Origin of the sequence: Micromonospora sp. NPDC047730 (genome assembly GCF_043204765.1) — a bacterium.
Lineage (GTDB): Bacteria > Actinomycetota > Actinomycetes > Mycobacteriales > Micromonosporaceae > Micromonospora.
Genome location: NZ_JBIDCU010000013.1, coordinates 115344 through 173014 on the forward strand (window position 1 = coordinate 115344; position 57671 = coordinate 173014).

45 protein-coding genes (1 of these 45 only partly in view) are annotated in these 57671 nt (G+C 73.2%); 26 read left to right on the top strand and 19 right to left on the bottom strand.

Features of this window, described 5'->3' with window-relative positions; all coding sequences use genetic code 11:
* Window positions 1-411 precede the first annotated feature (411 nt).
* The 3 genes from ACGF5G_RS26175 (at window position 412) to ACGF5G_RS26185 (ending at window position 4821) form a co-directional block, all read left to right on the top strand.
* Window positions 412-1788, top strand: a complete 1377-nt coding sequence (locus ACGF5G_RS26175) for an FAD-dependent oxidoreductase (RefSeq protein WP_393267269.1) — start codon at window positions 412-414, stop codon at window positions 1786-1788.
* A gap of 172 nt (window positions 1789-1960) precedes the next feature.
* Window positions 1961-3331: a PQQ-binding-like beta-propeller repeat protein gene (locus tag ACGF5G_RS26180; RefSeq protein WP_393267272.1), complete on the top strand. Its 1371-nt coding sequence runs from the start codon at window positions 1961-1963 to the stop codon at window positions 3329-3331.
* A gap of 266 nt (window positions 3332-3597) precedes the next feature.
* Window positions 3598-4821 (top strand): multidrug effflux MFS transporter, encoded by a 1224-nt coding sequence (locus ACGF5G_RS26185; protein WP_393267275.1) that lies wholly within the window; start codon window positions 3598-3600, stop codon window positions 4819-4821.
* Window positions 4822-4873: 52 nt separating this feature from the next.
* Here ACGF5G_RS26185 and ACGF5G_RS26190 read toward each other — a convergent pair whose 3' ends face one another.
* From ACGF5G_RS26190 to ACGF5G_RS26200, 3 genes are all read right to left on the bottom strand, one after another.
* Window positions 4874-7771, bottom strand: a complete 2898-nt coding sequence (locus tag ACGF5G_RS26190; RefSeq protein WP_393267278.1) for a M48 family metalloprotease — start codon at window positions 7769-7771, stop codon at window positions 4874-4876.
* A complete protein-coding gene (locus tag ACGF5G_RS26195; protein ID WP_393267280.1) occupies window positions 7771-8307 on the bottom strand; it encodes a hypothetical protein in 537 nt (178 codons plus the stop codon). The genes ACGF5G_RS26190 and ACGF5G_RS26195 overlap by 1 nt, the downstream gene beginning before the upstream one ends.
* Window positions 8308-8467: 160 nt before the next feature.
* Window positions 8468-9340 carry an amidohydrolase family protein gene (locus tag ACGF5G_RS26200; protein ID WP_393267282.1) on the bottom strand — a complete coding sequence of 291 codons (873 nt, stop codon included), beginning with the start codon at window positions 9338-9340 and terminating at the stop codon, window positions 8468-8470.
* Window positions 9341-9453: 113 nt separating this feature from the next.
* On the opposite strand from ACGF5G_RS26200, the gene ACGF5G_RS26205 reads away from it, so the two are divergent.
* Genes ACGF5G_RS26205 through ACGF5G_RS26230 form a run of 6 tightly spaced genes read left to right on the top strand, consistent with a single transcriptional unit; the run spans window position 9454 to window position 15225 of the window.
* A complete protein-coding gene (locus ACGF5G_RS26205; RefSeq protein ID WP_393267285.1) occupies window positions 9454-10674 on the top strand; it encodes a M20 family metallopeptidase in 1221 nt (406 codons plus the stop codon).
* Window positions 10671-11702, top strand: coding sequence for a Gfo/Idh/MocA family protein (locus ACGF5G_RS26210; RefSeq protein WP_393267288.1), 1032 nt, complete (start codon window positions 10671-10673; stop codon window positions 11700-11702). Before ACGF5G_RS26205 ends, ACGF5G_RS26210 begins: the two co-directional genes overlap by 4 nt.
* Window positions 11689-12984, top strand: a complete 1296-nt coding sequence (locus tag ACGF5G_RS26215; protein WP_393267291.1) for an ABC transporter substrate-binding protein — start codon at window positions 11689-11691, stop codon at window positions 12982-12984. Before ACGF5G_RS26210 ends, ACGF5G_RS26215 begins: the two co-directional genes overlap by 14 nt.
* A gap of 59 nt (window positions 12985-13043) precedes the next feature.
* The gene (locus ACGF5G_RS26220) at window positions 13044-14003 is read left to right on the top strand and encodes a carbohydrate ABC transporter permease (protein WP_393267294.1); all 960 of its coding nucleotides are present in this window, start codon (window positions 13044-13046) and stop codon (window positions 14001-14003) included.
* Window positions 14000-14833, top strand: a complete 834-nt coding sequence (locus ACGF5G_RS26225; protein ID WP_393267297.1) for a carbohydrate ABC transporter permease — start codon at window positions 14000-14002, stop codon at window positions 14831-14833. The genes ACGF5G_RS26220 and ACGF5G_RS26225 overlap by 4 nt, the downstream gene beginning before the upstream one ends.
* Window positions 14834-14841: 8 nt before the next feature.
* A complete protein-coding gene (locus ACGF5G_RS26230; RefSeq protein WP_393267300.1) occupies window positions 14842-15225 on the top strand; it encodes an L-rhamnose mutarotase in 384 nt (127 codons plus the stop codon).
* A gap of 62 nt (window positions 15226-15287) precedes the next feature.
* On the opposite strand, the gene ACGF5G_RS26235 is transcribed toward ACGF5G_RS26230, so the two are convergent.
* On the bottom strand, window positions 15288-16418 hold the full coding sequence (locus tag ACGF5G_RS26235; RefSeq protein WP_393267303.1) for a mandelate racemase/muconate lactonizing enzyme family protein: 1131 nt from the start codon (window positions 16416-16418) through the stop codon (window positions 15288-15290).
* Between the two features lie 130 nt (window positions 16419-16548).
* On the opposite strand from ACGF5G_RS26235, the gene ACGF5G_RS26240 reads away from it, so the two are divergent.
* From ACGF5G_RS26240 to ACGF5G_RS26300, 13 genes are all read left to right on the top strand, one after another.
* Window positions 16549-17484 carry a thiamine pyrophosphate-dependent dehydrogenase E1 component subunit alpha gene (locus ACGF5G_RS26240; RefSeq protein WP_393267306.1) on the top strand — a complete coding sequence of 312 codons (936 nt, stop codon included), beginning with the start codon at window positions 16549-16551 and terminating at the stop codon, window positions 17482-17484.
* The gene (locus ACGF5G_RS26245; RefSeq protein ID WP_357462199.1) at window positions 17477-18457 is read left to right on the top strand and encodes a transketolase C-terminal domain-containing protein; all 981 of its coding nucleotides are present in this window, start codon (window positions 17477-17479) and stop codon (window positions 18455-18457) included. Before ACGF5G_RS26240 ends, ACGF5G_RS26245 begins: the two co-directional genes overlap by 8 nt.
* The gene (locus ACGF5G_RS26250) at window positions 18454-19215 is read left to right on the top strand and encodes an SDR family oxidoreductase (protein WP_357462198.1); all 762 of its coding nucleotides are present in this window, start codon (window positions 18454-18456) and stop codon (window positions 19213-19215) included. The genes ACGF5G_RS26245 and ACGF5G_RS26250 overlap by 4 nt, the downstream gene beginning before the upstream one ends.
* A gap of 40 nt (window positions 19216-19255) precedes the next feature.
* On the top strand, window positions 19256-20578 hold the full coding sequence (locus tag ACGF5G_RS26255) for a hypothetical protein (RefSeq protein WP_363705258.1): 1323 nt from the start codon (window positions 19256-19258) through the stop codon (window positions 20576-20578).
* Window positions 20575-20874 (top strand): YciI family protein, encoded by a 300-nt coding sequence (locus ACGF5G_RS26260; protein WP_393267310.1) that lies wholly within the window; start codon window positions 20575-20577, stop codon window positions 20872-20874. The genes ACGF5G_RS26255 and ACGF5G_RS26260 overlap by 4 nt, the downstream gene beginning before the upstream one ends.
* Window positions 20874-22451: a hypothetical protein gene (locus ACGF5G_RS26265; protein WP_393267313.1), complete on the top strand. Its 1578-nt coding sequence runs from the start codon at window positions 20874-20876 to the stop codon at window positions 22449-22451. The genes ACGF5G_RS26260 and ACGF5G_RS26265 overlap by 1 nt, the downstream gene beginning before the upstream one ends.
* A gap of 170 nt (window positions 22452-22621) precedes the next feature.
* Window positions 22622-22999 carry an SCP2 sterol-binding domain-containing protein gene (locus ACGF5G_RS26270; RefSeq protein ID WP_393267316.1) on the top strand — a complete coding sequence of 126 codons (378 nt, stop codon included), beginning with the start codon at window positions 22622-22624 and terminating at the stop codon, window positions 22997-22999.
* Entirely contained in the window at window positions 22996-25059 is a 2064-nt protein-coding gene (locus ACGF5G_RS26275; RefSeq protein ID WP_393267318.1) for a glycogen debranching N-terminal domain-containing protein, read from the top strand. Before ACGF5G_RS26270 ends, ACGF5G_RS26275 begins: the two co-directional genes overlap by 4 nt.
* Before the next feature lie 101 nt (window positions 25060-25160).
* A complete protein-coding gene (locus tag ACGF5G_RS26280; RefSeq protein ID WP_393267321.1) occupies window positions 25161-25730 on the top strand; it encodes a TetR/AcrR family transcriptional regulator in 570 nt (189 codons plus the stop codon).
* A gap of 10 nt (window positions 25731-25740) precedes the next feature.
* A complete protein-coding gene (locus tag ACGF5G_RS26285; RefSeq protein WP_393267324.1) occupies window positions 25741-26097 on the top strand; it encodes a hypothetical protein in 357 nt (118 codons plus the stop codon).
* An 84-nt stretch (window positions 26098-26181) separates the two neighbouring features.
* On the top strand, window positions 26182-27171 hold the full coding sequence (locus ACGF5G_RS26290) for an ABC transporter ATP-binding protein (RefSeq protein WP_393267327.1): 990 nt from the start codon (window positions 26182-26184) through the stop codon (window positions 27169-27171).
* Window positions 27168-27962, top strand: coding sequence for an ABC transporter permease (locus tag ACGF5G_RS26295; RefSeq protein ID WP_357462191.1), 795 nt, complete (start codon window positions 27168-27170; stop codon window positions 27960-27962). Before ACGF5G_RS26290 ends, ACGF5G_RS26295 begins: the two co-directional genes overlap by 4 nt.
* Before the next feature lie 236 nt (window positions 27963-28198).
* Window positions 28199-29596, top strand: coding sequence for a hypothetical protein (locus ACGF5G_RS26300; RefSeq protein WP_393267330.1), 1398 nt, complete (start codon window positions 28199-28201; stop codon window positions 29594-29596).
* A 111-nt stretch (window positions 29597-29707) separates the two neighbouring features.
* Here the strand turns inward: ACGF5G_RS26300 and ACGF5G_RS26305 are convergent, their stop codons facing one another.
* The 3 genes from ACGF5G_RS26305 to ACGF5G_RS26315 form a co-directional block, all read right to left on the bottom strand.
* Window positions 29708-30238: an SRPBCC family protein gene (locus ACGF5G_RS26305; RefSeq protein WP_393267332.1), complete on the bottom strand. Its 531-nt coding sequence runs from the start codon at window positions 30236-30238 to the stop codon at window positions 29708-29710.
* A gap of 87 nt (window positions 30239-30325) precedes the next feature.
* Entirely contained in the window at window positions 30326-31576 is a 1251-nt protein-coding gene (locus tag ACGF5G_RS26310) for an N-acetylmuramoyl-L-alanine amidase (RefSeq protein ID WP_393267335.1), read from the bottom strand.
* Window positions 31577-31901: 325 nt separating this feature from the next.
* Window positions 31902-32909, bottom strand: a complete 1008-nt coding sequence (locus ACGF5G_RS26315; RefSeq protein WP_393267338.1) for a DMT family transporter — start codon at window positions 32907-32909, stop codon at window positions 31902-31904.
* Between ACGF5G_RS26315 and ACGF5G_RS26320 the strand changes: the two genes are divergently transcribed.
* Complete coding sequence (locus tag ACGF5G_RS26320; protein ID WP_393267341.1) at window positions 32908-34314, top strand: PLP-dependent aminotransferase family protein; 1407 nt, start codon at window positions 32908-32910, stop codon at window positions 34312-34314. The genes ACGF5G_RS26315 and ACGF5G_RS26320 overlap by 2 nt on opposite strands.
* Before the next feature lie 72 nt (window positions 34315-34386).
* Here ACGF5G_RS26320 and ACGF5G_RS26325 read toward each other — a convergent pair whose 3' ends face one another.
* From ACGF5G_RS26325 to ACGF5G_RS26335, 3 genes are all read right to left on the bottom strand, one after another.
* Entirely contained in the window at window positions 34387-34839 is a 453-nt protein-coding gene (locus tag ACGF5G_RS26325; RefSeq protein ID WP_393267343.1) for a hypothetical protein, read from the bottom strand.
* Window positions 34840-34897: 58 nt separating this feature from the next.
* Entirely contained in the window at window positions 34898-36934 is a 2037-nt protein-coding gene (locus ACGF5G_RS26330; protein ID WP_393267346.1) for a polymorphic toxin-type HINT domain-containing protein, read from the bottom strand.
* Window positions 36935-37021: 87 nt separating this feature from the next.
* The gene (locus ACGF5G_RS26335) at window positions 37022-37552 is read right to left on the bottom strand and encodes a LysE family translocator (RefSeq protein WP_393267349.1); all 531 of its coding nucleotides are present in this window, start codon (window positions 37550-37552) and stop codon (window positions 37022-37024) included.
* 31 nt (window positions 37553-37583) lie between these two features.
* On the opposite strand from ACGF5G_RS26335, the gene ACGF5G_RS26340 reads away from it, so the two are divergent.
* Window positions 37584-39251, top strand: a complete 1668-nt coding sequence (locus ACGF5G_RS26340) for a family 10 glycosylhydrolase (protein WP_393267351.1) — start codon at window positions 37584-37586, stop codon at window positions 39249-39251.
* Between the two features lie 89 nt (window positions 39252-39340).
* Here ACGF5G_RS26340 and rpsD read toward each other — a convergent pair whose 3' ends face one another.
* The 5 genes from rpsD to ACGF5G_RS26365 all read right to left on the bottom strand — a co-directional run bounded on the left by rpsD (window position 39341) and on the right by ACGF5G_RS26365 (window position 44373).
* The gene (gene rpsD, locus ACGF5G_RS26345) at window positions 39341-39937 is read right to left on the bottom strand and encodes a 30S ribosomal protein S4 (RefSeq protein WP_393267354.1); all 597 of its coding nucleotides are present in this window, start codon (window positions 39935-39937) and stop codon (window positions 39341-39343) included.
* Window positions 39938-40130: 193 nt separating this feature from the next.
* A complete protein-coding gene (locus tag ACGF5G_RS26350) occupies window positions 40131-41162 on the bottom strand; it encodes a methyltransferase (protein WP_393267357.1) in 1032 nt (343 codons plus the stop codon).
* The gene (locus ACGF5G_RS26355) at window positions 41159-42337 is read right to left on the bottom strand and encodes an aminotransferase class V-fold PLP-dependent enzyme (protein WP_393267359.1); all 1179 of its coding nucleotides are present in this window, start codon (window positions 42335-42337) and stop codon (window positions 41159-41161) included. The genes ACGF5G_RS26350 and ACGF5G_RS26355 overlap by 4 nt, the downstream gene beginning before the upstream one ends.
* Window positions 42334-43596, bottom strand: coding sequence for a hypothetical protein (locus ACGF5G_RS26360; protein ID WP_393267362.1), 1263 nt, complete (start codon window positions 43594-43596; stop codon window positions 42334-42336). Before ACGF5G_RS26360 ends, ACGF5G_RS26355 begins: the two co-directional genes overlap by 4 nt.
* Before the next feature lie 72 nt (window positions 43597-43668).
* Window positions 43669-44373 carry a tryptophan 2,3-dioxygenase family protein gene (locus tag ACGF5G_RS26365; protein WP_393267365.1) on the bottom strand — a complete coding sequence of 235 codons (705 nt, stop codon included), beginning with the start codon at window positions 44371-44373 and terminating at the stop codon, window positions 43669-43671.
* A 471-nt stretch (window positions 44374-44844) separates the two neighbouring features.
* Between ACGF5G_RS26365 and ACGF5G_RS26370 the strand changes: the two genes are divergently transcribed.
* Both ACGF5G_RS26370 and ACGF5G_RS26375 read left to right on the top strand, forming a co-directional pair.
* Window positions 44845-45663 carry an SAM-dependent methyltransferase gene (locus ACGF5G_RS26370; protein ID WP_393267368.1) on the top strand — a complete coding sequence of 273 codons (819 nt, stop codon included), beginning with the start codon at window positions 44845-44847 and terminating at the stop codon, window positions 45661-45663.
* 199 nt (window positions 45664-45862) lie between these two features.
* Window positions 45863-46432, top strand: a complete 570-nt coding sequence (locus ACGF5G_RS26375) for a DUF664 domain-containing protein (protein WP_393267369.1) — start codon at window positions 45863-45865, stop codon at window positions 46430-46432.
* Window positions 46433-46502: 70 nt separating this feature from the next.
* On the opposite strand, the gene ACGF5G_RS26380 is transcribed toward ACGF5G_RS26375, so the two are convergent.
* The 4 genes in view from ACGF5G_RS26380 to ACGF5G_RS26395 are tightly spaced (at most 46 nt apart) and all read right to left on the bottom strand, a layout consistent with a single transcriptional unit that may run on beyond the window.
* A complete protein-coding gene (locus ACGF5G_RS26380) occupies window positions 46503-48308 on the bottom strand; it encodes a hypothetical protein (protein ID WP_393267371.1) in 1806 nt (601 codons plus the stop codon).
* A 46-nt stretch (window positions 48309-48354) separates the two neighbouring features.
* Window positions 48355-50199, bottom strand: a complete 1845-nt coding sequence (locus tag ACGF5G_RS26385; RefSeq protein ID WP_393267373.1) for a hypothetical protein — start codon at window positions 50197-50199, stop codon at window positions 48355-48357.
* A complete protein-coding gene (locus tag ACGF5G_RS26390; RefSeq protein ID WP_393267376.1) occupies window positions 50196-54713 on the bottom strand; it encodes a hypothetical protein in 4518 nt (1505 codons plus the stop codon). Before ACGF5G_RS26390 ends, ACGF5G_RS26385 begins: the two co-directional genes overlap by 4 nt.
* On the bottom strand, window positions 54713-57671 hold the 3' portion of the coding sequence (locus ACGF5G_RS26395; RefSeq protein WP_393267379.1) for a hypothetical protein. Its footprint extends 1889 nt past the window's final position; only the last 2959 of its 4848 coding nucleotides appear in the window; its start codon lies beyond the right edge, outside the window; its stop codon occupies window positions 54713-54715. The genes ACGF5G_RS26390 and ACGF5G_RS26395 overlap by 1 nt, the downstream gene beginning before the upstream one ends.

Sequence of the window (57671 nt, forward strand, 5' to 3'; positions counted from 1 at the left end):
AAACCACGAACCGCGAACCCCACTCGCTATGTCCACCCGGCACGAGGAGACCCAACTACCCACGACTGGGCTGCGCCGGCACCGATACCGCCGGCACAGCCCAGCCACGGTGACCAACAGAGCACCGAGGTTCCAGAAGATGTGACGGTCTCACCGCCCGGGTCTGACTCCGAGGTGAGGGGGCTGTCAGGCCGGAAACACCGTTAGATCCACAGACCCGCCCCGGCCGGGCGCCAAGAGCCCGCCTTCGACTTGGCCCGCATCGACCAGCGAGGACCGCGCCGGTCAACTGCCGAGCTGTGCGACGATCGACGAGCGTCATGTCGGCCGGTCTGTCCCGTGGGGCCGCGTACGCGCAGGCCGCTCGGCAGGCGCGTGCGCAGCACCTCTCGTACCCCCTTGGAGAGCACGATGCCCCTCTCCCCGACCAGGGTCTTCGCCGCGTTGAACGCCGTGCGACCAGCCGCCCGGCAGTCTCCGGTCATGGGCAGGGCCGTCGTGGTCGGCGGCAGTGTCGCTGGCCTGCTGGCCGCCCGGGTGTTGTCCGACCACGCGGAGAGCGTCGTCGTCGTCGACCGGGACGACCTGCATCTGACCGGCGGTCGGCGGGGCGTGCCACAGGGGACGCAGTTGCACGCGCTCCTGCCCGGCGGCTTCCTCCAGCTCGAACGCCTGTTTCCCGGCTTCCGCGAACAGGCGCTGGCCCAGGGAGCGATCGAGGCTCCCCCCGGGACCAGACGCGCCTACCTCGACGGCCGGCTGAAGGTTGTCGTGCCCGACGACGCCGACAGCCTGACGGGCACCCGGCCGCTGCTGGAGGGGCTGATCCGTCAGCAGGTGCTTCGACTGCCCAACGTCAAGACGGTCGTGGCCCGCGCCACGGGTCTCGTGCTCGACGGTGGCGCGGCCACCGGCGTCCGCTGCGACGTCGGCGGGGTGCCCGGCGTCGAGAGCGGTGACTTCGTGGTGGACGCCATGGGGCGTTCGAGCAGGCTGTCCGAGTGGCTGGGGCACGCCGGCTGGGACCGCCCCGTCACGCGGCGGATGACCGTGAACCTGAACTACGCGACGGCCCTGTTCCGACGTCGGGAGCCGGCTCCCGACCTCACGGTCGTCATGGCGCTGCACACTCCGGGGACGTCGCCGGACGTGGCCGGTGCCGCGGTCTTCGCCGTCGAGGACGGCCGGTGGATGGCGATGATGGCCGGGTACGGCGCCAACCGCCCGGGAAGCACCGCCGAGGATTTCGTGCGGCGGCTGCGGGACCAGTTCCCACCGGAGTTCGGTGACGTCGCCGGGAACGAGATGCTCGGCGACGTCCGGACCTACCGCCATGCCGACAGCCGGCGGCGGGACTTCCACGCGCTAAAGCGGTTCCCGGCCCGGCTGGTGAGCGTCGGCGACGCGGTCGCGTCGTTCAACCCGGTGTACGGGCAGGGGATGACGGCGGCGGCCCTGCACGCGGCCTGCCTGTCGGCGTACCTGCGGGAACGGCCGGATCCGGCCCTGCCCGCGCGCCGGTTCTTCGACTGGCAGCGGGTCGTGGTCGACGCCGCGTGGTCGACGTCCACCTCCGCCGACCTGGCCCTGCCGCACGTCGACGGGCCCTACCCGCGCGGCCACCGGTTCTCGAGTTGGATCAGCCGGCAGATCGTCACGGCGACCGTCACGGACGTGGCGGTCGCGCGGCGGTTCAACGAGGTCGTCTCCATGCGTGCGCATCCGAGGTCGCTGGCCACACCGGGCGTGGTGCTGGCCGCCCTGCGCGCCAACCGTCGGGCACCCTGACGGCGCCACCGGCACGTAGCCCGGGCCCACCGCGACGCCGCGGTCGACCTGGTCGCGATCCGGTTTCGGCCGGGACAGCTGCGGCGGTGAGTCGGGCGAGCGCTTCAGGTCGGCGCCCGGGTGCGGGCGGGTCCTACGGTGGGGCCTTCGCCACCGATCGAAGGAGAGACCGTTGTCACCGTCGTACCGCCCGCCTCGATGGAGCCTCGCCGGAACGGCCCTGAGCCTGGTCCTCGGGCTCGCCGCGTGCGCCGGGCCTCGGGCGGAGCCGCCGGAGCGGCCTGCGCCGCAGATCGAGGTGAGCCAGGAGACCCTACGGGGCCGGGGCAGCCGGCCGGGGCAGGAGGGCCCCGACCCGGTCTGGTCGGTGTCGGTCAACCGGCTCGTCGATCAGCTGGCGCAGATCGGCCAGCTGATCGTCGTGCCCGACGAGCGGGAACTCCGGGCGGTGGACCGGTCCACCGGGCAGGACCGGTGGCGCCATCCGTTCCCGACGAGCTATCAGTACGCGGTCACCGACGGTCTGATCGTCGCGAGCGCCAGCGACGGAGGACCGCTGGAGGTGCTCGACGCGGTCACCGGCGCCACCCGCTGGCGGGCCGAGGACACCCAGGACGTCATCGTCCAGCAACAGGTCGTCTACAACAAGGAGTGCGTAGGCACAGGGCAGTCGGCGAAGTGCGTGGTCATTGCCCGGGACGTCCGGGACGGCCGTCAGCTCTGGAAACTGGCCGCCGACCGGTTCGTTCGGGTGACCGACGTCGCGCTCGGTGCGCGTATGCCGTATGCCCCGCCCACCGGGCGGTACGTGGCGGTGCGGCTGAGCGCGTCCGCCCCTACCTACACGGCAGTCGCGACCACCACCGGCAAGGCTGGGGCCGGGCGGTTGCCGAGCCGGGCCTGGTACGGCTTCGTCGCAGGCGACCTGCTGGTGACCACCGACAACGATCCACCCCGGGGTGATCGGCAGTGCACCGTCAGCATCGACACCGTCAACGCGGCAACCGGTGCCAGAGGCTGGTCCGGTGAGGTCTTCAGCGGGCGTAACGAGGATGGTGAGTGCGTCAAGCGGTTGACGAACCATCAGAGCGGGCTGGTCCTGATCGGGGCCGGCACCCGGCTCGTCGCGGTCAGCGCGACCGGCCGGCCACAGTTGGTGGACCTGCGCAACGGCAAGGCGGAGTGGGAGGGTGCCACCTCCGGCGTACCGATCGACGGGGACGACCGGTCGGTGCTGGTGCGGCGCAACGCCGACGAGGGTGAGCTGGAGCTGCTCGACATGACCACCGGCGCGTCGCGGTGGACCGCGCCGGATCCGGGGCTCTCCGGTGGGTCGGCGAGCTGGCGGTCGACCGTGACCGGACGGTTCGTGGCGGTCAGCGCTGCGACGGGCGGCCGGCCGTTCGTGATCGTCTACGACGTGCCGACCGGCCGCCAGCTCGGCCGTTACCCCGGTTGGCTCGCGGGCGCCGGGGACGACTGGGTCGCGGTGAGCCATCCCGGGGGATCGGACGGGATCACCCTGGATCTGCACACCTTCTGAACCGGTCCGTCCCGCCGGCCGCGTTCGTTCACCTGGTAGGCGACGTCCGGTCTCTGCAGATTGGCCGCCGAGCAGAGAGGCCGCGGTGTGATCTCCGTTGCGTCCTGGCCCGCGGGGGAATGAGATCACCCGGGTCGGTATTTGGAGCCAGTTATGACTTCTGCACAGTCCCCGCGGCTGCGGGTCGACCGGTCGGAGACGAACCGATGACCGCTACCGTCGATGCTCCCGCTGGTCCCGCCGCCTCGGGGACGCCGGGTGACCTGATGAGCGCAAGGCAACGCCTGCGGCTCGTCCTCGTGCTCGGGTCGCTGATCGCGGTGGGTCCGCTGACCATCGACATGTACCTGCCCGCGCTGCCCGCGATCGTCGCGGACTTCCAGACCACGTCGGCGGCGGTCCAACTCACCCTCACCGGCACGCTGGCGGGCCTCGCCGTCGGCCAGTTGCTGATCGGCCCGCTGTCCGACGCCGTCGGGCGGCGCGTGCCGCTGATCGCCGGTATCGCGCTGCACGTCGTGGCGTCGGTGCTCTGCGTCCTCGCACCGAACATCGCGGTACTCGGTGTGTTGCGGGTGGTGCAGGGCCTCGGCGTGGCGGCGGCCTCGGTGGTCGCGATGGCCGTGGTCCGCGACCTGTTCAGCGGCGCGGCCTTCGCCACGCTGCTCTCCCGGCTGCTGCTGGTCATGGGGGCGGCGCCGATCCTCGCCCCGACCCTCGGTGGCGGGTTGCTGCGCTGGACGGACTGGCGCGGCGTGTTCGTGGCCCTGGCCGTCCTCGGGGTGCTGCTCGTCGTGGTCGCCGCGCTCGGGCTGCGCGAGACGCTGCCGGCGGACCGGCGGCAGCGCGGCGGGGTGGTCGCGACCGTTGTGGTGTACGGCTCGCTGCTGCGGGACCGCACGTTCGTGGGCCTCGTCCTGGTCGCCGGGCTCGCCATGGCGGCGTTGTTCGCCTACGTGGCCGGGTCGTCGTTCGTCCTGCAGGAGCAGTACGGGCTGAACGAGCAGCAGTTCGGGCTGGCCTTCGGTGCGGGCGCGGTAGGGCTGATCGCGGCGACGCAGTTCAACGTACGGCTGCTGCGCCGCTATTCGCCGCAGCGGATCCTCGTCGTCGCCCTGGCTGTGGGAACGGGCGCCGGTGTGGCGCTGCTCGCCTTCGCCGCGACGGGGCTCGGCGGTCTGCCGAGCCTGCTGGCGTCGTTGTGGGTGGTGCTCGCCGCGGCGGGGCTTGCGATGCCGAACGCGCCGGCCCTGGCCCTGTCCCGGCACGGGGAAGCGGCCGGTACCGCATCGGCCCTGCTCGGCGCGGTGCAGTTCGGCGTCGGCGCGCTGGCCGCGCCCCTGGTGGGCGTGCTGGGCACGGGCGCGGTCGCCATGGCCCTCGTGGTCGCGGGTGGCATGGTGGCGGCGACGGCCGTCCTGCTCGTGGTGGTGCGGCCGTCCCGGCTCGCCGAACTGGAACCGGCGGCGGTGGTCGTGGCAGCGCACTGAGGAGCTGCCGTGTTCCGTGGCCGGGCGGCGGTCGCGTCGCCGCCCGGCGCTGTCACGGGCGCTTCAGGCCGCCGTCTCGCAGCACCACGTCGGTCCGGTCGAGCAGCGACGTGAGGGCGTCGCTGGCCTTGGCGATGCTGTCGTTTGATGCCGCGAAGAGGGCGGCATCCCCCTGGTCCAGCGATTGTTGGCACTCCTGACTACCCTTTGCCGCTTGTTCGACGAACCTGCGCCAGTGCACCTGGCCCTGAGGGTCGGGCACCCGGAAGTAGCGGTCGGCGTCCCGCGCGACCTGACCGATGTCGGCACAGATCGGCCGGAACGTGGCCGGGTCGATCTCGGCGCGTGCGCTGTTCGCGGCGTCTGCGGCGTCCGCGGCCTGGATCTGTGCCGTACCGAGGCGTTCGAGGGCGACGGCGTAGCGCCTCACCAGGTCCCCTGCGCCGAGGTTCTTCCACGCGAGCACCTGCATGGCTCTTGTCTCGTCGGACACCGCCGGCGGGTCACCAACGGGCACCATGAGCTGCACGTTGGCCGCGGCCTCACGTTTCGAGGAGCGCTTCATGTCCAACAGGCTCGCTTCCTCCAGCACGGTGACCCCCACCGCGGCGGCGCACAACACACCGACGCACAGCCGTCGGGCGACCAGCCCGCCCCGTCCTTCCCTCGCTGGACGCGCTTTGGCGTGGTGCCCTCCGGGTGTCCACACCTGGCGGATCGCGGAAACGGTTGCGGCCGCGATGACGGCCGTGACCGCGGTGACCACGAGAACCTGGCCCACGAGAAGCTGGACCAGCGGCCAGGCCGCGGCAGGACGCCACTGGCAGGACGACGCCAGGGTGTTCAGTAGTGGAACGCACCCGTCGAACGACAGGAGGACGAACCACCCGCAGAGGCCGATCAACGCCGCGAGCTCGGCGGTGATGATCGCGATGAGCAGCCGGTGGCGACTCGCGACCACGCTCGCGGCGACGGCGGCTGCCGTGGCCGCCGTCACCAGGGCCACCAACACCCAGCCCTCGTAGATCCAGAGGTACAGGCCGCCCCGCTGCCCACGCGGTGGTTGCCAGGAATGCATGTACGCCGCCGCGCCCGCGACGGCCACCCAGCCCGACACCCCGCCCAGCGCCGCGACTCCGAGCATCCCTCGTAGCGGCGGCAGCTCCACAGGTGGCTCCGCCGCGGCCGGCTCCCGCAGCGCGCCGGGCACCCAGCGGAGCGTGGCCGTAGCCCGTCGGCTCGTCCAGGCCAGCAGCGGCACGGCCCACAGGGCCGCGACCATCGGTAGGACGAGGGGCTGGTCCAGGCTGTGCAACAGCGGGTGGACGATGCCGATCACGCTGGCCGCGGCAGGATGGTCGGCCACCTCGCCGGGGTAGTCGCGCTCCAGCAGCGCACGCGTGTCGAACGCCGGCCCGTTCAGGTACTGAAAGCCCCACTCGCGCCACCACGTGAACCATGCCGACAACACAAGGCACGCGGATGCCAACCCCGCCAGCATCACCGGCCGGATCGTCCGGCCCGGCCATGCCCTGAGCCACAGGTGGGCGCACTGCGCGACCCACCAGGTGAACGCCGCCCCGGCGAGAACCACCAGCACCAGGATCGCGGGGCGTTGGGGCAGCCACTCGGTGAGCACGATGTCGTTCAGCACCAGCTCGCCGGCCATCATCCCCGTTCCCAGCCACAGCCCTGCCCGCAGGCCGGAGGGCACACGCCGTCCGGTGAGCACGGCATGGGCCACGGCACGCCACAGGGCGACCCCCACCAGCCCGGTGACCAGCCCCGCCGCCGCGACAGCCGCCACCTGGCCGAGCCACGGGCGGGTCAGATCGGACATGCTCAGGTACAACCGCACCTGGGAGTTGATCAGAGTCGCGGCGACCCCGGTCAGGAACATCGGCAGCGACCGCAGACCGAACAGCACCGCCGGATCGTCCAGCGCCTCTCGGCGCAGGTCCCATCGCGGATGGGTGCGCCACAGCTCGACGAACGAGGCGCCCAGCCGCCTCAGTCTCCCCTCGGGCGGGCCCGGGGTCGCCACCGCCCAGGGGCGGGGGTCGGCACCCCATCGCGCCGCGGCCAGATCGGCGTAGATCTCCCGGCTGCGCAGCACGTCCGACCGCGCGAGATGGATCAGCGCCACCAGGAAGACCGCCAGCACGAGGTTACGGGTCGCCATCGGCACCGCACCGGACCACTCCGGCGACCACGGCCCACCCGGGAACGCGATGATCCACCACACGACGTAGGGGAGGAGCACCACCGCCAGGAACACCCGCCACACCGCCACCGTGGCGTAGGCGAGGGTGACGTCGCCGTTGCGGATGTGGGCGAACTCGTGCAGCAGGACCGCCCGGAACGCCTCGGGATCGGTGGCCCTGCGGGCGAGCAGCCCACCGTGCAGGCACACCGTCGGCCGGCGGTTGCGGCCGAACACCACCGCCCCGGCCGAGGCCGCCGCCGGATCCACGACGACATTCGGCGTACGGGCCAGGCCAGCCGACGCCGCCAGACTCTCCACGGTGCGCAGGATCTCGCCGTCACGGTCGATCGCCGTCAGCGGGACGACCCGGCCACGCCGCGCCTTCCAGAGATGCAGGCACCAGAACAGCACGCTGGCCAACACCACCAGCAGAGCCGGCCACGCCAGGCGGATCCACCACGGCAGCGGTCGCTCATGGCGGGCGATGCACGCCTCGTAGGCATCCACGTTGGCCATGAAGCTGGCCTCGCCGGCCGCGCTGTAGGCATCGTTGGGATCCATCCCGGTGGCGAGCAGGCAGGCGAAGCCCTCCACGCTGTCGGTGTCGGAGAGCCACGCGGTGACGTTGGCCGTCATGGTCGCGCTGCTCACCAGCAGCAAGACCACCAGCAGCGCGAACCGCACGGTCGTGCCGGCACCCATCGCCCGCTCGTCGACCCGCGACCGGGCAGGCTCGGCGACCATCACGCCCTGTCCCCGGGCCCGGGCCTGTCCGGGCTCACGGGCTCCGGCACGGGTGTCGCCGGCGCGGTCAGCGCCAGCCGGGTCACCAGCGCGTCGGCGATCGCCGTGGCCCGCTCGTCGTCCAGGCCGCGCTGCACGGCGATCTCCAACACTCGCTGCCGTACGTCGCCGAGTTGCTCGCGGGTCAACGCGGGGATCTCCACGGGCGCGGCCCGCCGGCGAAAGACCTTGCGCAGCATGGCTTTCGTCCCCTTGGCCGCGCCATCCACAGCCGAAGCGGCAGCCCGGTCGGCGAGCTGCTGCACGACCAGCCACACCACCGGGGTCGCCAACGCCACGACCTCGCCCCACCCGAAACCCAACGGCTCACGCCGCCTGCCCCGGGTGCCCAACCGCCGTACCACCGTGGCGTCGTCGAACGCGACCAGCCCGTCCACCAGAGGCAACTCCTCCGGGGCGACCGAGGCCACCACGTCCCGGACCACCTCGCGCACCTTGACCCCGCCGGCCGCGCCTTCCTCGTCAGTAGTGGTCACCACACCTCCCCGAGCCGCCCGGAAACCGGGCGCCAATGACATGGGCACATGTGCATGTGTATCCGCACGGTGCCACTCGCCGGCCGGCCCCGGAAGCGGGTGGGAGCTCCTGACGGAATGATGGAGTGCGTTTCTCCGGGATGTGCGGACCGTTCTGGTTCTACATCTGGCGGTCGGCGGGGCGGCCGGTGGGCGCCGCGCCGGTGCGCTGGTCCAGGGCGCGCAGGAGGTTGGCGCCGAGGACGTCGTCGCGTTCGGCGGCGGAGAGTTCGTCGAGACCGGCCGGGTGCAGGGTCTGCGCGAACGACACGTGGTCGAGGCTGGGTGGGAAGTCCGAGCCCCAGTACAGCCGCCGGGTGCCGAAGTCCGTCACGAGCAGCTCGACGAACGGTCGTGCCGCGTCGTGCGGGTAGCCGTGGGAGGGCTCGCTGACGGCGTACAGCCCGGAGATCTTGACGCCGACGTGGGGTAGCCGCGCCAGGTGGGTGAGGGGCGTGAGCATCTCCCGCGCCTCGTCGCCGGTGGGCACCACGGGCTGCGCGCCGGGCAGCCCGAGGTGGCTGAACAGGATCGTGCACCCGTCCAGGGCGGCGAGGGCCGAGCCGAGCCGTTCGGTCGCGGCGGGTGTGGCGTTCAGGCTGAGCAGCGCGGCGGCGTTGTTCAGCGCCGACGTGTGGCGAGCCAGCCAGTCGCTGAAGCGGTCTGCCGAGGCCGGGTCGGCCAGGTAGGCGGCGATGCCCACGAAACCCGCCGACCACCAGCGGTCGAGCGAGTCTTCGTCGGCTGGTCCATCTGGTGGGACGTAGGCGACCGGCGCGATCCAGTCGTGCGCGGCGGCGAGGGCGGCCAGATGGTGGTTGTTCCCGGCGAAGCCGGCCTCGCCTTCGTAGCCGATCACCAGCGACCGGACGATGCCGTGTTCGCGGCGTAGGCCTTGGTAGACGGTCAGTTCGTCGCCGCCGGCGGGGGAGCGGCCGTAGCGACCGGGGTAGCCGGCGGCGAACAGGTGCAGGTGGGCGTCGGCGCGTTGCATGGTTCGGACCCTAACTCAAATTTCGCCTGGCCATTGACGCGGAGACACCCCTGACTTAGGTTCTTGTCTCAATTAGGTCCGGATTACGTTGGCGCGAGCGAGGAGTGAGCCGGGTGACGCTGCCAGGCGACGAGGTTGATGAGCTGGTACGGCTGCGGCGTCAGCTTCACCGGCACCCCGAGCTGCGGTTCACGGAGCGGCAGACCGCAGCTACCCTGGAGCGCCTGCTCGGGCCACTCGGTCAGATTCGCACCGGAATTGCCGACACCGGCGTCGTCCTGGAGATCGACGGTGGTGTCCCGGGGCCGACGGTCCTCCTTCGGGCCGATATGGACGCCTATCCCGTGCAGGACAGCAAGCAGGAGCCGTACGCCTCCCGCAATCCGGGCGTGTGCCACGCCTGCGGGCACGACGTGCACATGACGGTCGCCTACGGGGTCGCCGCCCGGCTCGCCGCCGACCCGCCCGCCCGGGGTGCGGTGACCGTGCTGTTCCAGCCGGCCGAGGAGATCCCGTTCGGCGCCGACTCGGGGGCCGCCGCGGTCCTGGCCGACGAGGCGTTCCGCGACCGCCGGTTCGACGCCGTGCTCGGGCTGCACTGCTGGCCCGACCTGCCCGCCGGAGCGGTGGGGATCGACCGGGCGACCGCGATGGCGGCCAAGGACGCGTTCCGCGTCGAGGTGCTCGGGCGGGCCGCGCACGCCGCCACCCCGGCGCTGGGCCGGGACGCCATCCTCGGCCTGACCGCCATGGTGTCCACGTTGCACGCGGCCGTCTCCCGGTCCCGCGACCCCGACGAACTGGTCGCCTTCAACATCGGCACGATCGCCGGCGGAGCGAGCCAGAGCCAGGTCGCCGAGCGGGCCGAGGCCACCGGGACGCTGCGTACCCACGACCCCGTCGTGCGGGAGCGGCTGAAGGAGGTCATCGAACGCGTCGCCCGCCAGCAGGCCGCCGCGCTCGACCTCGGCGTACGGTTCGCCTGGGCCAACGAGATGCCGCCGGTGCGCAACGCCCCGGAGGTGGTGGCTCTCGCGCACGCCGAGCTGTCGGGGCACGTCGACGTCGTCGACCTGCCGGTACCGCCCCTGACCACGGACGACTTCGCCCTGCTGGGCGCGCTCGGCCCGAGCCTGTACGTCAAGCTCGGGGTCACCGGCGAACGCGGTGGCGCGCCGCTGCACTCCGGCGCGTTCGACGTCGACGAGCGGTGCATCGCGACGGGGGTCGCCGCCCTGGAGCGCCTCACCCGGGCGGTCCTCGACGGTCGGCTCGCGGAGGACGCACCGGCCCCGGTCGCCGGCGCGGGCACCGCGGCGGCGGTGGCCCGGTGAGCACCGGGCCGCGGGTGGCCGTGGTCGGGGCGGGCGCGTTCGGCGCCCGGCACGTCGCCGCGTACCGGTCGCTCGGTGTCCGGGTGGACGCGCTGGTCGACCCGGACACCGCCACCCGGGAGCGGGTCGCCGCCCAGCACGGCATCCCGCGCACGTTCGACTCCGTCGCGGCCCTGCTCGCGCAGGCGGCACCGGATGCCGCCTCCGTGTGCGTGCCCGGGCCGGCGCACCGGGCCGTCGCGCTCGCACTGATCACCGCCGGGATTCCCGTGCTGGTCGAGAAGCCGCTGGCCGCGACGGTCGCCGACGCCACGGCGATCGTCGCGGCCGCCGAGGCGCACGGGGTGCTCTGCCAGCCGGGGCACATCCTGCGGCACAGCCCCGCCCACCGGGCGCTGCACGACGCGGTCCGCGAGGGCCGCCTGGGCCGGGTGCTGGCCGTCTCCTCGCGCCGGGACCGCCCCCGCTCCCTGACCCGGCTCTTCCCGAACGACCATCCCGCACTGCTGACCGCGGTGCACGACATCGACCTGGCGCTCTGGTACGCGGCAGCGCCGGTGGTCGAGGTGCGCGCGGCGGCCCGGACCCGACCGGGATCGGCGACGCCGGTCCTGGTGTGGGCGGAGCTTCGACACGCCAACGACGTCGTGTCGTCGATCCGCAACAGCTATCTCCTGCCCGAACACACCCCCAACCACACCTCGGACCTGGTCGAGGTGTACGGCACCGACGGGGTCGGCCACGTCGACCTCGGACACTCCACGGTGCTGGTGCAGGCCGAGCAGACCGAGGCGCCGGACTGGCTGCTCTCCCCGGTCGACGGCGGTGGCGCGCTCGCCGCCGAGCTCCGGCACTTCCTCCGCCAGGTCGACGGCAGCGACGCGTCCCCGGTCGTTCCCCTGGCCGACGGACTGCACGTGGTCCAGATCGCCGCGGCCGTAGTCGACAGCGCCGCCGCCGACGGCGCCGTCCGCCGAATCCCTCAAACCCCCTCGCTGACAGGAGCTTCTGCCGATGAATCGACGTAGATTGGCCGGTCTCGTCGCCGCGGGCGTGGCCGCCGCCGCGCTGCTGACCGGCTGCGGTGGCGACGACGCCGCGGGCGGCCCGGTCACCCTGAAGGTGCTGACCTGGGAGCCGGGTGGCACCGAGTACTGGAAGCAGGTCAAGACCAGCTTCGAGGCCAGCCACCCGGACATCAAGCTCGAGATGCAGTCGGTGCCGTTCGACAAGTACCCCGAGGTGCAGGGCCCGTACATCACCTCGCAGTCCGGGCCGGACGTGATGGCCAACAACGCCGGCCTGGAGTTGTTCGACCGGCGTGGTGCGTACGTGCCGCTGGGCGACAAGGCCGCGGAGATCAACAAGGACCTCGTCACCTACAGCGGTGCCTGCGAGGGCTTCGACACCAGCAAGCCCTGCTACGGCGTGCCCTTCTCGTACCAGGGCAACGTCCTCTACTACAACAAGGACGTGCTGACGGCCGCCGGGCTCGACCCGGAGCGGCCCCCGGCGACCTGGGACGAGTTCGGCGCGGCCTGCGACGCGGTCGCCAAGACGGGGAAGACCTGCCTGGCCCTGGGCCTGTCCGGCACGTTCCCGGCCTACTGGGACTTCCCGGAGATCGCCCGCAGCTACCTGAGCGAGGACGACATCCGCGGGTTGCTCGCGGGCACCCTGTCCTGGAAGGACCCGAAGCTGGTCTCAGTGCTGGAGAAGCTGGCCGAGATCACCACCAAGGGCTGGGCGAACAAGAACGCGCCGTCGATCACGATGCTCCCCGACGGGGCGGACATCTTCCAGCGCGGCGGCGCCGCCTTCGCCGGGACGATCATCTCCGACGCGGTGAACTGGGAGGCGTTCGGCAAGGCCCTCGGCGACGACAAGCTCGGCGTGACCCGCTGGCCGGCAGCCAACCCGACGGCGCCGCTGGCGCAGAAGTTCTCCGGCATCGAGGGCGCCGTCTACGGGGTGACCAAGTGGAGCGAGAAGAAGGACGCCGGCCTGGCCTTCATCACCTGGCTCGCCGGCAAGGAGAACGGCGAGCTGTGGGTCAAGCACGCCAAGGGCCAGCCGCTGAACAAGAACGTCGACAAGGCGCTGCTGCCCTCCTCGCCGGCCTTCCAGAAGATCCAGGAGTTGGTGGCGGATCCGACCCTGCACGCCGGCGTGATGCTCTCCGGCCCGGAGGCCGACGCGCTGGCCCGTGGCTGGCAGCAGGTCACCCTCGGCCAGCTCACCGTCGACAAGTGGGCCGAGCAGATGCAGCAGGCCCTGGAGCGCAGCCCGACGAAGAAGCAGAACAAGTAGTCGCCCCGGGCGGGACGGCCCCGGCCGCCCCGCCCGGCCCGCCCCAGAGAGGAAACCCGATGACCATCTCCACCGCGCCGGTGTCGGAGCCGGTGGTCGCGGACCGCCCGCCCGAGCCCGCACGCCGTCCGGTCCGCGCCGCGCGGATCCGGGAGTGGTGGCTGGGTGCCGCCCTGGTGCTGCCGGCGCTGGCCCTGGCCGTCGCGTTCAAGTTCGTGCCCCTCGGCCGGGGCGTGGTCACCAGCCTCGAATCGTCGAGCGGTTTCGGTGGCAGTTCCTTCGCCGGCGCCGACAACTACACCCGGATGCTCGACGACCCGGTGGTGCGCTCCAGTTTCCGCAACGCGCTGCTCGTGGTGGCGACGCTGCCGATCTGGGTCGTGCTGCCCCTGGTCCTGGCGGTGGTCATCCACCAGCGCGCCCCGGGCTGGAAGTTCTTCCGCGCCGTGTACTTCATCCCGTACACCATCGCGCCGATCGTCGTCGGCATCATGTTCCGGCAGATCCTCGCCCCGGACGGGCCGCTCAACGCCTTCCTGCGCTCGGTCGGGCTGGACCCCCTGGCCCTCGAGTGGCTCAACGGCCGCTACAGCGCCCTGTTCTCGCTCGTCGCGGTGGCCCTGTGGAGCCTGTTCGGCCTGGGCGTGATGACCTACCTCGCCGGCCTGGCCACCGTCCCCGAGGAGGTCCTCGAGGCCGCCTACCTCGACGGGGCGAACTTCTGGCGGCGGCTGTTCTCGGTGGTCGTGCCGATGCTCCGGCCCACCGTCGCCTACTGGAGCGTGCTGTGCGCCTCCGGCGTGCTGATCTGGCTGTTCCCGCTGATCTACGCGCTGACCCAGGGCGGGCCGGGGGACGCCACCATGCTCCCCGAGTACCTGGTCTTCCTCACCACCTTCCAGTTCCTGGACCGGGGGTACGGCTCCGCCATCGGCATCGCCCTGTTCGTCTTCGTCGCCCTGCTGTCGATCCTCAGCGTGCGGCACATGTTCACAGAGGGGACCCGGAAAACGCGATGAACCGGCGTGCCACCGCCCGGCTGGGGCGTTACCTGTTGACCTTCGCGCTGGTGGTCGTCGCGGTTGCGGCGGTCTACCCGTTGCTGTTCACCATCGTCAGCTCGCTGAAGACGCAGACGGGCTTCGCGCGGGACCCGCTGGGCCTGCCGACCGGCGTGACCCTGGAGAACTACCTCGAGGCGTTCCGCCGGATGGACATGCCGCGGCTGCTGCTGAACTCGCTGATCACCACCGCCGGTGGGCTGGTGCTGTCGGTGCTGGCCGCGCTGCTGGTCGCGTACGCGGTCACCAAGCTGCGCTTCCGGGGCGGCAAGCTGGTCTTCCTGCTGATCATCGTCACGTTGACCATCCCCAGCCAGGCGATCATCTATCCGCTGTACCAGACCGTGCTGGACCTGGGCATGTCCGGGCAGTACCAGGGCCTGATCCTGGCGTACGCGGCGTTCGGCCTGCCGTTGGGCACGTACCAGCTGGCCGGTTACTTCCAGCAGGTGCCCGACGAGCTGATCGAGGCGGCCAGGGTGGACGGCGCCGGCCACTTCACCATCCTGTTCCGCCTGTTGGCGCCGATCGCGACCCCGGCGCTGGCCGCGCTGGCCATCTTCAACTTCGTCTGGATGTGGAACGACCTGCTGCTGCCCCTGGTCATCATGGGCGGCTCGGACAGCAAGACGTTGATGGTCGGCGTCTCCCTGCTCAGCGGCCAGTACGACGTGTCGGTGCCGCTGGTCAGCGCCGGTCTGATCGTCGCGCTGCTGCCGGTGTTGATCATCTACCTGGTCTTCCAGCGGCAGCTGGTAGCCGGCGCGTTGGCCGGCTCCGGCAAGTGAGCCCGCCGGTGGAGGTTTCCGGTGCGGACGGGGCGGCCGGGCCGGGGGAGTCCGGGCCCGGGGTCCAACTGTGCCACCTCTACCGGCTGCGCCCCGGGGCGGAGCGGGAGTACGAGCGCCGGCACGCCGAGATCTGGCCGGAGATGTCGGCATTGCTCGACGACGCCGGCATCTACGACTACCACATCTACCGGCACGGGCTGCTGCTGATCTGCGTGCTGCGGACCCGGCACGGTCACCCGCACGCCCGACGGGTCACCGGCGCGTCCGCCGTGCAGGCCCGCTGGACCCGGTCCCTGGCGCACCTGTTCGCCGAGATCGCCGACGCCGACGGCGAACCGCTGTGGGCGTACCCGGTCTTCCACCACGCGGGCCGTCCCGCGGGATGCTGAGCGCGGCGTCGCGCACCCCCGTGGCCCGGCGGACCGTCCCGCCGGGCCACGGCGGTGAGCACTCAGACCGCGTAGGCGACCGAGCCGTCGGCGCGCAGCGGGATCCGGGTCAAGGGGCGACCGGTCAGGTCGAGCGGCGTGGCGTCGGTGAGGTCCAGTGTCACGCCGAGTCCCGGTTCCTCCGGCACCGGCAGGAAACCGCCCTGCCGCCGTACGCAGGCACGCGCGGGCCCGTCGGCGAGCTGGTCGTCCAGGGGCGAGTACTCCTGCACCACGAAGTTCGGGATGGCCGCGTCCAACTGCACCGAGGCCATGGTCAGCAGTGGACCGAGACAGTTGTGGCTCACCACGGCGGCGTGGTGGGCCTCGGCCAGTGCGGCGATCTTGCGGGCGTGGCTGATCCCGCCGGCCAGGCCCAGGTCGGGGCGGACGTACTGGGCGCCGCCCTGGGCGAGCAGCTCCTTGAACTCCCAGATGCTGTGCAGGCGTTCGCCGTTGGCCATCGGCACCCCCGCCGCGCGGCGGGCGACGTCGGCCTGGCTGCTGACGCTGTCGATCTGGATCGGGTCCTCCACCAGCAGCGGCAGGTGCCTGGCCAGCGCGGGCACGACCGCCTCGGCCTGCAGGGGCGTGAGCTTGCGGTGCAGCTCGATGAGCAGGTCCACGTCGGTGCCGACGGTGTCGCGGACCGCGGCGGTGGTGGCCTCGGTGGCGGCGACCAGCCGGGCCAGCGACAGGTCGGGGTAGTCGGCCGGCAGCGGGTCGAACTTGACCGCCGTGAAGCCGTCGGCCACGGCTGCCGCGGCCTGTGCGGCCAGCGCCTCCGCCCCCGTGCCGGGCAGCAGCAGGTGCAGCCGGATCCGGTCGCGCACCCGGCCGCCGAGCAGCTGCCAGACCGGGACCCCGAGGCGCTTGCCGAGCAGGTCCCACAGGGCCAGGTCGACCGCGGAGACGGCGGCGGAGAGCACGGAGCCCCGGAACGGTCCCATCCGGTAGAGGTGGTGCCAGTGGTGCTCGATCCGGGTGGGGTCGGCACCGAGCAGGTGCGGACGGAACGCCTCCACGACGGCGTGCACCGCGGCGGGGTAGCCCCAGCAGGCGGACTGGCCCACGCCGACCAGCCCGTCCGATGTGTGCACCTGGACGAAGTGCGCGTCGCCCAGCACCACCGACTCGACGGCGGTGATCTCCATACCTGCCTCCAAATAAGAGACCAATAACGGCCAGAAACTTGCTCTTGCACTCTTCCATAGCCTTACAGCGCTGGTCTAGGCTTCAAATCGAACGAGCCGGAATAAGGCTCTAACTACCACTGGGGGTGTGATGGGTCTGCCGGACGACTATCGGCTCATGGCCCGGATCCGCCGGTTCGAGGAGCGGCTGTCCGCCCTCAAGGACGACGGCGAGATCCCGGGCTCGATCCACCTGTGCAACGGCCAGGAGGCGATCCCGGTCGGCGCCTGCCGGCCGCTGCGCGACGGCGACCACGTGACCGCCACGTACCGCGGTCACGGCTGGGCCATCGCCCGGGGCGTGGACCTGGTGGGCCTCTTCGCCGAGATGATGGGACGCGACTCCGCCCTCTGCGGCGGCCGGGCCGCCTCGCCGTACCTGTCCGACCCGGGCCGGTGGTTCATCGGCGAGAACTCCATCGTCGGCGCGGGCGTGCCCGTCGCCGCCGGCGCGGCCCTCACCGCCCACCGGACCGCGAGCGGCGCGGTGTCCGTGGTCAGCATCGGCGACGGCGCGATGAACCAGGGCAACGTCCACGAGGCACTCAACCTCGCCGCGGTGCTCGACCTGCCGCTGGTGCTGGTCGTGGAGAACAACGTCTACTCCGAGATGTCCCGCATCGAGGACATGGTGCGGGTCCGCCAGCTCGCCGAGCGGGCCGCCGGCTACGGCATCCCCGGCCGGGTGGTGGACGGCAACGACCCCGACGCCGTCGCCGAGGCGGTCGCCGAGGCGGTCACCCGGGCCCGCGAGGGGTCCGGACCGTCCATCGTCGAGGCCATGACCGAACGGCTGGTCGGCCACTACAGCGGCGACGTGCAGCACTACCGGCCGGCGGGCGAGGTCGCCGCCGCCCGGGAACGCGAGCCGCTGGCCCGGATCCGGCAGGCCGCCGACGCCGCGCTCACCGCCCGGCTCGACGCGATCGACGCCGAGGTCGCCACCGAGGTGGAGGCCGCCGTCACCGCCGCCCGTGCCGTGCCGTTCCCGGACCCGGCGACCGTCAAGGAGCACGTCCATGTCTGAGTCCCTGCGCTACATCCAGGCCGTCAACGCCGCGCTCACCTGGGCGCTGGACAGCCGGGAGGACACCGTCTACTTCGGCGAGGACGTCGCCCTGCCCGGCGGGCCGTTCGGCGCCACGAAGGGGCTGCACAAGCGGTTCGGCTCCGCGCGGATCTTCGACACCCCGATCTCCGAGACCGGGTTCCTCGGCATGGCCCTGGGAGCGGCGATGACCGGCCTCCGGCCGATCGCCGAGATCATGTACGCCGACTTCTCGTTCGTGGCGATGGACCAGTTCGTCAACCAGATCTCCACCATCCACTACTCCAGCAACGGCCGGTGGAAGGCGCCGCTGGTGATCCGGATGCAGCAGGGCTACTCGCCCGGCGCCTGCGCCCAGCACTCGCACTCACCCGAGGCGTACTTCGCGCACACCCCCGGGTTGCGGGTGGCCCTGCCGGCCACGCCCGACGACGCGTACCAGATGCTGCGCACCGCGGTCGTCAGCGACGACCCGGTGGTGGTCGCCGAGGCGCGCATGCTCTACCCGACACGCGGCCCCGTCCGCACCGACGCCCCGGTCGAACCGGTCGGCGGCGCCCGCGTGGTCCGCCCGGGCACCGACGTCACCGTCGTGGCGTGGTCCCGGATGGTCTCGGCGTCGCTGGACGCCGCGGGCCAGCTCAGCGAGGAGGGCATCGAGGCCGAGGTGATCGACCTGCGCTGGCTCAACCCGCTGGACTTCGACACCGTCGCCGCCTCGGTGGCCCGCACGGGTCGGCTGGTCGTCGCCCACGAGGCGAACCTGACCGGCGGGTTCGGCGCCGAGATCGCCGCCCGGGCCGCCGCGGAGTGCTTCGCCGACCTGCGCGCCCCGGTCGCCCGGGTGGCCACCCCGGACGTGCCGATGCCGGCCGCCCCGGCCCTGCAGGCCGCCGTGATCCCCGAGGCGGCCGACGTGGTGGATGCCGTGCGCCGCACGGTCACGCGATGACCGCTGACACTCCGCCGGCCGGCCTGCTGGCCGGCCGGCGGGTGGTCGTCGTCGGCGGCGCCTCCGGCATCGGCCTGGCCACGGTCCACGCCGCCGCCGCGGCCGGCGCGGCGGTCGCGGTGCTGGACGCCGACGGCGACGGCGCGGCCGGGGCCGCCGCCGCGGCCCGGCGCACCGGGGCGAGCGCCAGCGCCCGCCGGGTCGACGTGACCGTCGAGGCCGAGGTCGCCGCCGCGCTCGACGACGTCGCCGCCGAGTGGGGCGGGATCGACGCCGTGCTGCACGTGGCGGGCGTCATGCGCGGCCAGGGCCTCGACGTCCGGGAGGTCACCGCCGAGCTGTGGGCGCAGGTGATCGCGGTCAACCTGACCGGGCCGTTCCTCGTCGCCAAGCACGCGGTGCGGCACCTCACCCCGGGCACCGGTGTCCTCGTGCTGGTGGGCTCCAGGGCGGGCGTGCAGAACGGCTCCGGCTCGGTACCCTACGGCGCGAGCAAGGGTGGACTGCACGGCCTGGCGCTCACATTGGACCGACAGCTCCGTCCACAGGGGATCCGCGTGCACACGCTGTGCCCCGGCGACATCGACACGCCGCTGATGCGACGGTCGCTGGACGAGGCGCGGACCAACGGGACCGACGCCGGCCGGGTCGCGGAGATCGAGGCGGCCCTGGGCCGTCCGGAGGACGTGGCGTCCGCGCTGGTCCTGTTGGCGTCGCCGGTCAGCGACGGTGTGGTCGGCACCGTCCACACCCGCTGAGCAGCCCGCCCGAGACCGGCGACGACGTGGAGGTGGCAAGGTGATCGGCATCATCGGTCCGGAGGACTCGATCCGGCTCGTGCAGGAGGTCGCCGCGGGCGAGGGCCGCGCCACGGACCTGACGGCCCGCACGTACACCCGGCCGGAACAGGCCCTCGAGCTGGCCCGCGAACTCGACGAGCTGTGCCAGGTGCTGCTCTTCACCGGGCGCATCCCGTACGCGTTCGCCGCCGCCGCCGGCGACCTGCGCGCCGAGATCGACTACATGCCGCACGCCGGCATCGACCTCTACCGGACACTGTCACGGATGCTGCTGGCGAGCGGCGGACGGCTGCCCACGGTGAGCGTGGACACTATCGAGGCCGACATCGTCCGCGAGACGTACCACGACATCGACCTGATCCCGCCGACCGAGATCCTGCCCATCGCGGACTCGTCCGGCCTGCTCTTCTCCGGCCTCGACGAGATCACCGCCTTCCACCGCGAGCGGTACGCCTCCGGCGCGGTCGAGGCGTGCCTGACCTGCCTCGGCGCGGTGCACCGCGACCTGGCCGACAGCGGGGTGCCGGTCTGGCGGGTGGAACACACCCGCGCCTCCGTGCGGGACGCCCTGCGCCGGGCGTGGCTCGCCGCGGAGGTACGACAGTCCCGCGCCACCCAGATCGCGGTGATGATGATCGAGCTGACCGAGCCCGCCAGCCGCCAGCAGGACCCGTACCAGATGGAACGGGAGCGGCTGCGGCTGCGCGAGGCGTTGCTCGAACATGCCGAGCGGATGCGGGGCAGACTGGGCACGATCGACGACCGGACGCTGCTCATCACGACGACCCGCGGCACCGTCGAGAGCGCCATCGCCCGGCACCGGGCCGGCCACGCCTCCCTGCTGACCCTCCGCGGTGTCGACGTCGAGCACACGGTCGGCTTCGGTGCCGGCACCACCATCGCCGCCGCCGAGGACAACGCCCGCAAGGCGCTGGCACTCGGCCGCGGCAGCGGCGACACCCACGTCGTCTTCCCCGACGGGCAGATCTACTCCAGCCGGGAGAGCCCGGTGAAACAACGGCTCCGCGAGACCGCCCCCGAGGTCCTGCGGATCTCCGAACAGCTCCGCCTCGGGCCGCTGTCGACCCGCCGGTTGCTGGACGCGCTGCACCAGATGGACCCGAACCAGGTGACCGCGCGGGCCCTGGCCGACGCCTACGGGGTGGAGGCGCGCTCGGCGCGCCGACTGCTCAAGTCGCTGCGGGCCGCCGGCTTCGCCGAGGAGGTCGGCGTGCACGTCAGCACCGGCGCGGGCCGGCCGCAGACGGTCTACCGGGTGGCGATGCGGCGGCTGCTCGAGGCCATCGGCGGTGAGGCGTGAGGTTCGAACCGACCTTCCTGGTCACGGCCACGTTCGCCGCGGACGCCGCCACCCGCCGGGAACCGCACCGGCAGGCCCACCTCGCCCACGTCGAGGCCCTGCTCGCCGACGGCACCGCCCTGCTCGCCGGGGCCCGGGCCGACCTCGGCGCTTCCGTCCTCGTCCTGCGGGCCGCCGACGCCACGGCCGCCCGCAGCCGTGTCGAACAGGATCCGTACTGGCAGCACCGGGTGTGGACCGGCATCGAGGTGGTCGACTACCTCGCCGTCACCCCGCAATCCCTCGGGAGGTCTTGATGTCGCAGTACCGCCAGATCGCCGGAGTCCGGGTGCAGGGCGCCGCATCCGCGCCCTACGCGGCCCGGCTGTTGGGCGAGGCGTGGGGTGAGACACCCGAGGGGGTGCCGGTCCGCTTCGAGGCCGACCCGGCGCGGCCCGAGGGCGGCTACCGGATCGAGGTACCCGAGCAGGGCGAGATCCGGCTCAGCGGCGACCCCTTCGCCGGCCTGGTCTACGCCGCGCGGGAGCTGCTCGCCCTGGCCACCCCGGCCGGCGTGCCGGTGGGCGTCCGGGAGGGCGCGCCTCGGCTGCCGCTGCGCAACCTGTGGACCTGGGACCACTCCACCAACTGGGACCTTCGGCAGCTCGGCCAGCAGGAGATCGGCGCCCTGAACCCGTACGCCAAGCCCGCCGACGCGTTCGGCGCCGACTACCGGCGGCTGGTCGACTTCTGCAGCCGGGAGCGGATCGGCGGCATCGTGGTGTACGGGCTGCTGCGCGACGCCCACGGCGGCGTCGAGGCGGCCCGCGAGCTGTGCGAGTACGCCAACGCCCGAGGCGTACGGATCATCGCCGGGATCGGCGTCAACGCCTACGGCGGCATCTACTTCGACGGCCGGCACCGCTACAACCTCGCCACCTGGCTGCGGCAGCGCCCCGACCTGGCCGCCGAGCTGCCGAAGAAGGTCGGGTTCGACATCGACGACTTCGGCGACCTGCACTTCCCGGCCAGCGAGTACATGATGGCCGCCTGCCCGTCCCAGCCGGACAACCTGGCGTGGCACCGGGAGGCGGTCGACTGGCTGCTGGACACCCTCCCCGTCGGCGGCGTCAACTTCGAGACCGGCGACTACGGCAGCTGCGCCTGCGCCAGGTGCGCGGCCCGCACCGGCGGCGAGCGCACCTCCTGGTCGTACGAGGCCATGCGGTCGGTCTACCCGACCCTGCTCGAGACCGCCCGCCGCACCGGGCCGGCGGGGGTGCCGCTGCGGCACCTCGTCGAGGTCTACTGGGACAACATCTTCGACCTGGAGGCCCAGAAGCCGCTGGCCGACCTGCCCGACGACGTGGCCTACCAGTACTGCGTCAACCGGGGCTTCTGGCACGACAACCGGGACCGGCTCACCGCCGACCACGTCGACGGGCTTCCGCACACCACCAACGTGCTGCGCACCCACGCCGGCTCCCAGTGGAACCGGCAGCGGCACTCCTGGGTGCCCGACCTGTACGCCGACATGGCGACCCGGGCCGCCGGGGCGGGCATGCGCGGCCTGACGATCTTCGCCGAGGCGTCGGCGTACCACCCGACCAACGAGATCAGCTACCTGGCGTACGCGCGCTTCACCTGGAACCCGGACCTGGCCTGGGCGGAGTTCTGGCGCGCGGAGGTGGCACCGCGGTTCGGCGGCGCGGCCGAGGCCGAGGCGTTCCGCGCCGGCGCGGCCGCGCTGGACGACCCCACGGCGACGGCGGACGCCCTCGGCGCGGTCCGCGGCGACGCCCTGGCGATGGCCGCCGCCACCAGCGGTGACGTGCAGCGCCGGTGGCTGTGGCTGGCCGAGCGGGCCGCCCGTCACGCCCACTCCGCCGGCTGACCTGCCAGACCCCGCCGGCGAAGCAGCGGTGCGGCCGGACGACCGGCCCCCGCTGCGCCGCGGGTACACCGCCGGCGAATTTCACCCGCTTCGGGTGAGGGCCGCTCACCACCGGGCGTTCCAGGCTGTACGAACAGTGCGGCTCGCGGGGGTGTTGGAGGAGGCTTCTGATGGGGGACCCGACCGCCGACTTTCTCGGCCGGCTGGGCCGGAGCCCGGGCACGCCGATCACAATGAAGGCCCGGGGCACGATCCGGCTGGACGTCGAACGCGATACGGGAGTAGATGTCTGGTTCGTAACGTTGTGCGACGGCACGACCCAGGTGTCGCGCCAGGAGCAGCGGCCGGACCTGGTGATCCGGGGCCACCAGACGCTCTTCGACCGGCTGGTCCAGGGTCGGGCGCAGCTCTACGCGGCGCTGATGCGTAACGAGATCAACGTCGAGGGCGACCTGGCGCTCCTGTCGTCGTTCGAGCGGCTGCTGCCCGGCCCCGAGGGCGCCCACCACCCGCGCGACTTCGCCCGTGCAGGAGGACAGGGTTCATGAGCGAACGAGGCGTCAGCATCCTGGACGGCAACACGTTCGTCGTCAGCGACGAACGTGGCGACCTGCACCCGTCGCCGACCTTTCCCACCGGGCTCTTCTCGTTCGACACCCGGTTCCTGTCGAAATGGGTGCTGACCGTCGACGGTCAACCGCTCAACGCCCTGTCCCGGGACGACCTGCAGTACTTCGAGACCCGCTACTTCCTCGTGCCCGGCGAGCCGACCCACTACGTCGACGCGAAGGTCTCGGTCATCCGGCAGCAGCAGATCTGCCGGGAGTTCAGCGAACAGTTGACGGTACTCAACCACGACACCGAGGAACGGCACCTCACGTTGCGGGTGGAGATGGCCACCGACTTCGCCGACCTGTTCGAGATCAAGGACGTGCGGCAGAAGACCGGGAAGACCCTGACGAGCGTCGAGGACGGTCATCTGCGGTTCCGCTACGAACGAGGCACCTTCCACCGTGAGACGATCATTTCGAGCACTTCGCCGGCGCGCGTCGACGAAACGGGGATGACCTTCGACCTCCGGATCGCACCGCGCGGCAGGTGGAGCACGGAGCTGCACGTCTACCCGATCGTGCGCGGCGCGCGGGGCCTCGACATCCGGGCCAGCCTGGACGCCCACCAGGGGCGGGTGAAGCCGCAGCTGCGGCAGGACCTCGACGACTTCCTCGTCCAGACACCACAGCTGGTGTGCGACCACCGGTCCCTGCAGACGGCGTACGAGCGCAGCCTCACCGACCTGGCCGCGATGCGGTACTCACCGCTCGCCTTCCCCCGGCGGTTGCCGGCCGCGGGACTGCCCTGGTTCATGACCATCTTCGGCCGCGACAGCATCTTCATCAGCCTGCAGACGCTGCCGTTCGTGCCGGAACTCGCCTCGACGGTCCTCCGCGACCTCGCCTTCCAGCAGGGCAGCAAGCTGGACGACTACCGCGACGAGGAACCCGGGAAGATCGCGCACGAGTTCCGCTACGGCGAATCGGCGGCGTTCGAGGAGCAGCCGCACAGCCCCTACTACGGATCGGCGGACTCCACCCCCCTGTACGTGATCCTGCTCGACGAGTACGAGCGGTGGAGCGGGGACGCCAGCCTGGTGCGACAGTTGGAGCTCGAGGCCCGCGCGGCGCTGAACTGGATCGACGAGTACGGCGACATCCTGGGCAACGGCTACGTGTCGTACCAGCGGCGAAACACCGTGAACGGCCTGGAGAACCAGTGCTGGAAGGACTCCTGGGATGCCGTCTCCTACCGGGACGGCCGGCTGCCCGGACTGCCACGCGCGACCTGTGAGCTGCAGGGGTACGCCTACGACGCGAAGCTGCGCGGCGCCCGTCTGGCCCGGCAGTTCTGGAACGACCCCGCCTACGCCGACCGGCTGGAAGCCGAGGCGGCCGACCTCAAACGGCGTTTCAACCGCGACTTCTGGATCGAGGAGGGGGAGTACTACGCCCTCGCCCTCGACACCGACGGCAAGCCGGTCGACGCCATGTCGTCCAACATGGGCCACCTGCTGTGGAGCGGCATCGTCGAACCGGACCGGGCCCAGAAGATCGCCCAGCACCTCCTCGGGCCGAGCATGTTCTCCGGGTGGGGTGTCCGCACCCTGGCCGACAGCGCGGCGCGGTACAACCCGGTCGGCTACCACGTCGGCACGGTCTGGCCGTTCGACAATTCGATCATCGCCTGGGGGCTGTGGCGCTACGGCTTCCGCACCGAGGCCGGCCAGATCGCCGAGGCGGTCATCGACGCGTCGCAGTACTTCGGCGGGCGGCTGCCCGAAGCGTTCGCCGGCTACGAGCGGCCCCTGACCAAGTACCCCGTCGAATACCCCACCGCCTGCAGCCCGCAGGGCTGGTCGGCCGGAGCGACCCTGCTGTTCCTCCGTACGATGCTCGGCCTCAATCCGCACGAGGACCACCTCGCGGTCGATCCCGCCCTGCCGGCCGCGATCGGCCGGATCGAACTGCTCGACATCCCGGGGCGTTGGGGGCGCGCCGACGCGTTCGGCCGGAGCGGGGTCGACAGCCGGCGTCGGGCCAGGGCTCGACGGTAGGGACGGAACAGGGGCCTCCTCAGGCGGCAGGAACCAGCTCGGCCGAATTCAGGAACGATCGTTCTTGACTGGTCGTTCCTAAACCCGCTACTGTGGCTGACATGGGGAGACCACGTGGGTTCGACGAGGATCAAGCTGTCCAGGCGGCGATAGGAGTTTTCGCCGAGCGGGGATACGACGGCACGTCCGTCGACGACCTGGTGGCCAGCCTCGGCGTCCATCGCAACAGCCTGTACAAGACCTTCGGCAGCAAGGGTGGGCTCTACACCAGGGCGCTGCGCTGGCACGTGGAGCACCAGGTGCGACCACTCGTCACGGCCGTCGCGGCGGCTGGCGACATCACCGAGGCGATGCATCGCGTACTCGCCACCGACGCGGCGAAACCCGGCTTCGACCTGCTCCTGAGGGCCGCGGTCGAGCGCGCCCCGGTCGATCCCGAGGTCGCCGAAGTGGTCGCCCAGTGCCTGCGGGAGATGGACGAGGCCCTCGGTCGCGTCCTGATCGCCGAACATCCGGGCGCCGACGGAACCGCTCGCGTCGAGGCACTGACCACCGCGCTGACCGCCACCGTGCTGGGTCTGCGCCTGCGGGCCAGGGCCGGCGCCTCCGATACGCAAACCACCGAAGCCGGCGCGGCAGTGGCCGACCAGCTCAGCCAGCACGAGATCTGAGGAGACAGATATGGCACGTGTGTATGTCGACGGCGAGGCCCTCGTCGTGGAGATCGAAGGCCTGGACAAGCTCTGGGCACTGAAGAGCCGGCTCACCATCCCGCTGGTCAACGTCAGGGGCGCGACCGCCGACCCGGGGATCGTCAAGGAGCCGAAGGGGCTGCGAGCGCCGGGAGCCCACCTTCCCGGAGTCATCGTCGCGGGCACCTTCCACACCGAAGGCGAGCGGGTGTTCTGGGACGTCCGTGATCCAGCCAAGGCCGTCGTCATCGAACTGACCGACGAACGCTACAACCGCCTCGTCGTCCAGGTCAGCGACCCCCGCGCCACGGTTCGGCTCATCGAAGAGGCCACGCGGACGCCCTGACCGGTCCGTCCGTCGCTTCCCGGCCGGTGGCCGCTCCGGCGGCCACCGGTCCCTTTTTCACCCCACCTCGAATGGCGATGCCTCATGCCCAAGATCCAAAGGCTGGTTCCCAGTGACCACGACAAACCGCTCACCAGCATCACGAAGACGTCCGACGGCGTGCGCGTGCAGGTGCGCAACCTCACCAAGCGGTTCGGTGCCGTCCCGGCGGTCACCGACCTGACCTTCACCGTGGAGCCCGGGCGGGTCACCGGCTTCCTCGGCCCGAACGGCGCCGGGAAGTCGACCACCCTGCGAATGATCCTGGGATTGGTTCGGCCCACCTCCGGCGACGCGCTCATCGGTGGCCGACGGTACGTCGACCTGCCGCAGCCGGCTCGTACCGTCGGCGCGGCCCTGGACGCGTCAAGCTGCCATCCCGGAACCAGCGCCCGGGACCACCTGCGGATCTACTGCGACATGGCCGGGCTGCCGCTACGACGCGCGGACGAGGTCATCGAGGCCCTGGACATGTCCGGGTTCGCGGGCCGCAAGACCGGCCAATTCTCCACCGGCATGCGCCAGCGGCTTGCCCTCGCCACGGCCCTACTCGGCAACGCTCCCGTGCTGCTTCTGGACGAGCCGACCAACGGGCTCGACCCCGGGGGGATCGCCTGGCTACGCCGGTTCCTACGCCAGCTCGCCGACGAGGGGCGCACCGTCCTGGTCTCCAGCCACGTGCTCAGCGAGGTGGAACAGATGGTGGACGGCGTGGTCGTGCTCAGCGGCGGGCGCCTGATGGCCGAAGGCACCCTCGACGAACTCGCTGCGGTGACCGTTCCCGCCGTCGTGGTCCAGTCTCCTGACGCCGACCTCCTCGCCGCGCGACTGGCCGATGCCCGGACGACCGACGGTCGCCCGCCCCGGATCGAGAACACCGGTCCGGGCACCCTCCGAATCCATGGCCTCAGCGCCGAAAGGGTCGCAGACACCGCGGCGGGCGCGGGCCTGCGCGTGTACGGACTGACTCCGTGCCGCACCGACCTGGAACAGGCATTTCTGCAGTTGACCGGGGAAAAGAGGACCACCAGATGAGCCACCTCGTCCGAGCCGAGTTCCGCCGGCTGTTCGCCACCCGCCTCTGGATCTGGGCCGTGGCCGCCGCGGTCGTCTTCGGCGGCGGCCTGGTCGGGCTGCTCACCATCATCGGCCCCGAGAACGTCAATCCGCCCCTGCCCGGACTGGACACCGAGGCCGGCATCCGGGCGGTACTCGGCCTCGCCGGGCTCGGAGTGATCGTCCCTGCGCTGTTCGGCGCGACGGCGGTCACCTCCGAGTACCGGCACCGGACCATCTCGGCCACGTTCCTGTTCGCACCTCGACGCTGGAGCGTGCTGGCCGCGAAACTCCTCGTCTACCTCGTCGCCGGGGTGGCCTACGGGCTGATCACCACGATCGCGGCCGGCATCGCGCTCTACGCCGGGACGGCTGTCCGGGACATCCCCACCGGCGCACCACTCGATGTCGTCGTCAGTCTGCTGCTGCGCCTGGTCGTGGCGATGGCGGCCTACACCGTACTGGGCGTGGGCATCGGCGCGCTGGTCCGCAACCAGGTGCTCGCCTTGGCCGGCTTGGGCGCGTACCTCTACATGGGCGAGAACCTGCTGCTCTTCATTCCCGGGGTGAACACGGCATACCCGTTCCTGCCCGGCGGTGCCACCGCCGCGCTGACCAACTTCACCGCGCTCACCCAGGTGGCGAACGACACGACCGGAGCCGCACCGCAACTCCTCTCCCCGCAGGCCGGCGCGGGGCTGCTGATCGCCTACGCGCTCGCCGCCGCGCTACTGGCTATCGTCCTGCCCCTACGCAGGGACGTCGTCTGACCAGGGCGGACGACCGGACGAGCACGAGGCGTGCGCCGGGTCGGCACCCCCGGGCTTTCCCGGTCAGGTGGGCCGGCGCACGCCCCGCTGGTCCAGCCAGCCGTCAATATCGAAACCCCGCGTCGCTCTCGGTCTGCCGTCGGCAGGCGCCGCCCTTGTACCGTCTTGGAACCGGTGCGCCCGCAGTCGCGTCGGGAACGGTGGTATCAAGGACCGACGTCAGCCAAGGAGGGGCAGTGCGGAGTTTCGCCCGTACGTTCGTCGGCAACCTCGTGCTCTTCACCGTCTTTGGGGTGGCGGGGCCGATCCTGCTGGTCTGCGGCGCCCTGGGCGTCACCGATGCCGGCGAGGGCGAACGGGGTGTCCCGCTGGCCTTCCTCCTCGTCGGGCTGGGGTTCACCCTCGCGATCCTCGTCAGCGCGTTCCTCTTCACCCGCAGGCACCACCCGGTCATCACCGACCGCGACCGCGTGTCCACGGCGTATCAGTGGGACGACGACACCCTCGCCATGTGGACTCCCCGCGCCCGGATCCCCATCCAGGGCGGCCGGCTGGCCACGGCCGAGGTGCGCGAGGCGGCACTCGTGTCGTACGGCGACGACTGGGAGGCGACGTACCAGTCCTACGGCGACCTCGACCCCGACGAGCCGAAGCCGCGCATCCGGCTCGGGCTGCGGGTCCAACCTGACGGCGGCGAGCCGTTCGAGTCGACGCACACGTGGCGGGTGCCGTCCCTGTGCCTGGGGGCCGTCACCGCGGGGCGACTCGTCGCCGTCGTCCATCCCGACATCCCCGAGGAGTTCGGCATCGACTGGCCGCGCAGCGCCCTGCTGTCGGGCGCCAGGACGTGCAGGCTGCTCGGTCTCGACGGGCGGCACGTCGAGCTGACCGGTCGCCCGGATCTCCTCCTGGAGCTGTGGCGGATCACCGGCACCGGGACCGCGGGCCGGATCACCATGGACGGCGACACGATCGACCTGCGCCGCGTCGATCCCGCCATGGCGACGCAGCTCCAGAACCTGGTCGAGCGGGCCGCCGGCGGGTGGCCGGCGCCCGAGCCGGTGCCGGACGGGCAGGCCAGGTGGGTGGTCGACCATTTGCCCGCGGAGAAAGGGGCGTTCGGCGGCGTGGACCGCCGGTGGGCCCGCCACGGCGGGCACCTCGTCCGTGGCCGGTTCCTGGAACTGCGGGGCACGAAGACCTTCCAGTACGCCGGCCCGGTGCTGGAGACCGTCCTGCGTGTCTTTCCCGCCGACGGCACCGCCCCGATCGACCTCGGGAAGAAACTGACGGTGCCGATGGCCTACCTCGCGCTGCTGCACCGCACGAAGCAGCTCGTCGTGCGGGTCGGCCCCGACCGCCGGTCGTACGAGATCGACTGGGCGCGCACCACCCTCGCCGTCGGGGCGCGCCCGGCCGTCGTGATCGGACCCGACGGTCGCCGGTTCGACCTGACCGGCCGGTTCGACGCCCTGCTGGCGATCATGCGGCTGCTCGTGGCCAACCGGGTGAGTGTCTCCGGCAACGTCCTGGATCTCCGTGACCGCCGCCCCTCCGCTGTGGCGGGGCAGGTCATGGACGTGGTCCGTGCGCGTCCCGACCGGAATTCGCATCTGGACTTCCCGGTGCCGTAGAGCGGGGCCGCACCCGCTGTGCCATCAGTGCGGCCCGCCCACCACCGCGGTGTTGCTCGACGTCGCCGAGGGCTCGAACCCGGTGATGGCCGGGCCGCGTCGTCGGAATGGTCAGCGCGGCTGCTCGGCGAGGCCCTGGATGCCCTGCAACGTGGCGGTCATGGCGTCCCGCAGGGCGGCCCGTCGGTGCTCGATGATCTGCTCCTCGTTCTCGGGGGCCCGGTCGATGACCAGGCTCACCCCGCTGCGGCCGGGGCCGATCCGGACGGACTGGACCAGCCGGCAGCCGTCACCCTCGGGAGCGAGCCGGAACTGCCAGGCGGCGGCCGGGCGCCGCAGGTCGGCGGGGCCGCCACCGAAGCGGTTGTCCGGGTCGAGCACCACCCAGCCGAAGACCTGCGGCTCGTCGAACCGCACGACGTGCGAGATGGTCCGCCACTCGCCCAGCGCGGGATGGTGGTTGTGCCCCTCGAACCGGGCGCCGAGCGCCGGCCCCCGGCTGCCGTCCAGCCATCGGACCCGGCGCAGCTCCGTACTGAACCGCGTGGGCAGCTCGATGTCGGTGACCAGCTCCCACACCCGGGCCGGATCGGCCGCCAGGCGCAGGTCGCACTCCACCGTCGGGCCATCGACGTAGCGCACGGCGCCCTCCCTTGTGTCCTTCGGCTCTCCAGATCCTCTCACCGCGGGCACGTCGGCGAGGGGCCGCGCGGGTCCGGCGCCGGGAGGTCAGCACCGTGGCACGTTGGGGATGAAGCCGTCGTGGCCGGTCAGGACGTAGGCGTCCGAGACGTACCTGTTGGTGCCGATCCGGTTCCAGACGTTGGTGGTGCCGTAGGTGCCGGTGACGGTGGTGCCGACGGCCTGGCAGTAGATGCTGACCGTCGTGCCGTCGGCGACGGATCCGACGATGGCGTAGCCGGCGCCGGGCCCCGAGCGGACGTTGAGGCCGGCCCCTCCGGTGTTCACCGTGCCGGAGCCGACGCCGGTCTTCCCGTTCACCAACTCCATGTAGTAGGTCCAGTTCCAGTGCGGGCCCGGGTCGGTGTGGGTGGCCCCCGGCACCTCGTTGTGGCCGATGATGTGTGCCCGGTCCTTGGGGATGCCGTACTTGTTGGCCAGGTTGCGGGTCAGGGCCGCGGACGCCCGGTACATCGCGTCGGTGAACCAGGCGGGGTTGTCGACGTAGCCCTCGTGTTCGATGCCGATGGACTGGGTGTTGTAGGTCCAGTTGCCGGCGTGCCAGGCGATGTCCTTCTCGCGCACGGACTGGGTGACCGCGCCGTCGGACGAGCGGAACGTGTAGTGCGCGCTGGCCTTGGCGGCCGGGTTCTGGAACCAGCTGATCGATCCGGCGTAGCTGCCCTGCGTGACGTGGATGACGACGTACCTGACGGGGTGGCTGCCGGGCCGGCTGGCCACGGTGTAGTTGCTGGGGCTGGCCGGCGCCCACGCGGCCGGTCCGTAGTCGGTGCTGAGGGTTCCGACCCCGTCCGCCGCCTGGGCGAGCACGCCTCGCTGCGGCGCGACCGGACGGCCGGGAACGGCCAACGCTTCGGGCTGTGCCGTCTCGAAGCCGGTTCGGAGCAGGTCGTAGACGGCGTCGGCGTAGAGCCGGGCGACCGCCGGGGTGCTTGCCCCGCCGTAGCGCGCGACCGAGCCGTACCACCTGTTGACGTCCTGGCGCTCGACGGCGGTCAGGCCGGCCTGGTCGGCGTAGGAGCGCAGGACGGCGGCGGCCCCGGCGACGTTCGCGGTCGGGTCGGCGCGCAGCGTGTCCCGGTCGAGCCGGGTCAGCCGGGCCGCCTCGTCCAGGGTGTGCAGGTTCGGGTTGCTGACCAGGTGCATGAGGCCGTAGCCGCCCGCCGCGCTCGGTCTGCCGCCATGCCCGTCGAGGCGCGTCTCGGCGTGGCCGAGGGCGAGGAGCAGATCGCGGGGAACGTCGTACCGTCGTGCGGCGGTGTCGAACGCGGTGGCCAACCGGCTTGATGCGGCCGAGCCCCGGTCCGGGTCGGCTGATGCCGGCGAAGCCGCCAGGACTGACTCACCGGACAGGACCAGAGTCGCGGCGAGCATGGCGCCGAGTAGCCCGTGCGTACGCCGTGAGGCGCGTCGACCAGTCACCTTCCACCCCTATTTGTGATAGATGGAGCTCGATGGATGGCCCGTAACATACCCCGCAGCCGACGGTGGTGTAAACGGTTTGCGGTGCCGGGCTTTCGGGGCGGCGGAATCCTTCATCGGCGACGCGCCCGGCCGGCCCGCGCGCCGCCCTGCCGGGCGCGCCAGGTGGCGCCGGTGCGCATCAGGACGGATCCGGCGACGGGTGGGCTGCCGACGCCACGACGGGTCTCGCGCCGGAACCGCCCGGCTCGCCCGTCGGCGAAGGAGCAGCGGTTCGGGTTCCGGTGCGGGAGCGCTGGGTCAGGACGACGCAGGCGAGCACCACGAACGCCGCGGCGACCGAGGCCGGAGCGACGGCCTCGCCGACCAGCAGCGCCGACCAGGTCAGGGTGAGGACGGGCTGGGCGAGCTGGATCTGTCCGACCTGCGCGATGCCGCCGCGGGCGAGGCCCGCGTACCAGGCGAAGAAGCCCAGGAACATGGAGACCGCGGTGAGGTAACCGAACGCTGCCCAGGCGACGGCGCCGGCGTGCGGTCGGTGGACCGTGGTGGCCGCGGCCGTGACGGGCAGGGTGACGGGCAGCGACAGCAGCAGTGCCCAGCAGATCGTGCGGGCGCCGCCCAGTTCGCGGGCGAGCGCACCGCCCTCGGCGTATCCCAGGCCGCACAGCGCGACCGCCGCGAGCAGGTACAGATCCGCGAGGGACAGGGCGCCGCTGACCGCGCCGCTGACGATGAGGAACGCCAGGACCGCCAGCAGCCCGCCGATGCTCGCGACCCAGAACAGCGGCGGCGGACGCTCTCCGGCGCGCAGCACCGCGAACATCGCGGTCATGGCCGGCAGCACGGCGACGACGACCGCACCGTGCGCCGAGGTCTGCGTCGTCAGGGCCAGCGAGGTGAACAACGGAAAGCCGACGACGACACCGAGCGCGACGATCGACAGGCGCCGCCACTGACCTCGGCTGGGCCGCGGCGCGCCGGTGGATCTCAGGTACGCCCATGCCAGCAGCGCCGCGCCGACGGCCCGGCCGAAGGCGACGAACCAGGGGTCAAGCTCCTGCACGGCGACGCGGGTCATGGGCAGCGACATGCTGAAGGCCAGCACGCCCAGCGCTCCGAGGGCGAGCCCGACGGTGCGATCCGCTGTTACCGCGCTCGTGGCAGTAGCGCTACTCTTGTCCTTCATGGGCAACGGTAACGCAGTCGAGCGTGTCATCCAAGATCTGCGCGCGCTCGTCGCCAGGGCCGACCCGGGGGACCGGCTGCCGTCGGTACGCGAGCTGACCGCGCGCCACCAGGCCTCCCCGGTGACGGTCACCGAGGCAATCCGGCAGCTCGCCGCAGAGGGACTGGTCGAGGCGCGATCAGGGCGGGGCACCTTCGTGGCCGCCGCGCCCACGCGGCAGCCCGGGGCGGACCTGTCCTGGCAGACCGTGGCGCTCGGCCCTCGCCCACCCGGCGAGGAGGACATGCAGGCGTTACTGGCGCTACCACCCTCGGACGCGATACCGCTGTCCGGCGGCTACCTGGACCCGGATCTCCAACCGGCAGCCGCGCTCGGTGCCGCGCTGGCCCGAGCCGCCCGACAGCCCGCGTCGTGGCAGCGCGGCCCGGCCGAGGGCCGCGAGGACCTGCGCGCCTGGTTCGCCCGCGAGGCCGGAGGCGGGCTGAGCGCCGGCGACATGGTGATCTGCCCGGGCGGGCAGGCCGCGCTGTCCTCCGCGCTCCGCGCGCTCGCCGCCCCCGGTGACACCCTGCTCGTCGAGTCGCCGACCTACCTGGGCGCGCTGGCCACGGCCCGCGCCGCCGGACTGCGGGTGGTGCCCGTCCCCGCCGACGCCGACGGCGTACGGCCCGACCAACTGGCCGCCGCGTTCACCCGCACCGGCGCGCGGTTGTTCTACTGCCAACCGCTGTACGCCAACCCCACCGGCGCGACCCTGGCGGCCCACCGCCGCGCCGAGGTCTGCGCCGCCGTACGCGACGCCGGGGCGTTCCTGATCGAGGACGACTACGCCCGGGACCTCGCCATCGACGGCGAGGCCACACCTCCACTGGCCGCCGACGACCCCGACGGACACGTCGTCTACCTGCGCTCCCTGACCAAGTCCGCCGCGCCCGGGCTCCGTGTCGCGGCGATCGGCGCCCGTGGCCCGGCCGGCGCCCGCCTGCGGGCAGGCCGACTGCTCGACGACTTCTTCGTGGCCGGCCCCCTGCAGCAGGCCACGATCGAGTTCGTCACCTCCCCGGCGTGGGCGCGTCACCACCGCACCGTGCGCGCCGCGTTGCAGGCGCGGCGCGCGGCACTGCTGGCCGCGCTGCGGCGGCACCTGCCCCCACTCGCCCCGCAGGTGGTTCCGCGGGGCGGCCTGCACCTGTGGGCCCGCCTGCCCGACGGCACCGACGACGTCGCGCTGGCCGCCGCCGCGGCCCACGAGGGCGTCGTGGTCTTCCCCGGGCGGCCGTGGTACGCCGCCGAACCCCCGGCACCACACCTGCGCCTCACCTACGCGGCCGCGCCACCCGACCTCATGGACGAGGCCGTCCGCAGGCTCTCCCGCGCGCTGGCGAGCCGGACGGCAGCTGCCTGACGCGTCCGGCCGGCGATCCCGTTCCCAGGCCCACAGCGGTCGGTCCACGCCGGCAGGACTCCCCGAGCATCCTCACGGCCGGTCCAACTCGGGCAGGGGCAGGATCCGGGCCAGGAACGCCCGCAGGTCCCGTTCCTGGTGCCGCTGGGCCCACTCCATCAGGCGGGAGACCTCCGCCTGATACAGCCGGCCGAGCTCGCCGAGCGTGGACACGCAACTCGCCTCGACGGCTCCGCCCTCGTCCAGGTCGGCGTCGTGCACCGCGAACACGGCGACGCCGTCCGGCCGGGGAACGAGCTTCACGAAATAGGCGCCTTCCCAGAAGTAGAAATCCGCCTCCTCACCGCCGGCGGCCTCCCGGATCGCGGCCCGCAGCGAGCCGAGGAACGACAGCGGAGAGTCGGCCCAGTGCCGTTCGGGAAAGTCGTGGCCGTCGATGGTGATCCAGGTCTGGCCGTGCAGGTGGAGTTCGGGTGCACGTGCGTCGACCCGCAGGCTGTCCAACGGAATGTTGATCGCGAACATGCTCCGAGCCTCTGTCAACGAGCCGGCGGCCGGCGGCTTCGGCCGGAGCGCGACGGATTCACTGCGGGTAGATCGATCTCATCCGGCCGCCGCCACGGGGAATCTGGAACCGCACTTTCCTGCCGTCGACCACGGCGGTCGCCTGGACCATTCGTGTCTCAGGATCGTAGCCGACCACGCGCGGGTTGTTCCGCAACGCCGCCCGGGCGATGGACTCCAGTTCCGCGTCGGTGATCTTCGCCGGCCACAGGTCCTTGCCGCTGGTCACCCCGGCACCGCCCAGGACGTGGTTCCGCCGTACGTGCGCGATGTCGAGCCCCTCGTAGGAGTTGGGAACCTTGATCCCCTTCAGCGCCTTCGCGCCACGTTTCATCGCGCAGTTGTGCACCAGGACAGGCGTGTCTCCGGCCAGCACGTAGAAGGTGTGGACGTTGGCGACGGTGAGGTTGTGGACGGTCAGGTTCCGCTGGTAGGCGCGCATACCGGTGACGCGGACCGGGCGGGAGCCTGGCGGGCCGGCGAGGGCCGCGCCGGGGCGTAGGTCGCCGGCGTCGATCCAGGCCCGCCGGTCGGGGTTCCAGAACGGGTGGCCGGCCGTCGCGGTGACGGTGCCGGTCTGCCGGCCGTCGGTGACGGTGAGCTGGTCGAGGTGTTTCGGGCCGCCGCCGGTGATCTGGGCGAGCACGGGCTCGCCGGTGGTGCGGCCGGTGACCGGATCGGTTGCGCGGACCCGGACGCCCGGGGTGACCCGTTCGATCGGGCGGGCGCTGCCGTCGGCGAGCAGGACGAGGGTGCCGGGGACGAAGCTGTTGGGCGTCGGGCATTCCGTGGAGTTGCGCTGCTGCCGCTGCCGTTCGAGCAGCCGGTCCACCTCGACCTTGGTGACGGCCTGTGCGATCACCTCGGCGCGGGCATGTGAGCGGACGGTGTAGGTGACCGACCGGCCGGTGGCCCTGGACTCCGCCTTGGCCCTGGCCCGCTTCTCGGCGTCGACGGCGGCCCACACCGGGCCGGCCTCCGGGGCCGAGCAGGACTGCTGACCGGAGACGGTGTTCCCGGTGAGCGGAAGGGTCCTCGGAGGGCTGCTGCAGCCGCCGGCCCGCCGCCCCTCGATGTCCATGGTGACCGTCATGCTGACGGTGATCTGGCCGGCGGTGATGCGGGTCGCGGCGTCGGTGGACAGCGTTCCGGTGAAGCTCTGCCGGACGTGGCAGCCACTGGGCCTGCACTTTAGGGTGCCGTCGCCTTCCAGAGCGAAGTCGACGTCCGCGTCCTCGGCGCCGGCCAGTTGCGCGGTCTCGGCCGCGAGGGTGTCGTACATCTGCTCGGCCTGGCCGTCGGAGAGCGGAGCGATGTCCAGACTGTCGAAAGCCGCGGCGTCGGACGGGGCTTCGTCCTGACCGGTCGGCTGCGGTTGACCCGACCGTGGCGTCTCGGTGCCCGGCTCCAACCGCAGTACGCGGTACGGTGGGTCCTTGGCCACCAGGAGGGTGCCCGCCGCCGTGTCGGCCCGCAACGCCGGCACCCCGTCCACCGAGAGGGCCGGCAGGTCCGGGTCCTCGGGCGCGGGCAGCCTGGGCAGCGCGTCCAGGGCCTCCGACAGTTGATCAGCAAGCGCGCCAGGGGAGACGAGCTGTTCGGACATCGGGCCGAGCAGCCGCCTCGTGTAGCCGCCGGTCCGCCACCGGGCCCACCGCCCGTTGCTCGTCTCGTAGCCGTAGACCCGTCCACCGACCCGGAGCACCTTCAGATCCATGTTCAGGTCCGGCACGCTGACGGTGCCGTACTGCTCCCCGTGGGCGGTGACCGTGATGTCCCGCCGCGTCTGCTTGCCAGTGAACGCCGCGTCCGTCGCGGCACCCGTGTAACGCACTCCGCGGGCGTTCCCGAGGCTGGCCACCGCCTGGTCGAAGGGCTCCCGATTGCGTTCGGGCGTCGGCAGGTTCAGCCATACGACGAGGCCGGCGACCAGGGCGAGCACCAGGCCGGCGCAGCCGAACAGCAGTGCCTTCCGCCGTCGACCCGGTGACGCCGACGACACCGCGCCATCCGGCGGCCGCTCGTTGCTCTGCTGCGGGTCTCCCGGCTCGGTCATGTGTCCGTCCTCCACCGTGCAACACGACAGTCATCTATGTCTATGTGTGCAAGCTAGTCGACGCCGGCAAGGGAAGATCTCCGATGGTCAGGTGCCGACCGCCACCGCGGTGCCGAGGCCGAGCATGGTGACGCCGGCCGCCGCCTGCAGGAAGCGCTGCACGGCTGGGCTCTTGGCTCGGGCACGGCCCTTGTCGACGGTCCAGGCGTACAGGCAGAACCAGGTGCCGGAGACGGTGGCCCAGACGGCGCCGAGGGCGATCGAGGAGGCCAGCACCGGGCCGTCGGCGGTGACGAACTGCGGGATGAGGGACACCGCGACCACGCCGGCCTTGGGGTTGCGAGGCTGGTCGCCACACCGATCGCGAAGCTCCTGCGGTCGCCGGTGCCGCCGCCGGTGCCGCCTCCGGCGGTGCCGGAGGTCGGGTTCAGGTAGCCGCGCCGCAGCCGGAACCGCCCGCTTCGTCTCCCTCGCCGCGGTTGCGTGCCTCGGCTCAGGTCCGTGGCTCCCCGCTCCACTGGTTGAGCAGTCGATGTTCGTCCGACCCCGGCAGGTATCGCGGCACAGGGCCGGCAGCCGGCATTGTCCGATCGTCACGTAAGGGGCGGACTGGTTCACCCGGCGGGCAGCAACTGGGCAGACTGGGGCGATGCCCGTCGTTGCTCCGCCCGTTCCCCCCGCCCACCGTCGTCGTACCCACGCGCTGGTCGCGGTGGTCGCCGCGCTCGCCGTAGCGGCCGCGGCCGGTGCCTGGTCGCTGCGGGACCCGGATGCCGGCGGCGGCGCATCGGCGCCGGGTGACGCGTCCGCCATCGCTGCGGCGCCTGGCACCGGCCCGAGGGACGGCACCCCGACCTGCGCCGGCCGGGCGGCCCGGGCGCCCCGAGAGTTGCGCGGCATGTGGATCACGACGGTGAACAACATCGACTGGCCGAGCCGGCGCGGGCTGCCGGCCGAGACGGTGCGGGCGGAGTTCCGGGGCTGGCTGGACCTGGCCGTGCGGCGCAACCACAACGCGGTCTTCGTGCACGTGCGGCCGAGCGGGGACGCGCTCTGGCCGTCGGAGTACGCGCCGTGGTCGGAGTGGCTGACGGGGCGGCGCGACGGCCGCGACCCGGGCTGGGACCCGATGGAGTTCATGGTCACCGAGGCGCACGCCCGCAACCTGGAGTTCCACGCCTGGTTCAACCCGTACCGGGGCGGGCAGCCGGCCACGGTGGGCGGACCCGGCCCCCGGCTGGACCGGCTCGCGCCGACCCACCCGCTGCGCCGGCATCCGGACTGGGTGGTGACCTATCCCAGCGCCGACAAGCCCGGTAGCCGCCTCTACTTCAACCCGGGCATCCCCGAGGCGCGCACCTTCGTCGAGGACTCGATGTTGGAGGCGGTGCGGCGGTACGACGTCGACGGGGTGCACTTCGACGACTTCTTCTACCCCTATCCGGAGGCTGGGCAGGACTTCCCCGACGACGCGGCGTTCGCCCGGTACGGCGGGCGGTCCGCGGACAAGCACGACTGGCGCCGGGACAACGTGAACACCCTCGTGCGGGAGATGAGCGAGCGGATCAAGGTGATCAAGCCGTGGGTGAAGTTCGGCATCAGCCCGTTCGGCATCTGGCGGAACAAGCGCACCGACCCGGCCGGCTCCGCGACAGCCGGGCTGCAGAGCTACGACGACATCTACGCCGACACCCGACTCTGGGTGCGGGAGCAGTGGCTGGACTACGTCGTGCCGCAGCTCTACTGGCACATCGGGTTCGACAGGGCCGACTACGCCACGCTGCTGCCGTGGTGGGCGGCCATGGTGAAGGGCACCCGCGTGCAGCTCTACATCGGCCAGGCCGACTACCGGGTGGGCGAGCGCGGCGCCTGGCGCGACCCGGCCGAGCTGGACCGCCAGCTCGCCCTCAACCGGCGGCACGGGGTGAGCGGGAGCGTGCACTTCAGCGCCCGGCAGGTGCGCGCCGACAAGCTCGGGGCGGTCAGCCGGTACAGCGGGGCGCACTACGCCGGCCCGGCACTCGTGCCCGCGATGGCGCACCTACCAGCGGCACCGCCGGCCGCCCCCACGGTCACCGGCGCGCGCCGTCACGGCGACGGCGAGGTGGCGCTGACCTGGCGCGGGGACGGGGCCGCGAGCTTCGCCGTCTACCGGGTGGACGGCGATGCGGCCCGGCTCGTCGGCACCGTCCGGGGTACGGGCTGGGTCGACCGCACCGCCCCGACCGACCGTTCGCTCTCCTACTGCGTGTCCGGGCTGGATCGCAGCGGAAACGAGGGCCGACTCAGCGTGCCGGTGTCCGTCGCCGCACCGTGAGAGCCTGTCCGTTCTGCGGTGCTGTGGCCGCTGCCTGAGCGACCGCGCCTCGTGGTCCACGTGCCGGGGCCGGTGTGGTGTGGGCTGACCTAGTCGGACCGGACGGTGAGCGGGACGCCGCGCAGGTCGGGCACCTCCTGCCGGCGCGGCTCCCGGGTCAGTGTCGCGGTGAATTCCTCCGGCCGAACCTCCAGGTACGGCGGGGCCTCGACGTCGCGGAACCCGCCTGCGGCGACCACGGCCGGTGTGGGGCACTGCCGCTCCGGGCGTACCTGGATGATCTGCCCCGGCTGGACCAGGTACGAGGGGCGGTTGACCTTGCCGCCGTCCAGGGTGAACGTGTTGTGCTCGACCAGGCTGCGGGCCTCGCCGACGGTGCGGGCGAAGCCGGCGCGGTGCACCAGCGCGTCCAGCCGCTGCTCCAACTGCCCGGCCAGGTTCTCCGCCGCGTCGCCGGGCTGCCCGGCGGCCGTCACCAGGGCCCGGACCAGTTGCCGCTCCCGCAGGTCGTACGCGGCCCGGATCTGCCGCCGCTCCGCGTCGGGCAGTCGGTAGCCGCGCGGGGCGCGGCGCGGCCCGCCCCGGACACCGATCGGATGCCGCTGCCGGCGCAGTCGGTAGCCATGCGCCGGCTTCAGCGGCACGTCGTCGGTCGGCGCGATGTTGACCTTGGAGCGGAGCGTCATGGTGCCTCCCTGGCTGTCGTGGGTCACCACTCTGTCCCGCAGCGGGGTGAGCCTGCCCCACCCGGTCCGGGTGATCCGCCCCGCGCAGGGGCGCGTCGAGACCTGGGACGGCCCTGCGGTCGGGCGCGACGAGGCCGACCTTGCTGTTCGACCGGGCCGCAAGGCGACGAAGAAGGGCGGAAGGCGGGGCCCGTCAGTCGGCCAGGGTCGGCTTGTACGCGACGACCAACTCCCAGGTGCCGGGCAGCACCGCCACCCGCTCGAAGCCGACCTCCGCGAGCAGCTTGGTGTAGAACTCCGCCTCGCGCAGCCGGCTGACGCAGCTGTCCACGCCGATCAGGAAGTAGCTCCAGAAGAACTGCATGGCCAGCCGGTCCGGAGTGCGGAACTCCTCGCAGATCAGCAGCAGCCCACCCGGCTCCAGCGCCGCGTACGCCTGCTCCACCAGGTGACGGGCCACCTCGTTCGGCCAGTCGTGCAGCACCCGCACGAACGACATCGCGTCGTACCCCTTGGGCAGCGGCTCGGTCAGGAAGTCGCCGCCGACGAACCCCAGCCGCTCGGTGTGCCCCCGCGCGACCCGGGTGGCCGCCACCAACGGCGCCACCGCCGGCAGGTTGTAGACGTCGGCCCGCAGGCCCGGCGCGGTGTCGAGGACGTGCGCGGCGAGCGTCCCGTCGCCGCCGCCCACCTCCAGCAGGCGGCGCCGGTCCGGCCACAGCAGATCGGCGTGCCGCCGCACCGCTTCGATCACCGGTCCCAGCCCGACGGCCATGCTGCGCTCGAACTCGGCGGTCTGCGCGTCGGTCTTCGGCGGCCAGGCGAAGTCGTCGTCGCCGATGCTGACCTGGCCGCGCAGGCTCTCGGGCAGCCGGCCGTGCAGCCGCCGCCAGGGATAGCGGTCCCGGTCACGCTCGACCGCGCCGGGGCCGACCACCGCGGCGACCGCGTCGCGCAGCCCCGGCACGGCCCGGTAGCTGGTCGTGCCGATGTCGTCGTCGGGCTCGTCGCGCGTCAGGAAGCCCAGGCTCTCCAGGCAGTCGAGAAACTTGTAGAGCCGTAGCGGGCGTACCCCGAACCGGGTGGCCAGCGCGTCGAGACGGACGGGCCCGGGCTCCAGCGCGTCGAGCAGGCCCATGCCGAACGCCGTCTCCAGCACGTCCATGGCCTTGGGACCGTTGGCGAGCAGGCTCATCAGCGCCCGCGGCGAGAGGGTCACGGTCACCGGTGCAGCTCCTTCTCCAGCGCGTCCATGAACGCGTCGACCTCGTCGAGGGTGTTGTAGACGTGCGGACCGATCCGCAGGTAGCCGCGCCAACTGCAGATCAGGTCACGGGCGGCGAGTCGTCGCTTCACCGCCTCGCCGTCGGGGACGTCCAGGCACACCACGCCGCCGCGGCGGTGCGGCGCGGTGGGGCTGACCACCGCGATGCCGGCCTCGCCGGCCCGGTCCAGGACCCGCTGGGTGAGGGCCAGCGACTGCCGCCGGATGGCCTCGGTGCCGATCCCGGCCAGCAGGTCCAGGCCGACCTGGGAGACCAGGGAGGTGACCGGGTACGGCGTGCCACCGGCGAACCGCCGGGCGTCGGGCGCCCAGCCGGTGGACGGCTGGAACGTGAGCGCCCGGTCGCCGGCCTGCCAGCCGGTGGCGGCCGGCGTCAGCTCCGGCACCAGGTCGGGGCGGACGTAGAGGAAGGCGGTGCCGACGCCGCAGAGCCACTTGTGCGCGCCGCCGAGGACGACGTCGACACCGAGGGCGGTGACGTCCATCGGCACCACCCCCACGGTCTGGAAGGCGTCCACCACCACCAGCGCGCCGACGTCGTGGGCGCGGGCGACCAGGCGGGGCAGGTCGACGGTGGCGCCGGAGGTGAAGCTGGCGTGCGACACGCACACCAGCAGCGTCCGTTCGTCGAGGCGCGCCTCCAGGGCCTCCTGGTCGAGGTGGGGACCGCCGGTGCCGACCGCGTCGAGGCGGGCGCCGTAGCGGCCGAACGCCCGGAAGACGAACGGCACCGTCGGGTACTCCAGGTCGGTGGTGACGACCCGGTAGCGCGGCGGGCGGTAGTCGAAGCAGGACGCCACCCGGGCGAGCAGGGTGCTCAGGTTCGCGTCGGTGACCACGCTGCCCGGCGGTGCGCCGATCAGGGCGGCCACCGAGTCGGCGTACCGGTCGAGGCCGACGTGCCAGCCCTGCCACACGTCGTCCCGCCAGGTGCGCAGCGTCTCCCAGTAGTCGTGCAGCACCCGCTCCGCGCCCCTCGGCACCGCGCCGGTGGAGTTGTTGTTCAGGTAGACACAGGTCTCGAGCAGGGGGAACTCGGCGCGCAGCGCGGCCTGCGCGGCGGCGTCGAGGCACCGGGGCGCGTCAGGCCCGGGCGCGGGGTGGGATCGACTCACGCGGTGCCGCCTCCAATCGGGTCGACCGGGTGGGAATCGGCGGTGACGGCCGTGAAGACCGGCACGTCGCGGACCGCCGCCAGATAAGGGGTGCCCTCCGTGTAGCCGGTCCCGGAGCGGGGACCGAGCATCCGGGTGGCGATCCGGTGGTGCGTGCGCCGCCACTGCGACAGGGCCCCGGCGAACGTCTCCATCCGCCGCGCCACCAGCATGCGGTCCGCGCCGTCGAGCCGGCCCGCACGCACGGCCGACCGGTACGCCTCGTCGATCGTCGGCTGGCCGGCCCGCACCAGGGACCGCACCTCCGGCACCGACCGGTAGGCCACCGAGTCCAGCCGGTCTCCTTCCGGCGTACGGCAGAGCGACTCCACGAGCTTGTAGGAGCGGGACTGGATGGCGCTGGCCCCCTCGGTGTACTGCCGGAACGTCCGGAACGACTCCGTCTGCATGGTGGCCAGCAGCGAGAAGAGCGGGCCGGCGGCGCCGAGCAGGTCCCCGGCGTACCCCAGCCGGTCGGCCGCCGCACGTGGCACGGCCCCGGCCAGCGCGGCGACGGCGGCGCGCAGCTCGTCGGCGACCCCGGCGAAGAGGCACTCGTACGCCTGGAGCACCCGGATGAACAGGTATTCGTCGTGGGTCACGTGGACCGGCAGCATGCTCAGCCGCAGCGTTTGATCCCCGTCGGCGTCGAGGTCGGCGGCGACGGCGTGCAGCGCGGTGGCGGTGGTCGTCGGACCGCCGTCGCCGACCGCCCCGGTCAGGCCGAGGCGGGCCAGCGGGGGCAGGGCGGCCCGGACGCCGAGGCGGCAGCGTTTGGTCACCACCGGCGGCCCCGGACGCTGCTGCGGGAGCAGGTCGGTGGTGTGGGCGGCGGCGGCCAACTCGAAGGCCAACGCGTCGGCGACCAGGCGGACGAACAGCCGGTCACGGGCGCGCCGGGCGGTGGCGTCGTCCTCGGCCGGGGGCGGGTCGTCCGCGCCGCAGGGCAGCCGGAGCACGCGTAGGGCCAGGTAGCTGCGGTAGTCGTAGCGGCCGTCCCACTTGTCGAGCGTCACGTCGAGGAAGTCGCTCAACAGCCGCGCCTCGTCGTCGCCGGCCGTCGTCGCGCCGGCCACTCTCGCCCGCGTCTCGTCGAGCAGGGCGAGGAGTTCCTTTTCGACGAAGTGTTTGCCGACCCGATGGAATTCGCGCAGCACCGCCGGGTAGGGGAAAGTGCGCGGGTCGGCCGTACCGGACAACCAGCTCGTCAATTCGTGCACGAAGCGCCCCTCGACATTTCCGAATCGGCACCACAATGGGAGGACGCCGGTCACCGCCGGCAAGTGCGGATGTCAGGGCTTGGCGGCACCGGAATCGTCGGCCGCGGGCTGGAGTCGGGCCTGCCACAAATCGGGAAAGAACCGGTGCCCGACAAGTTTGGCGAGCATGGTGGCCGGGCTGCCCGGGGTGCCGGCCGGAGCGTGACCGCCGACCCGCAGGGCCACCTGGTAGTGCCGCGTGCGCCACAGCGACACCCGCTCGTCCCACTCCACCATCGCCTCCGCCAGCCGGTGGACGGGGTCCGCCGGGTCTGCCGGGCACAACGCCGTCGCCGGGATCCCCCGGTCGGCGAGGCAGTCGGCGAACGCGCGCCCGAGTTGCCGGCTGGCCGCCTGGACCTGCCGCCAGCCTGGCGACTCGGCGCCGGAGCCGTTGCCCAGCGCGGGCTGCATCGCCTGGAAGTCCACGGGGGAGAGGTGTCGGAACATCTCCAGCTGGTCGGTGATCAGCCGCACGGCGAGCGTCGCCCGCGCCAGCAGCGCCTCGGCCACCGCGGGGTCCCCGGCGCCCACCCGGGCGGTCGCCTCGGTCAACTCGGCCGCCGCCAGTTTGAGCCACAGCTCGGCTGACTGGTGCACCACCTGGAAGAGCAGTTCGTCGCGGTGGATCATCTCGGCCGGCGACCGTTGCAGGTCGAGCAGCGCGTCCGTACGCATATAGCGTGCATAGTCGGTGGCGCCGCTGCCCGGCAGCACAGGCGACTGGTCACGCTTCACGGAATAACCTTTCGGTCGGATCGGCACGCCGGGATCAGCCGTGCGTCGGCGGCAAGTATGCAACGACCGGAAGCGATGCGCTACCCCTTGATTGCAGCCCGTTTGCGCCGGGCCGAGAAAGGGCTGCAGGTTCGCCCAGGGCGAGTGTTCAATGCATCACATATGACGATCCTGATCAATGTGCGTGAGAGGGTGTTTGAGAAGATCTGCTGTGGACGGTGTGGCGGCAGGACAGCCGTCCGGGCGTCGGGCCGGGATGCCGAACCCAGCGCGGCGGTCCTGTACGGGCAGTCTGTCAAGACCTCCGGTAAGAGGGTGTCGATCGTGACGGGCGGCAGGTCGTAGGATCCCGGACCACGGTGACGGGCCTTCGGTCGAAGGCGGTCTATGCGCCTGGAGTAGGCTTCGGAAGAAGTCTGTACATCCGGTGCAAGGCGCCCGCGTGCGTGTTGAGAGCGGAAGGACCACTCGATGGATGAGCAGACCGAGATGGCTGTTGATGGCGAGGCGATCACCCGGCTCGATACCGGCGTAGCGCACATCGCGCGGGTCTACGACTACCTGCTCGGGGGCAAGGACAACTTCGCCAGCGACCGCGTGGCAGCCGGCGAACTCGTGAAGGTCCTGCCGTCCATCGTGCCGGCTGTCCGGGGGTGTCGCGCGTTCCTGATCCGGGTGGTGCGGTACCTGGCCGCCGAGGCCGGCATCCGCCAGTTCCTCGACATCGGCACGGGGCTGCCCACGGCGAACAACACCCATGAGACTGCTCAGCAGGCAGCCCCCGACAGCCGGGTCGTGTACGTGGACAACGATCCCTTGGTGCTCGTGCACGCGCGCGCGTTGCTGACTAGCAGCCCGGAGGGAAAGACCGCCTACCTCGATGCCGACCTGCGGGATCCCGGGAAGATCCTCAAGGAAGCGGCCGAAGCCCTGGACTTCAGCCGCCCGGTCGCGGTCATGCTGGTCGGGGTGCTGCACTGCATCCCCGACGACGGCGATCCCTGGGCGATCGTCAACCAGATCATGGCGGCCGTACCGCCAGGCAGCTATCTGGTTGTCGGCGCGCCGGCCAGCGACGTCCAGGCCGAGGCCGAGAAGGGCGCCGCGGGACTGAACGCCAGGCTCGCCGAGCCTGTTACGTTCCGGTCCCGCGGCCAGATCGCCCGGTTCCTCGACGGGCTGGAGATCCTGGAACCCGGGGTCGTCCAGTACCCACACTGGCGCCCGGACCCGGGCGCCGAGCCAGTCCCGGACACGCCGGCCTGGTGCGCGGTCGCCCGCAAGAACTGAAACGTCCGGCCCGATCGAAGCGTCCGGACGATGGCGTCCGCGCCTCAGACTGAGGTGGGTCATTGGCCGCAGGCCGTCGGCGGTTGCCACGACCTCGAACGTGGACCCGACGAACACCGGCGCGGCGCCGTACCGGCCGCGAGGGTGCCCTGCCGGGTTCGGAACGCGGGTTGTCGGTGGTGCGGGCTACGGTGGCGCGATGACCACCAGCGAGTACCCGTGGGAGCCGCCCCTCGCCGGCACCGAGGTCGAGCATCTCGTCGGCGCGCTCGACCGGCTGCGAACGACCTTTCGTTGGAAGGCCGACGGCCTCGACGCCGCCGCGCTGCGGACCCGCTTCGGCGCCTCCTCGCTGACCCTCGGCGGCCTGCTCAAGCACCTCGCCGCGGTGGAGGACAGCACCTTCACGACCAAGCTGACCGGGCAGGCGGTCGGCGCGCCGTGGGAGGGCACGGCCTGGGACGGCGGCAACGACTGGCCGTTCACCTCCGCCGCCACCGACACCCCCGAGCAGCTCTACGCGCTGTGGGACGGCGCCGTCGAACGGTCCCGCGCGAGGCTCGACGCCGCCCTGGCCGACGGCGGGCTCGACCAACTCGTCCACGCCGCCACGCCCGACGGCCGCCACGCCAGCCTGCGCCGGCTCGTCTGCGACCTCGTCGAGGAGTACGGCCGGCACACCGGCCACGCCGACCTGCTCCGCGAGGCGGTGGACGGACTGGTCGGTGAGGACCCGCCGGCCGGCTGGCGCCCGCGCGGGAACGGCTGACCGCCCGACGAGTGGACGTGCTGGCCTCGGGGCCGGGTTCGTTTGCGGGTGGCCCGGCCCCGAGGGCAGGTCAGTGCGTCGCCGGCACCTCCACCTCGAGCGGCTCCAGGTCGTCGCGGACGGCCTTGACCTCCCAGTAGAAGGCGTGCGAGGCCGGCGACCCGTCGACGGTGCGGACGCGGAATGCCCCGTCCTTCACCCGGCTCGCGGCCAGCGCGGAGACCGGCTCGTCGTCGTCGAAGACCGGCGTCAGGTGCACGGTCCGGCCCTCCGGCCGGGTCAGCGCCTCGAAGTACGCGGGCAGTTCGACGGTGGCGGTGCCGCCGTCGAGCCGCGCCTCACCCCGGTAGTAGACACCGTTCTCCGGTCCCTCGATGGCGGCGTGGATGAGCTGGCGGCGTTCGGTGGCGTCGGGGGCGTCCAGCGGGTGGTCGATGGCGAACTGCTTGGACTTGCCCTTGATCACGCCGGTGCTGGCCATCAGGCTGATCGTGTAGCCGCCCGACTCCGTGCCGAGATAGATCGCGCCGGAGGAGAACAGGTCGAACGTGCTGATGCCGCCGCCGCTCCAGGAGGGCACCGTGTTCGGGCTGACGGCGACGCCGAGCTGGCCGTTGATCTGGACGTTCCCGCCGAAGAAGCCGCGCTTCTCGACCCACAGGCAGCCGGTCTCCGGGCCGGTGCCGCCGCCGTAGCCGATGTAGACGCCGGCGCTGTTGAGCAGGTAGAGCCGTTCGGGGCCGTTGATGTGCAGCCGGTGGGCGCCGCTGAGGTAGCCGGAGGCCGGCATGGAGATGTTCCCGCCCGTCCACAGGCCACCCTGCACCGTCAGGTCGCCGTTGCCGTTGGCGTCCTTGACCACGGTGACCCCGCCGGTGGCCCGCACGGCGAAGCCGCCCTCGGCGGTCAGCGACAGCCCGCCGCGCCCGCGTAGGCTCGCCGCCCGCAGCTCCTTGACCGCCAGGTCGGCGTACGGCTTGCTGCCCTCGCCGTAGCCGAGCCCCGGCACGTCGTTGCTGCGGTCGACCAGTTCGAAGCCCTTGCCGGCCCGGAACGACAGCTGCGCGTGCTGCACGCCGGGGCCCCAGAAGCCGAGCCCGGTGACCACCTGCCCTGGGGAGACGGCCGCCCCCTCCATACTGCCCAGGTGCAGCATGCCGCCGGCGATGCGCAGCCGGTCCGCGTTCTGCTGGGTGAAGGCGATGATGTCGTCGGCGTCGTTGTTGTTGGCGATGCGCAGGATGGTGTTCTCGCCGCTGTACGGCCAGTACCGGATGTACGCCTCGTCGCCGGCGCCGCCGCCGGGGTCGCTCGGAAAGGTGATGCCGGACTGGGCGCCGCCGCCGACGGCCGGCACGATGGCCCCGACCGGGACCCGGAGGCCCGCGGCCACCCGCCCGGTGCCCTGCACGGTGATCGTGCCGCCGGCGCGGGTGACCGTGCCGAGCACGATGGCGTGGGCCGGGTCGGTGGGGGCCGCGGCGGAGAACTCGATGCGCCCCTCCTCGGTCCACCGGGTCTCGCCGGCGACCCCGCCCTCGTCGCGCCGCTCGGTGAGGTACTCGTGGTAGCGGATCACCACGTGCCAGCTGCTGCCCTCGGCGGGCAGGGTCTTGCGGGTGTTCTCCGCCAGCACGATCACCCGGCCGGCGCCGTCGATCGCCACGCCCTGCCCGATCGTCACGTCGCCGCCGGTGGCGGTCAGGTCGAGGCCGGTGACCACGCCCCTGGGCTGCAGCAGCCGGGCGGCGAGGTTCTGTCGGGCCAGCAGGTAGTCCAGCGCCTGGGTCAGGTCCCCGGCGCGCAGGTACTGGTGGTCGTAGTACCGGGGCCGGGCCATCGGCAGCGGCAGGTCGTTCTTCCAGGTGATCGTCATGGTGGTCTCCGCTGATCTGGTTCGGTCGGTGCGCGGGCGGGGTCGTTCAGCGCGGTTGGACGGTGTCGTAGCGCAGGCCGCTGGACAGCTCGCCCGTGCCGGTGTGGCGGGCGCGGCCCAGCCACAGGTGCACCGAGCCGTCGGTCCACCGGGCGAGCTGCCACTGGCGCAGCAGTCGGGTGCCGGCGCGCGGCACCTCCTCCTCGGGGATGGCCAGCTCGACCAGGTCGTCGCCGCGCCAGCGCCAGTCGAGCAGGCGGCTGTGGCCGGTGACCGCGACCGGCGGACCCTCGCGGGACGGCTGTTGCAGCGGGACCCGGCGCAGCCGGACCACGTCGGGCCGGTCCTGCGTCGGCCCCGGGATCAGCGGCACCCAGTTGTCCGGCACGGTCGTGGCGAAGGCGTACGACAGGCTGGGCACCATCTCGGCGTCGGCGACCGGCGGTCGCGGCGGCGGCGCCGCCCTGCCGACCTGGGCGCCGCGGTCGATCGGCCGGCCGGTGGCGCCGGTGACGGTCCGTTCGACGGCCCACGCCAGGTTCGCCATCTCGTCGCGGCCGAGGCGTACCTCCTCCACCGGCTCGGAGTCGAGGGTGGTGGCGGCCGTGGCGGGCAGGACCAGCACGTCGGCCGGCCCGCCGGCGGTCGCCCCGGACGGGCGGAACAGCGCGGTGTCGTCGGGCGCGGCCGGCACGAGCGTCTGGATGCCGAAGGTGTCGGTGACGATCAGCGACCGGATCCGGGTGGCGGACCCGACGGGCAGCTCCAGCGGCACCAGGAAGTGGTCGTTGCCGTAGACGAGGCCGTACTCGACCAGGAACATCCGGGCCAGGTCGCCGGCGCCGGCGCCGATGCCGGCCAGGTTGACCCGGGCGTCCTCCAACTCCCAGAAGCGGGTCGAGGGCATGCCGGCGTACGCGACCGGGGTGGGCAGCAGCACCTTGACGACGTCCTCGACCGCCGGGGCGGCGTCGAGGGTCACCCTGGGCTCGTGGTCGAAGTGGTACCAGTCCAGCCGGTCGCCGTCGTACTCGTGGGCGGTGAGGACCAGTTCGCCGGCGGAGCCGTGCGCGCCGACGGCGAAGTCGTACTCCAGCCGCTCGCGCCGCCACGCGGAGCCCTCCTGTCCGGGGGCGCTGAACAGGGGCGTGAAGTCCTCGGGCGGCCAGGGCGGCGCGGCGGGCCGGGACGCGCCCGGCGCCAGCACGGCGGGCAGTTGCAGCAGGTAGCCGTCCGGCGGGCCGGCGGGGCGGGGCGGCACGCCCAGCCAGGCCATCCACTCGGCGATCGCGGCGGTGACCGCGCCGACCAGGGCGGAAGGCACCTCGTTCTCGGCGACGAACCGGCCCTCGGCGCAGGCGCGCAGGGCCAGGTCGCCGTGCGGTACGCGGCCGGCGGCGATGCGCAGGTAGCCGAGGGTCTCGGCGTCCGCGGCCGACGCGGCGTCGGGCGGCTCGGCGGGGACGGGATACCTGGCGCACAGCCGGGGTGCCAGCGCGCCGGCACCGGCGGCGGCGAGCGACCGCAGTAGCTGCTGGCCGCTCTCGACGGCGAAGCGCAGGTCGCCGGCGCTGGTGGCGGACTCCCGTTCCACCACCGCCTCCAGGGGAGTGGCGGCGGGCAGGCCGACCGTGCTGCCGGAGGCCGTGCCGGGCCGGTAGCGGGTGAACCGGGCGGCCTCGGCGTGCACCCGGGCGCTGACCGGCGAGCCGGTGTCCTCGCCGGTGAACTCGCCGAGCTGCCACTGCCGGGCGAGCAGCCACAGCGGGTCGGCGGTGCGGGCCTCCACGGCGGGGGCCAGGTCGGCGCGGCGGGTACGCGGTTCGAGGCGGGTCCAGGTGGTGACCGACGGGGTGTGCGTGTCGGCCAGGGTTGGTTCGACGGTGGTCATTGGACCTCCTGTCCGCCCTGCGGCGTGAGCGTCGCGTCGGGGACGAAGTCGGTGGTGGTCGTGGTCTCGGCGACGTTGGTGGGGAAGTAGAGGGCGGGCAGGAACTGGCCGGCCGCGCCGAGGGAGTCGACGTCGACGGCGCGGGCGACGGCCAGGTCGAGGGCCTCCTCCAGGACGTTGGCGAGGGTGGCCGGCTGCCACGTCGCGGCGCCGTCGGGCGCGAGGCCCAGCAGGACCGCCTGCGGCGCGGCGGCGCCGGGGGCGTCGTACTCGAACGTGAGGCCGGTCTGCACCCGCCCGGCGGGCACCACCTCCGTCCACTCGTCGACCAGCAGGCCGTGCACCGGCCGGGTCGGGTCGATGCCACCGGGGGCGACGACGACCAGGGAGACCGGTTCGGTGTTCGCGCGCGGCGGGGCCTCGCCCACCCAGCGGTCGCCGGGCGCGTACGGCAGCTGCGCCACCCGGACGGTCGCGGGCAGCTTCACCACGCCGCCGGCGTCCAGGGCCTGCGCGGTGGTCAGCACCTCCTGGAGGCGGCCGACGGCGGGGCGGACCCGGCCGTAGCGGGACAGCCACCGGCGCACCGGGTGGGGGGAGCCGCCCTGCAGCGCGTCGCTGGCGGCCAGCGCGGTGGCCAGTTGCTGCGGCTGGGGCGCGCCGGCGGCGGTCAGGACGGGCATGTCGGGGCCGAGCAGCGCCCGGACGCGGGCGATCTGGGCGTCCCGCCGCCGCGCGGGGGGTGCCGACGGCCGGTCGAAGTCGGTGGCCGGGTCGCAGGTGCAGGCCGACGGTGGGCAGGGCGCCCGGTCGTGCAGGTCGGCGACGACCCGGCAGTGGGCGGCCAGCCGGCGGTCCAGCTCGTGGCCGGCGACCAGGGCGGCGTCGGCGACCGCGGCGGCGGTGCCGGCGGCCGGCGGCGGGGGCACCGCGCCGGTGACGCCGAACCCGGCGGCGGTGTCCAGCAGCAGGCGGACCGCCGTCTCGTCCCAGCCGGGCGCATCGGCGGCCGGGACGTCCCGCAGCGCGGCGGCGGCGTTCCGCGCCGACTGCCACAGCTCGTCGGTCTGCGCCTTCGTCACCGGATCGACCTGCGGGGGCGCGTCGGGGTCCAGGCCGAGGTCGGCGGCGAGGACCGGCCGGGAGCGGCCGAACAGGTCCCGCAGCACGTTCACGGCGTGCAGGAACTCGGCCAGGCCGATCTTGTCGGCGGCCCAGGCCGGGTCGCGGTCGTAGTCCAGCTCCAGCGTCCAGTCCGGTCGCACCTCGGCGGGCAGCAGCTTCGCCCAGGTGACGAGGGCGATGCGGCGGTCCAGTTCGGCGTCGTCGGGGCGGCCGGGGTGCGGTGGGGCGGCGAGCAGGTCGATCGCCGGGGTCTGCAGCCGGTCCAGGCTCGCGTCGCGCCACGGCGCGGCTGTGACACCGTCGGGGGCGTGCCAGCGGTAGCGCCAGAACACCCGCGGCGAGGGCGGCAGCAGCACGGAGGTGAGCGCGTCGGCGGGGCTGCCGATGATGCGCGGGTGCTGGGCGCGGGCGGCCGGCCAGTCCTGCCGCAGCGGGTCCATCCGGTCGTCGACGTTGATCAGCAGCAGCACCCGGTGGGTGAGGGTCGCGCCGGTGGCCGGCGTGCGGGTGACGTGTAGCTGGGGTGGGCTGGTGGCGGCGCCGGAGGCGGCGTCGACGGCGGCCGCGGCCCGGTTCGTGTCGCCCAGGGCGAGCTGGTGGACGCTCTCGGCGAGCAGCGTGTCGGCCACGGCGTCGGTGGCGTCGGCGAGGTCGGCGAGGACCTGCCGCACGGCGCCGCGGGCCGCGCCGGGCAGCGCGTCGAGCTGCGACTCGATGGCCCTGGCCTGGTGCAGCCGGTGCAGTTCCAGCCCGTCGACGGTCGCCGCCGACTCGACGGTCGCGGTGACCGTGGTGGTGTCGTCGTCGGCGTCGACGCGGTGGGCGCGCACCGGCGCGAGCCGGCGGAACAACGGCAGGAACTGGTCCAGCGGGCCGTCGGGGTGGTCGTGCAGGCCGCGCTCGAAGCGGTAGCCGAGCAGGGCGCCGAGGCTCTGGCCGGCGCGGACGCCGTCGAGCAGTTGCTCGGCGAGGCGGACCCGGCGGGAGGACAGGTCGACGGCCATCGGGTGGTCCCCGCCGTGGTGCGAGCGCCACGCGCTGCGCAGCACCGCGGTGGTGACGGCCTGCGCCGGCGAGGGGGCGTGCACGTGACCCGCGCCGTCGGGGGCGACGGGCAGCGTGGGCGGCGCCACGGTGTCGGGCACGTCGGCGGGGCGGGGCACCAGCCGGGGCGGCCCGGCCGGCCGCAGGTCGACCAGCCAGCCGTACCCGCCGACGTGCACGCCGGTCGGGGGTCCGGCGGTGAGCTGGGCCAGCCGGCGGGTGGCCAGCGAGGTGATCCAGGCGTCCAGCCGGTGCGTGGCCAGGCCGAGGGTGCCGGCGACGTGCCGGTGCAGGTCGGCGGGGGACAGCCCGTCGTCGAGCGCGTCGCCCAGGTCGGTCAGGGCGGCGCGGAAGGCGCGCAGGTCGGTGGTGGCCCGGACGTGGCGGGGGTCGACCTGGGAACTGGCGAGGTAGCTGCCGACGGTTTCGCCGGGGGCGCCGGGCACGGGCACGGCGAGGCGGCGGCGCAGCACCGGGGTGCGGTCGTGCGGGCGGATGTCGACCAGTTCCGGCTCCGGGACCTCCGCCGCGGCGGGCAGGGACGCCTCGCCGGCGAACGCGTGCGCGGCGGCGGAGTGCTCGGCGATCAGGGCGGCGCGCAACAGCCGGTGGAACAGCGGCACCGGCCCGTCACCAGGGCTCGCCGGCACCTCGTCGCCCTCGAGGCCGACGGCGGCGAGCGCGTCGAGGTACGCGCGGATCCGGTCGGCGCGCGGCTGTCCGGGCCCGTCGAGCAGGGGCGTGCCGAGGGCGTACGCCTCCTTGGCGAACACGGCCAGGGACAGCCGCGGGTCGGTGGGGCTGCCCAGCCCGAGGGCGGCGAGCAGGTCCCGGGCCGGTTCGACCACCTGCTCGCGCCAGTCCGGGCCGAGGCCGAGGCGGGCGAAGCGCCACAGCCAGCTGACGTACTCGTTGCCGAGCATGCTGCGGGCGCGTACCTCCAGCACCCGCGCGTCGGTGGCCAGGATGTCCAGCAGGGTGCGCTCGGGGTCGGCGAGGCCCGGGACGATCCGGGAAACGGGGGAGGGCAGCCACACCTGCTGCCACAGCCTGGTGAGCAGCCCGACGGCCCGGGCCTCGCCGCCGCCGGCCGGGCGCCAGTCCCGCAGGCTGGCCACCGGCAGCAGCCCGTACGGCTGGCGGCCGACGCGCAGCGTGGGCAGCGGCCCGTCGGCGTGCACGTGGGCGACGAAGTGCTCGCGCAGCGCGGCCTGCTCGGCGGGGGTGGCGACGGGCAGCAGGTCCCGCAGCAGGGCGCCGAAGCTGGCCGGCCAGAGCAGGCGGCGCACCAGCCGGCCGCTGGGGCGGTCGGCGACGGTGGCGCCGGTGCCGCGGGCGAGCGCGGTCGGCGCGCCCTCGCGGGTCGGCGTGCCCCGGGCGGCGGTCAGCGCGTCGTCGGGTTCGGCGGTCAGCGACACGCCCAGGGCGGCGGCGACCAGTGCGGCGGCGGCCTCCGGCGCCTCGGCGTCGGTGGCGGTGTCGGCGGCGCTCGGCGCGGCGGTGGTGGGGGCCGCCGCCGGCGTGGCGGTGGCGGTGTTGTTGGTGGGGGTGTCGGGGGCGAGGAACGCCAGCCCGTCGGTCGCGGCGTGCGCCTCCAGCAGGCGCCCGAGGGCCTTCGCGGAGGCGTCGGGCGCGGCGGCGGTGTCGAGCCCGAACACCAACAGCCGTTCCACCGTCTCCGGGTTCCCGTCGGTGCCGGTGGGGACGGTGACGGTCAGCGCCATGCCGGCGGCCTCGGCGGTGGCGAAGTCGACGGTCCAGCGCATCCCGGCGTCCACGGGCGGCGCCTCGGCGGGCACCTGGTCGATGGTGCCGGTGCCGCCGGCCGGCACGGGGGTGGGCCCGACGGGCAGGTCCGGGGTGACGGTGCCGGAGGTGCCGGTGAACAGTCGGCCGCTGGCGGTGCGGCCGACGGCGTACCAGCGGGTGGGCAGCAGCCGGGCCCGGGCCGGTTCGCACCAGGGGCCGGGGCGGGGCTGCGGCTCGGGGAAGTCGCCGGCGACGGGTTCCATCACCCGGGCGATCCAGGCGGCGCGGGGCGCGCCGAAGCGGCGGACCAGGTCGTTCCAGGCCGCGTCGTCGGGTGCGCCGGTGACGCCGCCGGGCCGGCCCTCGCCCCAGTACGCCCGGCCGGCGGCGATCTCCTCGGCGGTGAGGTCCGGCTCGTGGTCGTCGACGTGGATCTGGTCGGGGTAGACGCGGATCTTCAGGGTCGCGCCGGCGAACCGGGTCTCCAGGCGCACCGGCAGCATGACCGCGGGGGCGAGCGCGGACAGCGTCCACGGGGTCTGCGTCAGCACGGTGGCCAGCGGCGGCCGGTTCGCGGCGTACGACGAGGTGGTCATCAGTGGTTCTCCGGCGTCGGTAGCAGGTCGCTGGCGTGGCGGGCGAGCAGGACGGGGCGTTGCAGCACGGCGAGGGCGGTGTCGGCGGCGTTGCGGCCGTGCCGGGCGGCGAAGACGACCGCGTCCGGCGGCAGCGGGTCGCCGGTGAGGTCGACGCCGAAGCGGGGCGCGGCCGGCTGCTCGCGCAGCAGGAAGAAGTAGCCGGCGGGGCCGGCGGTCTGCCGGGTGGCGCCGCGGGCGACGTCGGCGGTGAACGGGAACCCGAACAGCAGCAGGTCGGGCGACAGCCACGCGTGGAAGATGGGCAGGATGTCCGGCCCGGCCGGTTCCCGCTGCTCGGGGCCGGTCCACGTGGCCTGACGCATGGTGACGATGGTGGACGGGTAGCGGCGCAGCAGCTCACCGCGGATGACCAGCACGAGGGACTGCTCGCCGGGGGCGCCGACGGCGGTGAGGTGGCTGCCCAGCGGCCCGTTGCGCCAGGCGTCGTCGGTCAGCGGCGGGATGTCGGTGAGCGGCGCGCCGGCCGAGAGGGCGCCGCGGACGTCCCAGAACTGCCGGAACCAGGTCTGCCGCGGGTCGGCGGGGAACTCCCGCCACAGCATCTCCCGGCTCATCTCGTGGTTGAGTCCGACCAGGAACGCCTCGATGAACCGGGGGTTGGCGGCCAGCGCGGTCATCGTCTCCGGCGCCACCGCGGGCAGGTTCGGCACGACGTGCTCCTGGGACAGGCCGCGCAGCAGCTCGTAGGCGGGGACGGTGAAGCTGACCCCGGCGAGCAGCCGACGCAGTGGGTCGCCGCTGTCGGGCAGGGCGTCGACCAGGTCGCCGTCGCCGAGGCTGAGTCCGGCGAGCACCTCCCCGGCCACGGCGGTCTCGGGGCGGACCGTGTCGCGTACGGCCGCCGCGGCGGTGGCGAGGTCGACCGTCGCGGGCCGGTGGTTGCGGGCCAGCGACTGCGCCGGGGCGAGCCGCCCTTGGTGGGCCGCGGCGGCGGCCATGAAGTCGTCGCCCATCCGGGCCCGGTCGGCGACGAGGTCGGCCCGCAGGTCGGCGATCGCGACCGTGCAGCCGCGGGCGGTGCCGGCGTCGGCGGCCCCGGTGACGGTGACCGCGGGGCTCCAGCTGACGGGTACGCCGGCGGGGTCGAGGTCGAAGGCGGTGCGGTAGGTGATGGTGGTGCCGTTGCGGCGGGCGACGACGAGGTCGGGGCGGCGGGTGCCGGTCACGTCGGCCACGGCGATGCCCGCCCCGGCGGCGCCGGCGACGGCCGCCTCGTCGGGCACCGCGCGGGCGGCCGTCCAACCGCCGACGATCCGGCCGCGCCGGTTGAGCCCGAGCCCGGTGAGGTAGCGGGCCACCGGGGCGGCGCCGACCGAGCCGGCGGCGAAGACCAGCAGGTCGGGAACCTGGTCGCCGGTCATGTCGACCACGTCGACGCCGACGGCGGTGATGGTGTCGAGCTGCTGCGGGGTGGGCTGCGAGTCACCCCACCCGCGGGTCACCGCACCGGCCGCGTCCAGGCCCCACCCGACGCGGTAGTACACCCGGTTCTCGGTGCCGCCGGGGCGGCTCACCCCGTACGCGACGACGAGTTCGGGCTGCTCGTCGCCGTCGAGGTCGGCGAGGGCGACGTCGAGGCCGGTGGCGTGGGCGCTGACCGGGTCGGGCAGCTCGTACGGGCCGGTCCACCCGGCGGCGGCGGTGCCGGTGGCGGTGGCGTCCCGGCCGATCCAGTAGCTGATCCGGCAGGTGCCGTCCGGGCCGGGCAGCAGGGCGGCGGCGACCAGTGCCGGGTGGCCGTTCGGCGCGAGGGGGCCGATCGTGGTGGCGGTGGCGCGGGCCGCCACGGGGATGGCCGGTCCGTCCACGGCGGCGGTGAGGACGTTCTCCCGCACCGCGCCGTCGTCGCCCACGTTGTGCCCGATCTGCATCCGGGCGCGGCTGCCCGTGCCCACCGGGACGGTGTGGGTGAACAGCAGCGACGCGAGCAGCCCCACCCGGGGGGCGAACCGCAGGTGCGCCGGGGCGGGCGCGGTGTCCGGGCCGGCGCCGCGCGGGTCGGCGGGGGTGCCGTGGTCGATCCAGCCGGTCGGGGCGTAGCCCCACCGCCACGAGGTGAGCCGGCCGTCGCGGGTCACGGCGAAGATCTCGCCGCTGCGGAACTCGCCGAGCACGGGGCCGGGGCGGTGCCGGCCGAGACCGCCGGCCGGCGCGGACCCGATCACTTCCCAGCCCCAGTACTCCCGTTCGTGCCCGTCGTGGTAGTAGCGGTAGCGGCGCATCAGGCGCACGTCGGCCGGGTTGGCGTCGGGCGCGCCGAGGGCGATGATCGACATTCCGTCGTCCTCGCCGATCTGGGCCGCCTGCTGCCCGAGCGAGACGAGCCGTCGCCCCTCGGGGGTCGCGTCGTGCCGGTAGAGGGAGCCGTCGGAGAGCTGGGAGACCAGCCAGCCGTCCGTGGTGAGGTAGGAGAAGCGGGACCCGTACGCGGACGGGTGCTGGCTGGCCGGGGAGCCCCACACCGGCGGGATGGCGTCGTTGCCGACCTGGCTCCACTGCCCGCCGTGGACGAACAGCCGGTTGTGGCTGGTGGCGACCAGCACCGTCGTCCCGATCGGGCGGGGGGTGCCCCAGAGCCGTTCGGTGGACCACATCGCCGGCGTCCCCAGCGACGTCCACGACTCGGCCGCCGGGTCGTAGCGGTACAGGTTGCCGTCGCCGCCGAGCAGGTAGACGAGGTTGCCGCCGGCCGCCGGGCGGCTGCGTACCCCGAGCGGCGGCGCGCCGCAGTCGCGCCACACCCACCGGTCGCCGTCCCACCGCCGCTCGAACAGGCGGCTGTCGCGGGTGCGGACGAACACCCGGTCGGGTGCCACGGTGGCGCCGGAGGTGGCCACGGCGGTGCCCGGCGGGAGGCCGTGGTCGCGCCACACCCACTGCTCGCCGACGCGGCGG

What these genes read in the sequence shown, in the direction of transcription:
- ACGF5G_RS26295 (WP_357462191.1), top strand. Translation starts at nt 27,168, where the DNA reads ATGAGCCACCTCGTCCGAGCCGAGTTCCGCCGGCTGTTCGCCACCCGC.
- ACGF5G_RS26220 (WP_393267294.1), top strand. Translation starts at nt 13,044, where the DNA reads ATGACCATCTCCACCGCGCCGGTGTCGGAGCCGGTGGTCGCGGACCGC.
- ACGF5G_RS26215 (WP_393267291.1), top strand. Translation starts at nt 11,689, where the DNA reads ATGAATCGACGTAGATTGGCCGGTCTCGTCGCCGCGGGCGTGGCCGCC.
- ACGF5G_RS26240 (WP_393267306.1), top strand. Translation starts at nt 16,549, where the DNA reads ATGGGTCTGCCGGACGACTATCGGCTCATGGCCCGGATCCGCCGGTTC.
- ACGF5G_RS26235 (WP_393267303.1), bottom strand. Translation starts at nt 16,418, where the DNA reads ATGGAGATCACCGCCGTCGAGTCGGTGGTGCTGGGCGACGCGCACTTC.
- ACGF5G_RS26275 (WP_393267318.1), top strand. Translation starts at nt 22,996, where the DNA reads ATGAGCGAACGAGGCGTCAGCATCCTGGACGGCAACACGTTCGTCGTC.
- rpsD (WP_393267354.1), bottom strand. Translation starts at nt 39,937, where the DNA reads ATGACGCTCCGCTCCAAGGTCAACATCGCGCCGACCGACGACGTGCCG.
- ACGF5G_RS26290 (WP_393267327.1), top strand. Translation starts at nt 26,182, where the DNA reads ATGCCCAAGATCCAAAGGCTGGTTCCCAGTGACCACGACAAACCGCTC.
- ACGF5G_RS26280 (WP_393267321.1), top strand. Translation starts at nt 25,161, where the DNA reads ATGGGGAGACCACGTGGGTTCGACGAGGATCAAGCTGTCCAGGCGGCG.
- ACGF5G_RS26340 (WP_393267351.1), top strand. Translation starts at nt 37,584, where the DNA reads ATGCCCGTCGTTGCTCCGCCCGTTCCCCCCGCCCACCGTCGTCGTACC.
- ACGF5G_RS26375 (WP_393267369.1), top strand. Translation starts at nt 45,863, where the DNA reads ATGACCACCAGCGAGTACCCGTGGGAGCCGCCCCTCGCCGGCACCGAG.
- ACGF5G_RS26200 (WP_393267282.1), bottom strand. Translation starts at nt 9,340, where the DNA reads ATGCAACGCGCCGACGCCCACCTGCACCTGTTCGCCGCCGGCTACCCC.
- ACGF5G_RS26250 (WP_357462198.1), top strand. Translation starts at nt 18,454, where the DNA reads ATGACCGCTGACACTCCGCCGGCCGGCCTGCTGGCCGGCCGGCGGGTG.
- ACGF5G_RS26270 (WP_393267316.1), top strand. Translation starts at nt 22,622, where the DNA reads ATGGGGGACCCGACCGCCGACTTTCTCGGCCGGCTGGGCCGGAGCCCG.
- ACGF5G_RS26320 (WP_393267341.1), top strand. Translation starts at nt 32,908, where the DNA reads ATGGGCAACGGTAACGCAGTCGAGCGTGTCATCCAAGATCTGCGCGCG.
- ACGF5G_RS26225 (WP_393267297.1), top strand. Translation starts at nt 14,000, where the DNA reads ATGAACCGGCGTGCCACCGCCCGGCTGGGGCGTTACCTGTTGACCTTC.
- ACGF5G_RS26285 (WP_393267324.1), top strand. Translation starts at nt 25,741, where the DNA reads ATGGCACGTGTGTATGTCGACGGCGAGGCCCTCGTCGTGGAGATCGAA.
- ACGF5G_RS26185 (WP_393267275.1), top strand. Translation starts at nt 3,598, where the DNA reads ATGAGCGCAAGGCAACGCCTGCGGCTCGTCCTCGTGCTCGGGTCGCTG.
- ACGF5G_RS26385 (WP_393267373.1), bottom strand. Translation starts at nt 50,199, where the DNA reads ATGACCACCGTCGAACCAACCCTGGCCGACACGCACACCCCGTCGGTC.
- ACGF5G_RS26175 (WP_393267269.1), top strand. Translation starts at nt 412, where the DNA reads ATGCCCCTCTCCCCGACCAGGGTCTTCGCCGCGTTGAACGCCGTGCGA.
- ACGF5G_RS26245 (WP_357462199.1), top strand. Translation starts at nt 17,477, where the DNA reads ATGTCTGAGTCCCTGCGCTACATCCAGGCCGTCAACGCCGCGCTCACC.
- ACGF5G_RS26315 (WP_393267338.1), bottom strand. Translation starts at nt 32,909, where the DNA reads ATGAAGGACAAGAGTAGCGCTACTGCCACGAGCGCGGTAACAGCGGAT.
- ACGF5G_RS26325 (WP_393267343.1), bottom strand. Translation starts at nt 34,839, where the DNA reads ATGTTCGCGATCAACATTCCGTTGGACAGCCTGCGGGTCGACGCACGT.
- ACGF5G_RS26380 (WP_393267371.1), bottom strand. Translation starts at nt 48,308, where the DNA reads ATGACGATCACCTGGAAGAACGACCTGCCGCTGCCGATGGCCCGGCCC.
- ACGF5G_RS26370 (WP_393267368.1), top strand. Translation starts at nt 44,845, where the DNA reads ATGGATGAGCAGACCGAGATGGCTGTTGATGGCGAGGCGATCACCCGG.
- ACGF5G_RS26190 (WP_393267278.1), bottom strand. Translation starts at nt 7,771, where the DNA reads ATGGTCGCCGAGCCTGCCCGGTCGCGGGTCGACGAGCGGGCGATGGGT.
- ACGF5G_RS26265 (WP_393267313.1), top strand. Translation starts at nt 20,874, where the DNA reads ATGTCGCAGTACCGCCAGATCGCCGGAGTCCGGGTGCAGGGCGCCGCA.
- ACGF5G_RS26330 (WP_393267346.1), bottom strand. Translation starts at nt 36,934, where the DNA reads ATGACCGAGCCGGGAGACCCGCAGCAGAGCAACGAGCGGCCGCCGGAT.
- ACGF5G_RS26390 (WP_393267376.1), bottom strand. Translation starts at nt 54,713, where the DNA reads ATGACCACCTCGTCGTACGCCGCGAACCGGCCGCCGCTGGCCACCGTG.